This window comes from Bacillus siamensis (assembly GCF_051628075.1).
Taxonomy (GTDB): Bacteria; Bacillota; Bacilli; order Bacillales; family Bacillaceae; genus Bacillus; species Bacillus siamensis.
In genome coordinates this window covers 1,765,098-1,822,768 of sequence record NZ_CP155579.1, presented here as the reverse complement: position 1 = coordinate 1,822,768, position 57,671 = coordinate 1,765,098, and the positions used below count along the sequence as shown (strand labels likewise).

The window sequence follows — 57,671 nt, the reverse complement described above, 5'->3', positions numbered from 1 at the left end:
GAATAGCCGATGACTTTCACAGAGCATTTTCATCAGATAAATGGTGATCAGATGGCTGTAATTTCATCTTATATGCCCGGAAAGGATAAAAGCCCCGTGCTTTCATTTTTTATATTCTTCTTTCGAGCCCCTTATCCCCCTTCCATCATGCATTTAATTACGGGTAATTTAATCGGATTTCTTAGTTTGTTGAGCAAACAAACTAACTTGATTTAATCTTATAAAATCTGATCTGCTTTTTCAACTCCTTTTTCAGAAAATTTACAACCGGCCAAGGACATACCATAGTGTAATTGCCAACTGCTTCGACAGACGTATTAGTAAAAATCCCTTGTGCCTAAATGATAAGCACTTCCATCACCTTTTCGTTTAGAAAAACGTATCAAGAAACATGCACTAGAAAAAATGCGAATCATATATAAGTGATATCCCGTTTAATTGGTTGAGGAGGATATGATGAAACCTATGCTGCCTTTTGAAAAGTATTTCGGTGATTTAGAACTGGTTTATGCATTTTATGGAGCTATGCCTACCGGTGTTACGGTTTCGGAAACTGGTCGTATTTTCATTTGTTTTCCGAAATGGGGAGACGATGTTAAATTTACGGTGGCGGAAATAGTTGGGGATAAATTGCAGCCTTATCCTGATTTACAAACCAATTTGGTTAACCCCGAGACTATCAAAATGACTTTCATCAGTGTCCAAAGTGTAGTTGCTGATGGAAGGGGAACGCTTTGGGTACTAGATACAGCGGCGCCCAATTTTTCTGAACCAATTAAAGGCGGGGCAAAATTAGTCGCTGTTGATTTAAAAACCAATACAATCAGAAGAGTGTATACCTTTACAGAAGATGTTGTCCTGCCCACAACTTACCTGAATGATGTCCGATTTGATTTTCGTGTTGGAACTGCAGGTTATGCCTATATAACGGATTCTTCTTCCAAAGGACCAGGAGCGATTATCGTCGTTGATTTAGAAACCGGAAATGCATGCAGACAGTTAAATGGAGCAACTCCAACTTCACCGGATTCCTATTTTATACCGAAAGTAGAAGGCAACATTTTGATGAATCGTAACAGGGATGGTTCAACTGCCCCATTTAGGCTGGCATCCGACGGTATTGCGATTTCTCCTGACGGGAAGGTATTATTTTTTTGTCCGCTGACCAACCGCCATTTGTTCTCGATCTCAACAGAAGCCTTAAGAGATAGAAATATACCGGACATGGATTTACTTTATCATGTGGCGTATTGGGGAGAAAAAGGTGCGTCTGATGGAATGATTACAGATGCAAAAGGAGCCGTTTATGCCGGAGATTACGAGAACAATAGTATTCGAAAAATACTGCCGAATGGCACAATGCAAACCATCGCACATGATCCTAGAATTTTATGGCCGGATACTTTTTCGATTGGTCCGGATGAATACTTATACGTCATCGTGAACCAATTACATCGGCAGGCTAGATTTCATTATGGAAAAGACTTACGACAGAAACCTTATAGTTTACTTCGTATAAAAATCGATGAATTACCTGCTCCTTCCTATTGAAAATTAAAATTGAAGGAAATCATATCATATCCTCATTTAAATATAAATGATTAATCGAGCCGTTTATAATCGCCCTGTTGACGTATATAAGAAAAAACAGACCTCCCTTAAGCCTCAGAACCTAAATGAAAAGGTCTATCATGAATATCAGCTGAGCAAGCCCTTTGGGACTGACCCCCGTTTTTGAGACAGGGATCAAAACACCTTTAAGCAGCCAGCTGTCGGTATGTGACCGGCGGCTGGTTGTTTAGTTTCGTTTGAATACGAATGTTGTTATAATAGTGTATATAGGTTTCGACAGTTTGTTCTACGATGGTCGTCGTAGTGCTTTCCAACCTGTCGAGGTAGAACGTTTCAGACTTTAGTGAGGAATGAAACGATTCGATGGAGGCATTATCAGCGGGCGTCCCTTTGCGGGACATGCTCATGGTAATGCCTTTTGTTTTAACAGCTTTCTGATACTCATAAGATGTATAAACAGAACCTTGGTCACTATGTAACACGCAGTTCTCTGGCAGTGCGGGCAGCTGATCAAGTGTGTGTAAGACAAAGTCTGTGTCCTGTCTATCGCCAATCGTAAAAGCAATCACTTCTCCATTGTATAAATCAAATATACTGGAAAGATGCAATTATTTCTGCCCATAAGGCAAATATGTGATATCCGTTACTAGCTTTTCCAGAGGGCGATCAGACTGAAAGTTTCGATCCAATATATTCTCGGCCACGGCATATGGCTGCCCATTCTTCTTGCGCTTTTTCACCTTAACCCGGCATTGCCACTGATTCTTCTGCATAATGCGCTGAACCGTTTTATGATTAATACGTATTCTCTTTTTTAGTATGGCTGTGATTTTCCGATAGCCATATCGATACTTGTGTTCTCGGCACAACGTGCCGATTTGTTTTTCTAAATGGTATTTAGGGTTATCTTTCATCAGATTCTTCTTCCAACGATAATAAGATGCTCGTGAGATACCTAAATGAATACAGATATCCTTTATGGTCATTGTGCCGCGCAATGCTTCTACAAGCTCGACTGGCGTTTCGCTATCAGCTTCCTTTCCAATTCGTTGTACTTTTTTAACACTTCATTCTGTTGTCTCAGATAACGATTTTCTGCCTGCAGTTTCTCTAATTCGGAAGAATACTCTGGACCTTTTCCATAAGAATATTGCTTTCCGACAGGTTGTTCGAATCGATGTGTATCCCCAGCTTTATACCACCTGACCCATGTCTGCACCTGCGTCTTATTCTTTATATTCAATTCCTGCATGATCTCCTTCACAGGCACGCCCGCCAATCTCATTTCTACAGCCTTCTGTTTGACTTCAACCGGATAACTCACTCTTGCCCTCATAGAAAAACACCTCCAAGTCTAATTTCGGATAACAACGATCCGTTTTCAAACTTGAAGGTGTTTTTTGTTTGTCTCATATTATGGGGTCAGTCCCCTTTGATGGGCAGCTTTTATTACAGAGCCGGGGTGATACCAACACCCTGGTCTTTTTATTTAGGGAAAAACACTGTAACCCGTCTGTATTTTACAGTTTGTCACGCTTTTCTTCTTTTTGAATCTGGGGCAGCAATGAAATTTTTCTAGGAAATATTTAGACATGAAAATATAACCATCACTTCCTACCTATACTCCCATATCTCAGAGAAACTTGAAAATTCATCAGTTGATGATTTTGAAGAATATATATGTTTAGTATTTTTGGCGGTCAAAACCAAAAAATCCCCCGACACCAATAGTGCCAAGGGATTGAGGGATTAATATTGAGACATGTATTGTTCGCGCTCCCACGGATGAACTTGTGTGCGGATTATAACCTAGGCAATATTTCAATGTCATAATGCATGATAAACGTTGAATTAAAAAGGTTTTGTTATTTCACTTCGAATAAGAAATCATCAAGTATATTATATTTGTGGGTGTTTTGTGGGTGTCTTTGTGGGCGCCCACATCTATTTCTTTTTAGATTTTTATTGTAATCTAAAGGTATACGTATAAAGGGATTAATTACATGTTTTCGCTTTATGAAGATGGGGTCTGATAAAAAGAGACAACTCCAATTATCATTAACACGATGACTATCCCTAAGATGCTCCATAATGTTATTTTAACGCCTTTTGTCATATTATGACCCCCATCTTTTAATTGAGACTTTTTTTTATTATGTGCCGACTGGCTTTTCAGCTAATATATAAGTACCGACTGGCTTTTCAGCTACATGTTTATTTGAAAACCCCATTAAGCTCGCAACAGCTAACCCGCTCAAACAAGCAACAGATAATGCCGCAAAAAGAATTCTCTTTTTCATCAAATTCCCTCCAACTGCTTCATTTTCTTTTCAGCTAAAATAGCTTTATTAGAAAACTTTAGAGCCTCTTTATAAAGTCCCCTTTCTTCAAATTTTTTTGAAGTGATTAGAGCTAGATCGCGAATGCTGTCAAAGTCATTTTGTTCTGCTAATCTGTTCATATGACTGTGAATCCGATCAACACGCTCATTTAAAGGACTTTGTGAAAGCTCATGAATAATATTTATTTTAGCTTCGTATATTTTATTCTGTTTTTGTCTAAGATTTTCCTGTCCCTTTTTCAAATAATATGATGCTTTATTGTTTTCCCCCATCATCACTAGCTCTTTTGCGATCATATATAATGAATTTATATAATACGATGATCCACACCACTCTTTATTTCTTAATGCATGCTTAATCGTATTAAGACAATCTTGCGGCCGCTTCGCTTCTGAATATGTAATGCTTAAATTGTGATGAATCATAGCCACGAAAAATGAATCATCCAATTTCTTTGCCACTTTAATTGCTTGTAAATAATGTTCCTCCGATTTTTCGTATTGTCCCAATTCAGTGTAATTATGAGCAACCACCATTAAAGACGTCGCAAATTGCTTCAAGTAATTTTCATTATTCTTAAAGATATTCATTGCATTGGTTATATAATTTAACGATACGATGTTCTGGCCCAACATCATGTACATAGAGGCAACCTTTGAATAAAATTCTGCAGCTTCAATTTCATCCGGTATTAATGAAAGCTTTTTTTCAGCGATGTTAAATAAACTTATGGCGCTCTCGAAATTCCTATTATATGACTCGAAAAGCGCTTCAAATAAATAAAAATAATATTCAATCATATGGTCTGTTTTTAGGATTTCATCAGCGTGGTTCTCATTAAAGTATGAATGAGGCGGCAGCTCCTCCCCTTTAACCTGATACAAAAGCATTTTATGCCTTTCTTCCAGCAGAGAATAATACATTAACACCTCTTGATCCTCTTCCATTTCATCTAAAAGTGGTTTGATCTCTTCAAAATATCTCTCAGCAGACTCATCGTCTTGTTGTTTTATCGCGATATACCAATCATTTAATATATTTGCAACTCTTTCAGAAGCCAGTTTACTCATACGATAAACCCCTCTTTCTACAAATATTCTAAATTTTCTCAAACAACATTCTAGCATACTTTTAGCATAATATGTAATATACAGAAATAATTTTCGACATGCCGCAATTCTTATTTCGTCTTTACGCAATCAGAGGAAATGGCAATTTAACCTATTTTTAAAAGTTCGAATCGAAGAATAATAGTAAAAATAAACCAATCCAAAAGAACCATTTTGTATTTGGAAGTTTTGTTATGTATTTACTCCGGCTTTCATCGTGGTAAAATTTTGAATAACATTTTATCGCGAAAGGATATGATCATGAAAATCTTTGAAGCAACTACCCTGCTTTCTGCCGCCAAACAACGCGCAAACGAATACAAAGAATTGCGCAGCCAAATGACGAACCTGAAAAATGCGTTCCAAGGCATGGCAGACCTGGGCGACAGCGATTTTTCGGGCAAAGGCGCCGACAACATCAAAGCTTTATTTCAAGATCACGCTGGCGTCACAGATGAATGGCTGGAATTGATTGATATGAAAATTGCGTTTCTCACAAGCATAGAAGCTATGATTGAAGATGCCGGCCTTTCAGACTCTTATGTAGAAGAATCTTTCCTTGAACATGAATTGACAAACGCACTTGATAAATCAAAAGCGATTATGCAAGAACAGCGCAACGAAATGAAAGGTATCCTTGATGAAATCGCAGATATACTGCCGCTCGATCTCTTTTCAACCGCTAACGCGGATCAAAAATTAGATGATTCTGATACAACAAAAAGAGATACAATACAAAAAATTGGTGAGCTGGATAACAACCTTTCAAATGAATATGGGCTGTCAGAAGCTAATGAGGCGTTCATTATGGCAGATTTCCAGGCATTACAAGATGCGACAGGGAAAGGCAAAAACGCCACCCCGCTCAACTATAATGCCAAGGCGTACCGGGAAAGTGAAATCCATCAGATGCAAGCAGGATTACATAAACAATCATCGGAATATCTTTCGTTCAAAAAACAGCAGGCAGAAGAAAGAAGAATTGCGAAGGAACAGGAAGAGCTCGCGAACAGACCTTGGTACGAAAAAACATGGGATGTCGTTTGTAATTTTACAGGAGAAGTTACTGGGTATTATGATTATAAAAGAGCGGCTGATGGAGTTGACCCAGTCACAGGTGAAAAACTCACTGCAGGTCAGCGAGTCGCACCTGTTAATTCTTCCTCACCTGTCACTAAGTTTGTTTGTATCTTTTTGATTTTTCTTTTTATTTCTACAAAAGGAACCTCTTTCATAGATTTCATTTCATCTATGTGATGAAATTTTCTCAAAAATTCTGATTGACATACTATTGCAGAAAGTTCCATATACAACTTATTAAGCTGATTGTACAGTTCTATTTTGAAAAAACTTGAACAAAATGTTTCCTAAAAGTGTGAATATTGCAGTAGCTACTACAAGACCTATTCTGTCTCCTAAATCCATTTTCTCACCTCCCATTTTATTATCGGTGAAAGAGAAGAAATAAGGAATAATTTGCAGAATTTGTCGAACTTTTGTCAGTACAAGTACATAGTAAGGTTTAAAGATGTAAGGTTTAAAGATTCAATTTTAAAAATTACAATAAATAATAAGAGATTTTTTACTTTCGAAATGCTTTTTGTAATTCTTCAATAATTTTATTTTGCTCTTTTTGTTTTCTGTCAACAGCTGTGTTGCCTTGATCGCTTGCAAGGTTCATGATTTTCCTTATTCTTCTATGAGTACACATTCTTAATATTTTTGAAATCTGCTTAACTGGTTTACTAAACTCCTTCAAATGCTGATTGTTGAATTGTAAATTAGTTTCTGTTATATGAAAATTATCAAAAAAATCTTGACTTACCAAAATAGCACCAGAGATTTGATCCTCTGTTTCCTTTTTTTTAAAGACTATTTCCAAAACTCCTGTTTTCCCAGGTTCTAGAGTTACTAATGGTTTAGATAAGTAATGTTGATCTCCCTTTTTATTTCCACCTTTTACGGTGATAATTAAAAAGGTTTTTAAAGCTACCCCTTTTTCATAGTTCTTTACTTCAAAAGAAATAGTAACTTTTTGATTCTCGAGTCTCTTTTTTATATTGCTAGCTATTAGACGAGGAGCATCGTTAATTAGAAGATTTTTACGTGTTAAGAAATAACTAGATAAAGATATAAGAGCTGCAAAACTACTTATAATGAGAGGTACTATAGCCAAATTATTCATCCTTTTTTTATTCATTATACATAAAAAAGGAATTAAGAAACAATAACGTCCTCCCTATTGGATTGAAAAAACAGCCTAATAATATTGTTTTAACCTCTCTCTACACTCATACTGTTAACCGCCAATAGTCTGTCTATCCTGAGTTTTACCGGATGCAGTTTACTGAGAATATAAAAAAGCACCTTAATAGAGGTGCAATTTTATTCATTATTATATTATTGAGAGTTATCACTTGAATTACTTTGATTTTCAAACTCATTTACTCTGTCCATAAAATATTCTAGGTTCCTATCAAAATAATAATAATTTATCAGCATAATCATTATTAGAGTACCATTACCACTTTCAAGTATTATCGTTTTTACGCTGAGTAAGTTTAGATCTGTACAACAGAGGATTATTATAGTCACAAATGACAGCATTAAACTTGTAAGCAAGCCCCTTCTTGCATGTAGTTGCCCTAAACGATAACTGTATATGTTTTTGATTCCCTTACCAAGTTCTTCTTCTTCAATGATTCGCTTGTCTATCTTAAACTCTCTATCAAAGTAAACTAACCATTTTCTTTTTCTGTATTCAGGAATTACAAACCACAAAAACAAGCTAATCTGATGAATGATATGCCCTAAAATTATTCCTAGTGCTGCTGCTAGTGCAGTAAAGCCTACAAGCGAGAAACCTTTATACTTTAGAATTTGGGGTATATACCCTGGTGCGTTTATTAAGTACAACAGGGTTATAAATATCATAAACACCCATCCTGGTAATCCCCATCTTACTAAATATTTCGATTCAAAATTCAACTTAATCGCCCCCCACCTTATTATCGGTGAAAGAAAAGGACAAAGAAACAATATGCAAAATTTGTCGAAAGAAAGTTCAAGATAAATTTAATCATTAACCTCCTTATGCTAATTGCTTATTAAATTGATCTCACACATACTCCGAGAGGAAGGCCAAGTATAGCATGATCGCCCAATGAACCACGATAATACTATTCCCCGATACAGCCGCCGCAGACTAGCTGCTATCCAGGCTCAGAATGTTCCTCTCGTTCGGCTTCATTCCTCAACACCTTTGTTCCGTATTCGGATACGCCATTGATAAGGGTTAGGCGCGTCACCCGTGTTTTGTTGATAGGTTAAGTTTATCGAGATTTCAAACATAAATAGTCCCCCCTTTTCTCCCCCAATTTGTCCCCTGTTTTGTCGGGAATTTGTCGCTTATTTTTCGTTTTAACCTAAATAAAATAAACAAAAAAGAGCAGACCGAAGTCTGCTCCCTTAAAAAGTTTATGATTTGTCATTATCAGATAGCCTTAGAACCGTAATACTCAATAATATTAAGCCTATAAACGTGCCGTATTTTCCGGTATCTATATCTGTGAGTGGAGCCACAATATATTCAATCAAGAATATAATAATAGCTATTGAGACTAATATACGATTCATTTGACATTACCACCTTAATAATTAACCATTTCTCCAAGGTACAACAACAGGGGTACCAATTATCCAATTATAAGAAATTCCGTACTTTCCATTATCGGATACTTTTTTTATGGCATACTTACCAGCAAACATTGCCCCTGCAATTGCTCCAGCATATACTGAAATCCCAGGTATTTTTTTTATCAATGCTGCTATCCCGGCGATTGCCCCTGCCATACCGTCAGCATCCTCAACAATATCTAAGAATTTTTTAATTATACACGAATTCATGCTCACCTTGACTATAGGAATTGCTACCGAAACACCTTGTTTCCCTCTACATTTTGCTAGAGTTGACATCTCACTTGATTCATCGGAAATATTAACTGTAGCAGAATCGACTAGTGTTCGATGGCCATCAGTTAACAAATATTGATCAACTTTAATCGACTCTTTAGAAGTTCCTTTATCTAGAGTTTTTTGATCAATAAAATATTGTTTTCCGCCATATTCGATTGTATAAGATGCTTCACCTTCAGACTGACTTATAATATTCATTCCAGAAACATTGGTTTTTACCTTTTCATTCATCGATGTCTTAGCATAAGAAGGAAGTGCAAATCCGCAGACTAAACTCAATACAAGAAGCAAGCTTACTATTTTTGTTTTCAAATTATTATCCCTCCTTTAAGGAGACTAACATAGTCATAAGAAAAAATACACCATATAACGTTAAAATAGGAAATCCCACCTACACAACTGCTTACTACAAAAAAACACTCAGATTATTCCGAGTGCTGTAGCAATACGCAGGATAGCACGCTGTTTTATATCATAATAGGTGTCCTTCTTCATGCCGAGTCCCATATAGATATGAATGTCTTTCGTTTGGCTGGCTGTTAAGTATTTTTTCTCAATGATCATTCGTTCTTCATCATCCAGGCTATTTTCTAGCGCCCTTTCCATCTGCTTAACCTTCAGTTCATTTAATATGAAAGAATCTCTGATTGAAGGAAACGGGCTGATGCCAGCGTCAACCGATTCCTTTTTATTCTCAAGCTGTACTTTCAGTGCTCGATAATCTTTGAGTTCTTTGATCACGATTTTACGGACTGCCTTCAAATCCCCAGGATGAAGGAATGAAAGCTGTTCTGTCACATCCGTCCTCCTTTCCTCTATTTTTCACGTTCCCATTTTTGTATTCGTCGTTCAGTTAAGCAAGCCCATACAATGAGGGTAAATGAATTCAACATGAAGAGAGAAGCTATAATAGAGATAATCACTTTGTCGCCTCCTGATCCATAATCGCTTTGAGGATCAAGTAAATCTGCTGAGACACAACCGCGTTACCTAATGCTATCTTCTGTTCACCCGATTGGGAAACCCATCATCCACTCCAACAGCTGGAGATTGATGTATTTGCCAATAAGATGGGGAAACTGATGGCTCAATTCCCCCGGCAAGATCACCCCGTGTGTTCCGCCCACTTCCGAAGGAGCTAAAGGCCTGATCGGTTTGTGATTTTGACTCGCGGCTGGAGTGGGCAACAACAAATGTCCTGTATCTTTGATGCGGCACGCCGACACTGACAGCCAAAAGATGAGTTATTTGGTGACCCCAAGACTTATACATCCAGGCGTATTATTACTATTGATCAAAGGTTGGTTAATGAACTTCACGAACTAAGAAAACGACAAAACAAAGATAAACTTCAGCTTAATGAGATCTATCACTATGACCTTAACTTAGTCTTCACTCGCAAAGATGGTTCACATTTACCTAAATCGTCCTTGTTTAATGCTTTTGTCCGAATACTAAATAAAGCTGGATTAGAGAAACTTCCTATTCATGCCCTTCGTGACACACATGCTGTTTTGCTCCTTGAATCAGGTGCATCAATGAAATATGTACAAGAACGACTGGGCCATAAAAGTATTCAAGTGACGTCAGATATTTACTCACACATCAGCAAAAAAATTGATAGGGATTCAATGAATAAGTACGAGGATTATATCTCCACAATTATGGAGTAATTTTTTATTGATTTTTCGTGGGTGTTTTGTGGGTGGTATTTTATTTATATTAAATTATTAAATTTATTAACAAATCAAAAAATCCCCTGACACCAATAGTGCCAAGGGATTGAGAGATTAATATTGAGACATGTATTGTTCGCGCTCCCACGGATGAACCTGTGTGCGGAACATATCCCATTCGATTTCTTTTGCTTCGATGAAGTGTTCGAACAGATGCTCACCGAGAGCTGCAACCATGACTTCGTTTGATTTGAATTCGTCGAGAGCTTCCGCAAGTGTCGCCGGAAGGTCCACGATTCCGCTTTCCATGCGCTCTTCTTTGCTCATGACGTAGATGTTGCGGTCAATCGGAGCCGGCGCTTCAAGTTTATTTTTGATTCCGTCAAGGCCTGCTGCAAGCAATACGCTTAATGCCAGGTACGGGTTTGCCGCCGGGTCTACGCTGCGGACTTCAACACGCGTGCTGATGCCGCGGGAAGCCGGAATACGGATCAGCGGACTTCTGTTTTGCGCGCTCCATGCCACGTAGCATGGTGCTTCATAGCCCGGAACAAGGCGTTTGTAAGAGTTCACTGTCGGGTTTGTGACAGCTGTAAAGCTTGTCGCGTGTTTTACGATACCGGCAATGAAGTGTTTTGCTGTTTCACTCAGCTGAAGATCAGCGTCTTTATCAAAGAATGCGTTAACGCCATCTTTGAAGAGTGATAGATTACAGTGCATACCGGAACCGTTTACGCCGAACAGCGGTTTTGGCATAAATGTCGCATGCAGACCGTGTTTGCGGGCGATCGTTTTGACGACAAGTTTGAAAGTTTGGATGTCGTCACAAGAACGGATGGCACCGGCATATTTAAAATCGATTTCGTGCTGGCCGGGAGCCACTTCATGGTGAGATGCTTCGATTTCAAAGCCCATTTCTTCCAGCTCAAGCACGATATCGCGGCGGCAGTTTTCTCCCAAGTCAGTCGGAGCCAGGTCGAAGTATCCGCCTTTATCGTTCAATTCGAGTGTCGGTTCGCCTTTTTCATCTAATTTAAACAGGAAGAATTCAGGCTCAGGTCCAAGATTGAAATCGCTGAAACCGAGTTCTTTCATTTCATTCAGAATCCGTTTGAGGTTGTTACGCGGGTCACCTTCGAACGGGGTGCCATCCGGATTGTAGATATCACAGATGAAGCGTGCTACTTTACCTTTTTCAGCTGTCCATGGGAAGATAACAAATGTGTTTAGATCAGGATATAAGTACATATCAGATTCTTCGATGCGGACAAAACCTTCGATGGAAGAACCATCAAACATGCATTTATTATCAAGTGCTTTTTCAAGCTGGCTCACAGGAATTTCCACGTTTTTAATCGTTCCGAGAATGTCTGTAAACTGAAGGCGGATGTACTTTACGTTTTCCTCATTTACTAATTTTACGATGTCTTCTCTTGTGTACTTTGCCATTTCGTAAAACTCCTCCTCTAAAAGGTAAATGTATATAGCAAAACAGTTGCTAACGGATTAATGAAAGAATCGGGACATATCACCTTGGCGGAAGGTATTCCCCCGCTGGAATCGGCCTGCCTGCATCAGTTCGTTTTTCAGAAGCTTTCTGAGTTCTTCGTCAGACAGATTGTGCTTCATCGGTTTGGCAGTTTTTTCGGATTTTTCTTCCGGTTCGGCAGATGCCTTATCCAGAATTTGTTTGATCCCCGCCATATTGACGCCTTGTTCAATCAAATTTTTGATTTCTAACAGTTTATCTACATCATGGAATGAAAATAATCGTCTATTTCCTTCGCTTCTCGCTGGAAATATCAGTCCATTTTCCTCATAATATCGAATTTGCCGGGCAGAAAGTTCTGTTAACTGCATGACAATTCCTATTGGAAATAAAGGCATTGAGCGGCGAATGTTATCACTCATCTCAATTTCCTCCTTTTCTTATCTTAGTCTCATTATAGGTGATGTTATATTTTGTGTCAACACAATGTAAGGAATCTTAACATCAAATTCTTTGAAAATTGCAAACGGCTCAGATCAGCCCTTTTTCCATTAGAGCATTAACTGCGCTGCAAATCGCATTTTTTACGTGCGCATAGGTTAATCCTCCTTGGACATACGCGACGTAAGGCGGTCTGATAGGGCCATCTGCCGATAATTCAATGCTCGCCCCCTGTACGAAAGTGCCCGCTGCCATAATGACATCGTCTTCATATCCCGGCATATAGCTCGGATAAGGCGTGACATGCGCATTAATCGGAGAAGCGTATTGTATCGCCTGGCAAAAAGCGATCATCTTATCAGGGTCCTGAAACTCAACAGATTGGATCAGATCCGTCCTCGGCGCATCCCATGCAGGGTTTGACGAAAATCCCAGCTTTTCAAGAAAGCGGGCGGTAAATACCGCTCCCTTCAAGCTTTGCGCCACTACGTGCGGAGCGAGAAAGAAACCTTGATACATTTCCTGCAGTGAATAAAGCGATGCGCCGGCTTCACTTCCGATTCCCGGTGAGGTCATCCGGTAAGAGCAGGCTTCAATCCACTTGGCTTTCCCCACAAGGTATCCCCCCGTTTTGGCAAGGCCGCCGCCCGGGTTTTTAATCAGGGAGCCGGCCATAAGATCCGCTCCGACGTGACAGGGTTCCCGCTCTTCCGCAAATTCTCCGTAGCAATTGTCCACAAAAACAATGACATCTTCTTTGATTTCTTTTACGAAACGAATCATCTCTTCAATCTCATTTATCCTGAAAGACGGGCGGTTCGCATATCCTTTTGAACGCTGAATACCGATCACTTTTGTATTCGGACGGATTGCAGCACGGACCGCTTCGAAGTCCACTTTGCCTTCTGTGGTTAAATCGACTGCATGATACCCGATATGAAATTCCTTAAGCGAGCCTGAATACTCCCCGCCTCTCACCCCGACAATTTCTTCGAGTGTGTCGTAAGGCTTGCCTGTGATATAAAGCAATTCGTCTCCGGGTCTCAGCACACCGAACAGCGCGATTGAGATCGCGTGCGTCCCCGAAATGATTTGCGGTCTCACGAGCCCCGCCTCTCCTCCGAACACATCAGCATAGATCTCTTCCAGAGTATCCCGGCCGATGTCATCATAACCGTATCCGGTTGAAGGTGTAAAATGCGTATCGCTTACTTTATGCTTTCTGTAGCTTTGCAGGACTCTCCATTCATTCCGTTCACTGATTTCTTCTATTCTTTTATGAACGGCGGCGATTTCCGCTTCTGTTTCTTCGGCGGTTTTTTGCAATAGAGTGCCGTGTGTCAGTGTCTCAAACATGTTGTGTATACCTTCCTTACATGAATTTCTTCAGTTCTCCAAGTATGCTTTGTTCTTCTTGCACATAACCTGAGACTTCGTAGCGTTCATTTTCTTCATTAAAATAAAGGCTGTCGATCATAGTCTCTGATTTAATGCGCGACATCAATTTGCCTTCAGCGGCGGGTACATGAACTTCATACGGCGTCATCAGCTCCCGGCGCAAATAAGCTTCGATTTCCGCTTTCAATTTCGCTTCATCCCCGGCAATTCTGGCGCTGATCATGAGGTGGCCTTCCCCTGCTGTCGGAATGAAGTCAGGAAGTGTTTCATCCCTTTTGTTATAAGCGGTTAACACCGGAATATCATCTGCTTCAAGCTCTTTTAACAGTCCGAGAACAGTCTGTTCATGCCCGGCATAATCTTCATTGGAAGAATCAATGACATGAATGATCAAGTCAGCTTCCTTCACTTCCTCAAGCGTTGAACGGAAAGCGGCAATCAGCGTTGTCGGCAAATCCTGAATAAAGCCGACCGTATCAGACAAAAGGACGCTGTAACCGCTTGGAAGCGCCATCTTTCTTGTCATGGGATCAAGTGTTGCAAACAGCAGATCTTCTTCATAGCTGTCTGAGCTTGTTAATTTATTGAACCACGTTGATTTTCCGGCATTGGTATATCCGACGAGCGCCGCCTGAAGCACACCATTCTTCTTGCGTCTCTCCCGATAACGGCTTCTGTGGCGGATAACCGTTGACAGCTGCACGTTAATTTCGTGTATGCGGTTTCTAATGTGGCGCCGGTCTGTTTCAAGCTTTGTCTCACCGGGCCCTCTCGTCCCGATTCCGCCGCCTTGTCTGGAGAGATTGATTCCTTGTCCGCTCAGGCGCGGCAGTGCGTATTGAAGCTGGGCCAATTCGATCTGAAGCTTTCCTTCCCTCGTCTTCGCCCTTTTTGCGAAAATATCCAAAATAAGCTGCGTGCGGTCGATGATCTTCGCTTCAATTGCCGTGGCGAGTGATTTAAGCTGGCTCGGTGACAGTTCATCATTAAAAATGACCAGATCCGCTTCAAGCTCTTCACACAGCGCCTTCAGCTCGTCTACTTTCCCCTTGCCTATATATGTAGCGGCATCCGCTCTGTTCCGTTTTTGTGTAATCCGGGTCAGCACCGTTCCGTCAGCCGTTTTTGTCAATGAAGCGAGCTCGTCCATGGAATGTTCAAAGTGCTCGTCGGTCATGTGCGGAAGCTGGCAGCCGACTAAAATGACCGTTTCTTTTTTTTCTTCCTGTTCGTTCAAATGGATGTTCCTTTCTGTGTCGTATTGGGCAGTAGTACTATCATACCAAACCCGCAGGACGTATACCACACATCCGGCGGGTTTTAAAAAGAGAAATAAAAAAGGCCTCTCAAACCGGCTGAGAGGATTATTCATGAGCTGCTGTGTCATCTTTTATAAATAAATCCTGACTCTTGATCGTCATCAGATCGTTTTTTAAGTATTGGTCCCCCATTAAAAGCCTCATGGCCTGAGCGCGGATTGATTTTTCAATCACATTTCTGACAAAACGTCCGTTGCTGAATTTAATGGGGCTTGTCGTGCTTTTCACCGTCATTAAGTAATCTTTTAACTTCCACTCGGCTTCCTGGCTTAATTGATACTCCCGCTCCGCTATCATGCGCTTTGCAATGTCCATCAGCTGAGCGACAGAATAATCCGGAAAATCGATGCTGATAGGAAAACGCGATTGCAGGCCGGGATTTAATGACAGGAAATGTGTCATTTCTCTCGAGTACCCTGCCAGGATCAGAATAAACTCATGCTGTTTGTCTTCCATATGCTTGACAAGCGTATCAATCGCCTCTTTACCGAAATCCTTTTCCCCGCCCCTTGCAAGTGAGTATGCTTCATCAATGAATAAAATGCCCCCGAGCGATTTTTTAATCAGATCTCTCGTTTTTTGCGCCGTGTGTCCGATGTATTCACCGACCAGATCGGCACGTTCTGCTTCGATCAGATGTCCTTTGGAAAGCACGTTCATTTCGAAGAAAAGCTTGCCGATCAGTCTCGCGACGGTTGTTTTTCCGGTGCCGGGATTGCCTTTGAACATCATATGAAGAGCTTGTTTTCCGACTTTCAGCCCTTGTTCGGCCCGTTTTTGGTTGACGAATATCCACGCATAAATTTCTTTAATGTTGCGCTTCATTTCTTCCATACCCACTAATGTGTTCATTTCTTTTTCTATTTCTTTCAGAATGCTGTGCTTGGCTTCATTTTTTTGCATGGCGGCCTGATATTCCGCCTCAGCTTCCGCATTTGTCAGCACTTGCTTTTGGCCATTAAGAATGATGTTAATTTGTCCGTTGTTTTTATAGGTTACAGCGCGCTCCAACATGCTCACCTCTCTGTTCTCTCTTTATCTTATTCATGATAAAGGCGTTCCGTGACACCCGCCTATCATCATGAGGCCCGATTACCCCTTTTATCTGTCGCATTTTCCGTTCTCTTCGGGAATGATGCTGAATCCTGCGCTTTCCCGAGAAATATTTTTCATTTCTTATTGTATTCAGCTGAAACGGAAGGACAAACCATTTATTTTTATTTTCCGGGAAATGCCGGGCGGATTTCTCATTTTTTTCATGAATGACAGCCGTACAAGCACCTTTTAAATATCATCATATGCTGTAATGAGGTGATGGAGAATGGTTAAAATTTTTTTAGACCCCGGTCATGGCGGAACTGATTCAGGCGCAACCGGAAACGGGCTTCAGGAAAAAGCGGTCACGCTGGAGATCGCGCTGGTTTTGCGCACGATTCTGACGAATGAGTATGAAGGGGTTTCTGTCACGATGAGCAGGACAAGCGATAAGACGGTCAGCCTGACGGAAAGAACGGATGCCGCCAACAGCTGGGGCGCAGATTATTTTTTATCCATTCATATTAACTCAGGAGGCGGAACCGGATTCGAAAGCTATATTTATCCGGGTGTCGGAGCGCCGACTTCGACTTATCAATCAGCCGTTCACACGCAAGTAATCCAAGCATCCGGTTTTAATGACCGAGGGAAAAAAACAGCCAACTTCCATGTGCTGCGGGAGACAAGTATGCCGGCGATTTTGACGGAGAATGGTTTTGTTGATACGGCAGCTGATGCAAACAAATTGAAAACAGCCAGTTTTATTGAAAGCCTTGCAAGAGGACATGCCAAGGGCTTGGAGCAGGCTTTCGGTCTAAAAAAAAAGCCTGACTTATATAAAGTGCAAATCGGCGCTTTCAATGTGAAAGCAAATGCTGATGCGATTGCCGCCAATGCGGTGTCTAAAGGTTTTGATGCGATTGTGCTTCCAAAAGACGGCTTATTTAAAGTGCAGATCGGCGCATTCTCTTCCAGAGATTATGCTGAATCTTTAGCAGCGCGGGCCAAAAAAGCGGGATTTGATACCGTCATTACGTTAAACTAATGAAAAACCCCTGTTCTCCCTTTTTTAGGAGGAACAGGGGTTTTTCTGTTATTGAAGAATATCGGCGACAAACTGAGACCAAGTTTCAAGCCGCTGATACACGTCTTCTTCTTTTAATTCGTTCACTTTCATCCAGCGTCCGGCGATCTGCTCTTTTTCTTTCACTTCGACTTGTGCTCCAGACGCTAATTGGAGCGCAGAAAGGATGCCGATATGCACCTTTCCGACACTGTTTTCATCATCATTGATTAAACCGAGTGTGACAATGTTTTGTTTGTCTTCCTCAAGGATGTGCAGTTCTTCTGCCAACTCCCGGTCGGTATTCTGTTTCAGCACCTCCGCAAATGAAGCCGCTCCCTCCATAGGATTCATGTGACCGCCGAAACCGAGGGAAAGTTTATTATGAAGGCGCGATTCTCCGCCGCCCGCGAGCCGTTCATACACAAACACCTCATCATCGCGGCGGATGACGACATACGGAATCGGCTGTTTAAAACGCGGGTCCTCTTCCGCGTCGCCTCTTCTGATTTCTGAAAAATGCTCCTCAATTTGAGCCATAATCTTCACGATACGCTCATCTTCGCTGTTGACTCCCTGGAATGTCAGCGTTTCGTTTTGGAAGACGTCACTCCGCGGCGCGGCTAAGATGATTTCATCCATTTTATCCATGTCGGTTCCTCCTGTCATATTTCTCCATTCAAGCCAAAAGAGCAGATATTATATCTGCTCTTCATCTTGACCGAAATAAAAATCCTCGTCTTTAATCGGTTCTACCGTCGCTTTTTTGTAGCCGTTCCCTTTCATGGAGAAGAAATCATGTGATTTCGTTTTGGTGTTTAATCCGTTTAATACGATCGGATTAATATCCTCTTCTTCAAAGTAAGGATCGAACCCTAAGTTCATCAAAGCTTTATTGGCGTTATAGCGGATGAATTTCTTTACGTCATGAGACAGCCCGACTTGATCGTACAGATCCTCGGTATACTCAAGCTCATTGTGATAAAGCTCTTCTAAAAGCTCAATCGCAAATTCACGAAGTTCCGCCTTTTTCGCTTCTGTTTGTTTATTGTATATTTCTTGGGCAAGCAGTCCGACATAGACGCCGTGGATCGCTTCATCACGAAGAATCAGGTTGATGATTTCACCGCTTTGCATCAGTTTTCCCTGTCCGTAGAAATATAACGGATAATAGAAACCGCTGTAGAAAAGGAAGCTTTCTAAGTAAACGGAAGCGACCATCGCTTTAAACAGCGAAATCTCATCGTTTTTTTTGATAGCGCGGTACAGTCCGACGACGGTTTGGGCTTTTTTCTGCAGGTACTTATTCTGCTTTACCCATTCAAACACTTCGTTGATCGTTTCAGTCGGAGCAAGTGTCATAAAAATATTTGAATATGATTTTGCGTGCACCGCGTTTTCCATCATCGCCATGAAATTAAGAACCGCTTTTCGCTGATGGCCTTCTACGTGCTCGGCCACAATCGGCATGCCCGTGTTCCCCTGCTCTGTATCAAGCAGTGTCAGGCCGGCGAGCACCTTCATGTACGTATCCTGCTCATTTTTGCCCAAGTACTTCCAAGTGAGGAGATCGCCGTTTAATGCGATCTCTTCGGGAAGCCAGAACTGCTTTACGTTTTGGTTGTAAAACATTTGGGTAAAATCATCTTCATGCTTTGACCAGTTTGCTGCGTCATAAATTTTTGTCACTGTAAACTCTCCTTTAATCAAACGACACAAGAAAGACAGCTGTCCTGCCCGGTATCTTTCGTTCTTGCATAGTAAATGGTTTTGATGCCTCTATGGTGGGCATACAGATCAATACGGTTCAGATCACGAGTTGTCATCGTATCTTTCAAAAACAGGGTAAAGCTGATTCCCTGATCGATATGCTGCTGGATTGTCGCGATCATATCCACCACTTTGAACATGTCCATATCATAAGCTTCTTTGTAGAAGAACCAGTTATTAGACGCTAACCCCGGCATCGGGTAATACGTTTTGGAGTTTCCGTATGTTCTTTCCTCAATCCGTTCCATAATCGGCATAACGGATGCCGTGCTGGATTGGACGTAGGAAATGGAGCCTGTCGGCGCGATGCACAGTCTGTAGCTGTGGTACATGCCGTTTTCAGCGACAAACGCCTTCAGCTCTTTCCAGTCTTCGATTGTCGGGATATGCATGCCTTCAAAGAGCGCAGCGATTTTTTCGTATGCCGGCGAGAATTCTTTTTCGATATATTTATTGAAATATTCTCCCGTTGCATAAGTGGAGCCTTCATAATGCTCAAACGTTTCGCCTTTTTCTTTTGCAAGCTCAGCGGAACGCTGGATGGAATAAAAGTTCACCATCATAAAGAACGTATTCGCGAAATCTCTTGCTTCCGGGCTTTCGTAAGCAATGCCGTTTTGGGCAAGGTAGCCGTGCAGGTTCATCGCGCCTAGACCGATCGACTTCATCGCTTTGTTTGCGCGTCTGACTGCCGGCGCGTTGCGGATATCCGTCGTCTCGGACACATGAGTCAGGGAATCCGTCGCGAGTTTCACCGTGCGCTCAATCGATTTATGTTTCATGACATTTAAAATATTTAAAGAACCAAGGTTGCAGGAAATGTCCAGGCCGATTTCGTCTTCCTCGTCATAATCTGTGTAAGCTGAAACCTGTGACGCCTGAAGCACCTCAGAGCAAAGGTTCGAGAATTTTACTTTTGATACGTGGTTATTCGCGTGCTCTTTGTTTACGTTATCCTGGAACATAATGTACGGATAGCCTGACTCAGAACGGAGAACGGCAAGCTTTTCAAGCAATTTGCGCGCATTCACTTTTTCTTTTTTGACGCGCGGGTTGTCGACAAGCTCCTCATACATCGCCGTCATGTCCATTTCGTCCATATGCTGGCCGTATTCTTTATAAATCGTATGAGGATAAAAGACATAAGCGGCTTTATCCTCACGCGCAAGCTCGACAAACTTGTCCGGAATCACGACGCCGATGGAAAGGGTTTTAACGCGGACATCTTCATCAGCCGAGATTTTTTTCGTATCAAGAAAGTCATTAATATCCCGGTGGAAGATGTTCAGGTATGCCGCGCCTGAGCCTTGTCTCTGCCCCATTTGGTCAGCGTAGCGGAACGCATTATCAAGAAGCTTCATCACGCCTACGACGCCTTTTGTGGCGTTTTCCACATCTTTAATCGCTTCACCTTTCGCACGGAGCTTAGACAGATTAAGAGAAACCCCGCCGCCCAGTTTAGAAAGCTGCATGGAGATGTCGATCGCTCTTGAGATGTCGTTTAAGGAATCATTGACTTCCAAGAGGAAACAGCTGACAAGCTCTCCGCGGCGTTTGCGGCCCGCATTTAAGAATGTCGGCGTGCTCGGCTGATATTCCTGATTGATCATCAGATTCACATATTCTTTCGCTTTCTCTGTGTCGCCGTTTGCGAAGAACAGCGCAACAATTGAGATCCGGTCCTCGTAACGCTCGAGGATTCTTTTTTTGTCATTCGTTTTCAAAGCATAGTCATTATAGAATTTAAACGCACTCATGAAGGAAGGAAAACGAAACTTCTTTGCGTAAGCTGTCTTAAACACTTCTTTAATGTCTTCAAAAGAATACAGGCTTAAGAATTCTTCTTCGTAGTATTGGTTTTCAATTAAATAATCCAGCTTCTCTTTCAAATCGTGAAAGTAAACTGTGTTTTGGTTGATATAGTCAACAAAATAGCTATGTACAGCCTCTTTATCTTTATCAAACTGGAATTTTCCATCTTGTTGGATCATAATTTCGTTATTTAACTGAATCCATTTTGGCACTTGGTTTTGTGACAACTTTTTCTACCTCCTGAGTAAACAATTCAACGTCTTTCGCTGTGCCGCTGAGTTCAAATTTGTGCAAGATCGGCACCTGATATTGTCTTGAAATGGTATCGGCGCTTTTTGCAAAGTTATCGCCCCATACTTTGTTGCCGCTCGCAGCGACTCCTAATAAGAGATGGGCGTATTTTTCGAGAAATGATTGTGTTGATGCCGGTACCTGACCGAAGTTTGTCGTGTAGGTGACCAAAACAAACGGAGTGTCCACGTGGTCCATTTCATCCACCTTGCGGATCAGCTGAAAGTCTGTTTTATTCACAAAACGCTGAACATTCCCTGTCTTTGAATCAAATATGATTTGAACCATCCTTATCACGACCTATCAAAAATAATGAATCTCTTAACACTATATATAGTATACTAACCTCTCAGAAAAACACAACATATTGAGATCGATTTATAAAAAGTTCATATTTTTGAAAGAGCGGACCTTGGTTCTGCCCCGATTAACGCCCAAAAAAGAGAGCAGAACGAGAATCATCTCTCATCCTACTCAAGGTGTCATGTGTAAGCCGATGTCTATCATAACATGAAAAAAAACTGCTTAGTAGTCTAGACTTTTATTCTTATTTTTTGTAAGAATCACATTTTTTTTCGCTTTCAACGGTCTCTTCTATTTCCGCATCAGCACCGATTTCTTTCAGCACAGCTTTCAGAGCGCTTGTGATGGAAGCCTCTCTGAGCAGTTCTTTGCCGTCAACAATGATGCTGGTTCCATATTCATAGCAGGAATCATCTTCACAGGTTTCTTCCCAATGGTTGATTATCACCTTGTGTTTCAATCGTCTCACCCTCTGCATGATCAATGTCAGTACCTAGTGTAGCTTGTGCGGCCCGCTTTGTAAATTCGAAAGCTTGTGAAATTTATTCAAGCTCATCTAACGTCGTTTCTTTTTTCAGTTCGACTTTATTTGTTTTTTCGTTGTAACGATATATTTTTAAATAACCGTCTTCGACGACGCCGAATTGGTTATGCTCCAGCTGCACCGTGCCTTCTGTCTGCGGTTCGGCATCCGCCGAGCCGCCGTCATCATCCGTCACCACCGTTTCATGATTGCTGCATGCTCCAAACAGCAAAAACACAGCGATCCAGACGAGCGTTATCCTGATTCTTCTCAGTTCATTCTCACTTTCGAACATTGTTTTCCAAGCCCCCTTTTATGTTGCCGATATACAGCCGGCAATATACAGATGCGCATAGAAAAAGACCATTGTTCATGGTCTTTGACAAAAGTTTATTCAAGCTCAAGCTGAACGTTTTTTTGCGGGGCGAACGTGGAGATGGCATGTTTATAAATAAGCTGCTGCTTCCCCTCCGTTTCGAGTAAGACGGTAAAGTTGTCAAAGCCTTTTACCTGGCCGCGAAGCTGAAAGCCGTTGAGTAAAAATACTGTGACGAACGTATTGTCTTTTCGGATTTGATTCAAAAACTGATCCTGAATATTAATCGGTTTCATGTTTCGTCCTCCTTGGTTCTCAATACAATACTGTTTCGATTAAATTTCCAGTTTTCCTGCTATACACTCGAAAATTTCCTTTTTTTTCTGTTCAAGATCAACAGGCGGCGTCATATCGGTCCATGAAACGGACATTTTATTGCGAAACCAGGTCAGCTGGCGTTTCGCATAACGTCTTGAATTTTGTTTTAATTGCTCCACGGCCTGAGGAAGCGGCACTTTTCCATCAAGATATTCATACAGCTCTTTATAGCCGATCGCCTGAATCGATTGGCTGTCCCGAATATTCATATCATACAGCCGCTTGACTTCCTCAAGAAGGCCGGCTTCCATCATCAGGTCAACACGCTCGTTAATCCGGCCGTACAGCACTTCTCTGTCCATTGTAAGACCGATGAGCACCGCATTGTAAAGCAGCTCCCGTTTTTGGGTTTTAAGATGTTCTGACATTGTTTTGCCCGATATGTGCAGAATTTCGAGCGCGCGGATGACTCTTCGCGTATTGTTTTGATGAATGGCTGCCGCTGCTTCCGGATCGGCCGCCGCAAGTTTAGCATGAAGAGCCTCAGCCCCTTCCTCGGCAGCCAGTTTCTCCATGCGCTCCCGGAACACAGGATCACCGGAGTGTTCCGTAAACGTATAATCATACAGCACAGACTGAATGTACAGACCCGTCCCTCCGACAATCATCGGGAGCTTTCCTCTGGCGGCAATCTCGCTGATTTTTTCTCTCACCATTTTTTGATAATCGGCCGTTGAAAAAGTGTCGGACGGCTCCAAAATATCAATCAGATGATGCGGCACGCCTTCTGTCTCTTCTTCGGTGACTTTGGCCGTTCCGATGTCCATCCCTTTATATACCTGCATGGAATCCCCGCTGATGATTTCCGCATTCAGCATTTTTGCGAGTCCGATGCTCAGTTTTGTTTTTCCGACTGCCGTCGGCCCGACAAGTATGACGACAGACTGTTTTTTATTTTTCAATATGTATCACTCTCTTTTATAAATCTCCCCCTAATTATAACATTCATTGCTCCATGCACCTATCCATTTTGCCCTTTTTCCTGAGCGCTAAACGTCCGCTACCACCCGATCGGCTCGTTGCCGACAACCTCTCTCGTTTTTCCTTTGAGTGTATGGCGGTGCGTTTTCCGTCCTTCCTCCCGCGGATCGTAAACGACGCCGCCGTACTGGATCTGAATCGGCTCATTGTAGGCGGCAAAGGTGGTCTCTGAAAGCTCATGGTAATGCGTTCCGTCAGCCCTCGGAATGGCAGGACCGGAAATACCGTAATATCTGTGGAAATGCCCGTTTTCAAATGAGGTGATGCCCGTATAGAAATGTGTATGCTGATCTGTATTGCTGCCGTTCTCAGGCTGTGAGAAGCCTTCGATCAAATGGTAATGCCCCTGCACAACATCCGTTACAGCCCGGTAAGCGTGTGTGTGCGGAGGTTTTTTTGACCAATCGGACTGATACAGGCCCACAAAAGCTCACTCCTTTATTTTTTTGATAAACGCCCAATCAAAAATTGGTGGGCTGAATACTCTGTTATCATCTAAAATTTATTCTTGGAGGTACCTTAATTATGAATGAAGAATACGCATACGCAGCAGATAGTGAAATGAGACAGTTTGGACGGCCAGGATTTGGTTTTGGCCGGCCGGGCTTCGGGTTCGGACGTCCCGGATTCGGCTTTGGATTCGGACGGCCGGGTTTTGGTTTTGGCCGGCCTTGGTTTGGCCGCCCTTGGTTTGGCTATGGATTCGGACGTCCGTTTGGATTTTTCGGCGGTCCGTTTGCCGGAGGGCTTGTCGGGGGTCTGGTCGGAAGCGCCTTATTAAATCCGTATCTGTACGGCGGTTTCGGCTATCCGTACGGAGGTTATCCGTATTACTACTAATCAAAAAGGGCTCCTTTCAGGGGCCTTTTTATATAGGCCGAATGTCTTGACTTGCCGGGTAAAGATCGGATATTATTTTATTTTACTGCCTTAAACAAAAGGCATGAAGAAGATGATGAGAGGGGGATTGGATATGATTCTGGGTTATATCTTCCTCACAATTGCTATTTTATCAGAGTCAATGGGTGCGGCCATGCTGAAGGTCTCCCGCGGATTTACGCGGTTTGTGCCGAGCGCGCTTGTAGTGGCTGGCTATTCATTGGCCTTTTATATGCTTTCACTGACACTGAATCTTATTCCGCTCAGCTTATCCTACGCTACATGGAGCGGGGCCGGAACGGTGCTTGCGTCCATTATCGGAGCGAAGTGGTTCCAGGAAAAACTGGACAAGCAGGCCGTCATCGGACTCTTTTTCTTATTGGCCGGTGTCATTTTGATGAATTGGTAGAAAGGAGAGGCATGCTGATGAAAGGATTACTTTGCTTGGCATTAGCCATTGTATCAGAAGTGTTCGGGAGCACGATGCTGAAGCTGTCGGACGGTTTTACGCACCTGTGGCCCGCTCTCGGCGTCATTGCCGGAATCGGAGCCTCTTTTATGTTTTTGAGCTTTTCATTGAAAAGCCTTGATTTATCCGCCGCATACGCGACATGGTCAGGTGTCGGCACGGCTTTAACTGCAATCGTCGGCTTTATTGTTTTTAAGGAAGCCATGACGATCAAAATGATGGCCGGTCTTGTGTTGGTCATCACGGGCGTCATCCTGCTCAACCGTTCCAAATCTCAAAAAACGAAAAAAAATCAAACGGCCCGGAGCTGACCGTTTGATTTCGTCATGCGCGGGCGGCTTTTACTTCAACCTCAAGCTCCATCTCCACGTTTCCCTGAACCGCTCGTGAAATCATACACGACGATTCCGCTTTTTGCGCTAACTTCCCGGCCAGTGCAAAATCCGTTTCGTTTGCATCCGGCTTTAATAATATAAACGGGCGGTGAATGATTTTTTGATACGTGAACACACCGTTTGTTACATCTACAATTCCTTCAGATTCCATATGTAAATCTTCTTTATCGAGACCGCTTCTTTCCATCATTGCCGCAAGCGTTATAATATAACAGGTCGCGGCCGCTCCAAGCAGCATCTCATCAGGATTTGTGCCTTCTCCCGGACCGTCCATTTCCTTAGGAATGGACACAGCCGTTTCAAGCCGGCCGCTTTTAATATCGCCGACGTCATTCCGATTTCCGGGCCAATTTGCTTTTAAATAAAAATGATGTTTTGCCAAGGGACCATCCTCCTTTTTTTCAAGTTTACTCATCTTTCACTGGTTTGTCTTATGATAAGCTCATGAATACTCTTGATTGATCACTCTTTTTATCGTACGGACAAACCGGTAAAATTCGTCTGTTTTTGTGAATTCTCTTTCACGGTAGTCGAAATTATCAAAAAACGCTTCCCGCTGTTCTCTGCTGATCTCAAGCTGTATGCTTAGACCTGTTTGCGCCTGATTATTGATATTTTCTGTGTCAACCCCGGCCAGACCGGTTTTTGAGGTTGCCAATTCTGCAGGAAATCCATTTCGTTTGAAAGCTCTCACCAATTTTTCCGCCCGCTTCCGGTCGCTTCCTCCGACAAGGGTATTTTTCTCGTCGCCTTTATAACCGTGAACTGCGATCACATAATGGTGCTGCTTAATGCTTTCCACGGCTAAAGGCTCATCGAACTTGGTGCTCGTAATATGAAGAGTTTGATTATCATGCGCTTTTAATCCCTCAAACAGGTAGGTTGAATAATCATCTCTGAAAGAGCGGACGATCTCGCTCACCCCGCCCTCAATTCTCCCTCCGTGCGGCGACATGATCAATACAGGGCTCCCCTTTCGCTTATTGTACGATATATGATAATCGTCGGGGTCTTCATGTTCAGCCAGATCTTTAAAATCTGTGTATGTATCTGAAGAATTCGAGGGATCAGGGTCTGACGCATAGTGAGCGCATCTTATTAGTAAGACCATTGCTACGATAATGATGACATTAAGTAAAATTCTTTTCATCAGCTCTCCTTCTTTGCTCCTTTCTGAAAAATGAGATATTCATTATTTGGATTTTTGTCAATAGGTCTTATCTTAACATTCTATTAACATTATCATCAGTGAAAAACTTCCCGGTTTCGAAAAATCAATGGATGGTCACGGTTCAAGCGCTCAAATGCCGGGCATCAGTGAAAAAAGGTTGAGAGAGGCAAAAAAAAAGGGAGAAACGCCCGAATTTTCAGGGGCGGGAGATTCACAGCCGGAAACAGACGGCATCAAGAATACGCTTTTAAAAATGAATATCCGTCTCCCGAAGCAAATGCGCAGGACAGAATGGAGCCCGTCAAAAAAGTTCTCATCTGCCTTTTTGTACAGCAAAATGCCGTTACAGCCCGCTCATCCCCTTTTTTAATAATAATGGTCCGTTTTGAAATGGAGCCGTCTTTTTTCATATATATAATATCAATCGGAAGCTGCTTTTCCAAGGAATGTCTCAATATCATGTTCATGTATATACCTCCTTCTGTCGGTTTCATTATAAGCGAACAAATGTTCTTTTTCAAATGAAAAAGCCGCAAGTAACCAGCTCTCTGAAAGGACAAACAAACGGACCGAATATACTGCCTGTTCATATGGTATAGAGAGAATCGCCAGAATGGGAGGAAAAGTATATATGTTTGGTTACTCAATGGTACAAATGGTTCGGTCAAATGCTCATAAGCTGGACGGGCCGCTCAGAGAAAACGTATTACAGTTATATAAACCCTTCAAATGGACGCCTTGCTTTCTCCATCGTTTTTTCGAAAAAAAGGTGAAAAACAGAAAGAAAATGTCAGTCATCATTGAATTCGAGGAAGGCTGCCATGAATCCGGGTTTCACAGCACAGGCCAGGTCCTGTCAAATGAGAAACGCTGCACGATCAAAAAGCAGTTTCACACAATCAATTGCTGCAGTGCTGAAGTCACCCCGGCCGCCCTTCACATGCTTCTTTCTCAATGCCGGGATATCCGTAAAGTCTATTTAAACCGGGAAGTAAAAGCACTTCTTGATACGGCAGCCGAATCATCCCATGCAAAAGAAGTGACCCGAAACGGCACCGTATTAACAGGAAAAGGGGTAACCGTTGCCGTCATTGATACCGGAATCTATCAGCACCCCGATTTAAAAGGAAGAATTACCGGATTTGCAGACTTTGTGAACCAAAGGACAGAACCGTATGATGACAACGGCCACGGCACCCATTGCGCCGGTGATATCGCGAGCAGCGGCGCTTCGTCTTCCGGAAAATATCAGGGACCCGCGCCGGAAGCCAATCTGATCGGTGTCAAAGTTTTAAACAAAACAGGATCAGGAACCTTGGCTGATATCATTGAAGGTGTGGAATGGTGCATACAATATAATAAAAAACACACTGACAATCCGATCCGGATCATCAGCATGTCACTGGGCGGAGAAGCGCTCAGATATGACAAAGAAACGGACGATCCGCTCGTCAAGGCCGTTGAAGAAGCATGGAACGCAGGAATCGTCGTCTGCGTCGCCGCGGGCAATTCCGGTCCGGAAGCTCAAACAATTTCAAGCCCCGGCGTCAGTGAGAAGGTCATCACGGTAGGCGCCTATGATGACAATGATACGGCCGCGAATGAAGACGATACGGCTGCTTCTTTCTCAAGCCGCGGCCCGACGGTGTACGGAAAAGAAAAGCCTGATATTCTCGCGCCCGGAGTCGATATCGTGTCCCTTCGTTCACCTCGTTCATACCTTGACAAATTACAAAAATCAAATCGTGTAGGGTCGTTGTATTTAAGTCTGTCGGGCACGTCGATGGCCACTCCGATCTGTGCGGGCATTGCTGCTTTAATCCTTCAGCAGAACCCGCAGCTTACGCCTGACGAAGTGAAAACACTGATCAAGGAAAGTCCGGATAAATGGACAAATGAAGATCCGAACATTTACGGAGCGGGCGCAGTGAACGCCGAAAACGCCGTGCCGAGAGAATAATCTTTATATGATGAGTAAACGGGGTCGTCTGCACCGCAAGATGACCCCGTTTTTAGTAAACAATTATAATGAAGAAACTAGTAACTCTTTAAAACCGGCTGTCAGAAAAAAAAGATCAAGCGGAGGAGTGTATTTCTAAAAAAATAGGGAATAAGTATGGTGTAGATAAAAGGAGGAATATCAATGGCACTTACAAACACCGAACTATCAGAATGGCTGCAAAAGCAGATCGGACAAACGCTTGATATCAGAAAAGGAGAGCTGACAGACAGCCGGAACGAGATTTCTGATATGGACCAGATCATGCTTCACCTTGATGATGTTCTCGTCCGCCGGACAAATCATCCCGATGACTATGTAGCTGACGAAGAACTCGTCCTAAAAGGACACGGCACAACCTATACGGAGGAAGGAAATGTCCCGCTCCCTCAAGATGCGTATGAAATCCCTTTGCTCGGCGAGATTACCATCCAAAAAGAGCAAGACGGATTAAAGGTACATACAGATCGGGCCGTTTATACAATCGGGACCCGAAAAGAGCAATAAAACGAAAAAAACGCCGTGAATCAGCGGCGTTTTTTTATTGGTTTTTTTCTTCCGAGTAGCCGTGGAACATTGTAAATGCGCAAAGCATAATGCCTAAAATAATGATAATCGGGAGCCAGATCACGGCAAATTTATAATCCGGTTCGGCAAATGCGCCGATAACCGCCCCAAAGCAATACAGCACCAAGGCAAGCGCGCGCAATACCGCATCTCTTGTAAACTGCTTCCGCTTGTCCGCTTTGTAAAACCTTGCGGTGAGATCTTCAAAAAAATTAGCAAGCGTTCCCGTTAATACAGTAGTCGAAATCCCGGCTACTCCAAGTTTTCTCGCGGCTGTTGTCTGCATCCCCATTGCGAAGCTGAGCAGCATAATCAGCACATAAACAGAAATGGATTCTGCAAAAAAGCAGGAGAACAGAGCAAACAAAAGTAAAACAGCCCCTTCAATGATCAATGCGGCAGTGACCGCAGGAGGCCAGAATGATTTCTTTTTATTACCGACAAGCCAAGCCGCGGCCATAACGCCTGCAATAAATCCGATTAACGAGGTTAAAGATTTGAGTACGGCAAGATGCCATGAGTTGCCGATCGCCATGCCGAACAGAACGATGTTCCCCGTCATGTTGGCGGTAAAGACGTGTCCTAAACTTAAATAACCGATCACATCCACAATTCCCGCAGTTAAACAAAGAAGCAAAAGTGCAATATTTCGGTATGTAGTCACCGTCAATGTGATCCAATCCTTTCTCATGCTGAGTCCAACATATAAGTTTACTCTTCGCCATTTCATATGTCCAGCCGGTACGCCGCCTTTTCAAAGCATAAAAAAACTCCGGCGCGCCGGAGAAGATTACTGAACGATAAATAATACTTTCGTGCCGTCGGAATACCTGCTCATTTGATTTCCAACCCATGAGCCGGCCCCACGATTGTCCGAAGGGGTTACATATCTGATATCAGCTCCCGCCCCGCCTTCTGTACAGACCGCCATCGGCCATTCATCACGGTCAAATCCGGGCTTTGTCGGAATTCCTTTTAATGATTCTTTCCTTCTATCCTCAGCTCCGCCGCGATCAATTGTACAAATGTCAGAGTGCCCTGCCGAAATGGCGTCTTTTATATGATTTCCCGTCTCCGGATATTTTAACAGCGGGAAATAAAGCACCTGATCGTATCTGGACGCGGCTCGGGCAGCATTCTCAGAATGAGTGCCGGCGCTCATAAAGCTGAACTGAAGAGAGATCACCAAAAGCAGACTTGCCGCCCATTTCATAAACGCAGTCATTCACAGCCTCCTTAAGAAGTTGATATGAAGCGTAAATATGTATATTAGCCGGATTCGGCACACATGATGAATTGGCAAAAAAAGTTTGCTGTTTTGTTGATAATCAACGAAAATGACGGCTTTACGGTTTCTCTATTGAACAAGCTTCTGATTCCCTATATATTTTAGACATACTTATGCGCCGTTGTAATCAGTGTCTTCAGCGGATAAAAGGAGGAATGCCGACCGGCAGTTTGTTATGTCTTAAGTCTTTCTTAAAAACATGAAGGCGGGGAAATCAAGATGGAAAAAATAATGTTTCATCCACACTCATCCGAGTTTCACGAGAACCCTTTTGCGGTTTTAAGCACTTTCAGAGAGCTGGATCCCATACATAAATTCGAACTGCAGCGTTTCGGGGGCACCTTTCCGGCTTGGCTCATCACGCGTTATGATGATTGTATGGCGTTTCTAAAGGACAGCAGAATTACGAGAGATGTAAAACGGGTCATGCCGAAGGAGCTGATCGCAAAGCTGAACGTCAGTGAAGATATAGATTTTGTATCAGAGCATATGCTGGCAAAGGACCCGCCGGATCATTCACGCCTGCGGTCTTTGGTGCATCAGGGGTTCACTCCCCGGATGATTGAGCAGCTTCGCACCGGGATAGAACGGATTACAGAAGAGCTGCTGGATGAAATGGAAACAAAAACAGATCCTGATATCATGAGAGATTTCGCCGCTCCGCTTCCGTTTATCGTCATTTCAGAGCTGCTCGGAATTCCGAAAGAGGACCGCGCCTCATTTCAGGTGTGGACAAACGCGATGGTCGACACGTCAGAAAGCGGACGAGAAGCGACCAATCAGGCGCTAAAAGAGTTTAAACAATATATGAAAACACTGATCGAAGAAAAAAGAATACATCCGGGTGAAGACTTGACGAGCAAGCTGATTTACGCAGAAGAGGACGGCCAAAAGCTGAGTGAATCAGAGCTTTATTCCATGCTGTTTTTGTTAGTTGTTGCCGGACTTGAAACAACGGTTAACCTTCTCGGCTCCGGCACACTGGCGCTTCTTTTGCACAAAGACCAGCTGGAGAAGATAAAGCGGCAGCCTGAAACTATCCAGACGGCGGTCGAAGAGCTTTTGCGTTATACCTCTCCCGTCATCATGATGGCGAATCGATGGGCGATTGAAGATTTCGCCTATAAAGATGTTTCCATTAAAAAAGGCGATATGATATTTATCGGCATCGGTTCAGCCAATCGGGACCCGGAATATTTCGATGATCCTGATACATTAAATACAGAGAGAACACCGAACCGTCATATCTCTTTCGGCTTCGGCATTCATTTCTGTCTCGGAGCTCCGCTCGCCCGGATGGAAGCATCCATTGCCTTTACAGCGCTTGTAAAACGGTTTCCGAATATAGAGCTGAAGGGAGCGCCTGAGGATTTATCATGGAGAAAGAATGTGTTTTTAAGAGGGCTTGAAGCACTGCCTGTCAGATTATAATATCCGCCCCCATATTGGGGGTTTTTAAATATCTTATTAACAGGAAACAACAAATCAATATGAAAATTTAGTACATAGTAAATTTAGTTCTCATTAGTCAAAAAAAGCTGTCGGATTGCTCCGGCAGCTCTTTCTATATTACCGTTTTACCAACTCATTTGTTTCGTCCAGCTTTTTTCTGAAAGAATTAAGGAAATTGGCGCTTATCGTTCCTTTATTTGCGTACAGTTTTTCACAGAATGCCTTAATCGCGTTTTGCGGTTTTGATTCCGACAGCATTGTAACATGATTAGAAGACTGAACATCCAGCAGGTGAAATTGTTTTATCTGCCGTTCCCATTCTTCCCAATACGCCTCATGGTCTAACAGATTTTGTTCTTCCTCTGCTGTCAGATAACGTTCAAGATCTCCGAGGAACAAGCCGCTTTTATTACGGAAATAGTAGCACTGCAGCGTTTCCGGATGCGGCAGCGGCTTTATCTCATACTCTTCCATTCCGTAAGCGAGCTGCGTCTTCATCAGTTGCTCCAGCTGCATCCGGATCGCTTCTTCCGGTTTTGGCAGTCCGCGCTCTTTGGCAAGGCTGATCAATTCATTCAATACAGCCTCATCCCCAGCCTGCACGTTAATGTCTTCCCTGCTGATTAATGCGTCTTCAGGATTTTTAGGCTTGAGATATGCCGTAAGCATCGTATTGATCGTTTGCAGCATGACTGACTTGACAGATGGTTTTCTTTCTTTCCATTTTTCACTGTACGGGGTATCAATCATGACGGCGCTTTTCACCGTATGACCTTCCTCCTGCAAGAGGCGCGCCGTTTCATATGCGAGCATTCCGCCTAAGGAATATCCGCCGAGGTCATAAGGGCCTTTCGGCTGTACCGCTTGAATGATTTTCGCATAAGAAGCGGCCAGCTCTCCGATTCCTTGCAGCGGATCTTTCCCTGTCAAACCTCTTGCCTGAATGCCGTAAAAAGGACGCTGGCTTTTTTTGGCGAATGGCTGATACGCTTCGACGCCTCCCGTTCCTCCATGAAACCAGAAAACAGGACGTCCTGTTTCTCTTTCATTCAGCTTGACGAGTTCGGGAAATTTCCCTTCCCCATCCTGCGATTGGTTCGTTTTTAACAGCAAGCTGAGCTCCTTAAGAGTGCCGCAGTTCTGAAGAGCTTCCAGACTTACTCGGCAGTCTGTGTCTTCAAGTTTTTTCAGAAGCTGAATACAGGACATTGAATCGAAGCCGTATTCAGTCAGCGGCTTATTTGGGTCCAGTTCCGCTGCGTCCATTCCTAAAATGTCAGCCGCTATGTCAGCCGCGCCCCCGCGGCGGAACTGTTGATTCTCTAGAATCGGTTCAAGGCTGATGTCTTCTGTCTGACTGCCGTTCCAATACTTCTGTTTTTCAAAAGGATATGTCGGAAGCGGCACTCTTTGAACAGATTTGCCTTGATGGAGTCTGTCCCACGGTATATCCGCACCTTTTACCCAGCAAAATGCCAGCTTTTCCAGATTGTTTTCAGCCAAAAGCGCCTCCGTGACGACTGTACCGAGCGTCCCTTCCAGTAAAATGCCGATGTCTCCTGCTCCAGTCTGCTGACTGCCGGTAAAGAAGCTTTTCACTCCATTGCTTTCTCCTGAAAACTCTCTGTAATCTTTCAGCTTTTCCAGCAGTTCATCTTGATTGCGGGCAACGAATGCCAGGCGGCAATGCATCGCCTCGCGGCCGGTCTGGAGCGTATAAGCAATATCCCGCAGTGACGGAGTATGTTCAGCTTGTATGAAATCGGCCAGCTGACCTGCGGCCGCCTTAAGCCGGCCTTCGCTCTTAGCAGAAAGCACGATAAGCTGCGGTTCATGCACAGATTCTTTGTCTTTAGGGCTCGGACTGTACTGTTCCAAAACGACATGCGCATTCATGCCGCCGAATCCATAGCTGTTAATTGCGGCCCTGCGCGGAATCGGACTGCCTGTACGGTCGGTAAGCTGTGTCCATTCTTGATTGTCTTCAGTGAATCGGAAGCGGCTTTGCTGATTGGTCATTTGCTCATTTTCGGCTGTGAAACCGGGAATCCCCGGGATGGTATGATGTTTCATGGCCATCGCCACTTTTATAAGGGCGGCCAGTCCGGAAGCGAGTTCGCTATGACCGATGCAAGGTTTCACGGTGCTGATGTAACAAGGCGCGCTTTCCTCCTCATTCGCAGACCCGCCGTAACCCGCTTGGATTGCATTGAACTCAAGCGCATCTGCCATTTCGGAGGCGATGCCGTGCGCTTCAATGTATGTGACGGTTTGCGGGTCAACATCCGTGTTTTCGTACGCTTTTTTCATCGCAGCCTTCATCCCCGCCGGATTCGGCGCGTGAAGCGACATGCCTTTACCGCCATGAGACACCCCGGTTCCTTTAATGACCATGTGAATATGATCGCCGTCTTCAATTGCCGCCTCAAGCGGTTTGATGATGATAACGCCCGCACCTTCACTTCTGACAAAGCCATCGGCATCTTTTTGGAAAGATTTCGCCCGGCCGTTTTTGCTTAAATATCCCATTGCGTCAAAACCGATAAAGCCCTTCGGCGACTGCAGAATATTGGCGGCGCCCACGACAGCCTGCTCACATTCGTTATGACGGATTGATTGAACCGCCCTGTGCAAAGCCACCAAGGTTGACGTGCAGGCCGCCTCGTAATATTCACTCGGCCCTTGTAAATTCAAGGCATATGATATCCTGTTCGGAATGATGGACGGAATGGCTGTTCCATTGTTCGGGTCGCTATTACCCGCGGCAACGAAAACGCCCGTCGGTCTGCTTGATAACGTCTTACTCGTCAGGCCCGCATCCTCCATTGCCTTCCATGTATGCATCAAAAGCAGAAACTGCTCCGGCCCCATTTGTGAAGCCTCTTTAGGAGAAATTCCGAAAAAGAGCGGGTCAAATTCTCCGACGCCGTCAATAAAACCGCCCCATCTGACACCTGTGTCATCCTCATCATCGGCGTAACGGCGCCAGTCCCAGCGGTTCGCCGGAATTTCTGAAATACAGTGATCTCCGTTTACGATGTGCTCCCAAAAAGACTGGATATCCGGAGATTGCGGAAACTGGCCTGACATACCGATAATGGCGATTCCTTGTTTGATATTGCCGTTATCACAAGGCCGATGCTGTTCCTTCGGCAAAGTGCGCTCTTCTGTTTCCGTGACCTTAGCCTCTTCTGAATGCTTATGATCGGCAAGCAATTGAGAAAACTTACTCTCATACGCTGACGCAAAGTGGCGGGTCAGCTCTTCTGCCGTCGGGTACTCGAAAAACAATGTCGGATTCACATCGATTTCTGCCTCTTGACCGATCTCTTTTGTCAGTCCGATCAGGCTCGCTGAATCAAGCCCCAATTCCATAATATTTACATCAGAACGCAGGGATGGCACAGGTTCACTCATCATTTTGGCAAGCTTGCCAAGGACATAGCTGCGGATGTGATCTGTCAGACTGCCGGCAGAAACCGGTTGCGCCGGGATTTTAACAGCCGTTCGGGCCGGCTGATTGATCTGTTTCGCTTCCGGACGGAACCGTTTAAGGGCATAGCCTTCATAACACATCACCACTTCAGATCGGCTGCTGATGACATCTGCGTTAAACAGGATCATTTCCCCTGTTTGTTTGGCCAGCTTGATATGCAGCCAGCAATTATCGAGATCTGCCGGGCTGCTGAAGGTGACGGCATTAATGCCGAACGGCAGATAGCTTTCCGCATCGGCTTGGGCCAATAAAGAAAGCGCGGCCAAGTAAGCACTGTTGGCGATTAACGGATTTATGGCGTAATGATGCGCTTGTTGTGAGCCGATATTATTCAGGTTCAGCTTTGCTAACACGGCATCAGTGCCTTTGTACAAGCGTGTGATCGTTTTAAATTCTTCTCCCCACACGACGGTACCCGTGCCGTCGCCGTATAACTTATCTATCCCCACTTCCCGGTAAGAACGCTGAATGGCTGCCAGATCCGCGGGCTGCTTCTGAAACGGATACGGACTGCACTCGGCATACGCCGCTATGCTCCAATCAGGAGACGTGCGGCTGCGGTACATCATGCTCAGTTCAAATGCATCCCCGTTTTGCTTCGATTCAGTTTTCAGCTCGATGCGATCGCCTTTTTTTACGGCAATGGGATTGACGTAATTCAGTTTTTTAATTTGTCCTCCTTCCGCTTCAGGAAAGAGATGATAAAACTGCTCGGCTGCCAGGCTTTTGTATGTAGCGCCGACGAGGACAGGTTCTCCGCTGAATTGATGCCCCTGCACATATGGATCATCATCACTGTATATCACCTGAACGCCGGCAGCGTTTTCTGATTCACCGAACTGAAAAGAAGTCCGGCGGTCAAAAGCATAAGCCGGCAAATGAACGGCGTGCTCTTGCTGCAACTGATCAAATGCGATATTCTCTCCTTTTTCCCATTGCCGCGCCCGATGGCCGACAGCAGAATCGGAGCGGCTCCGCCCCGGCTGATCCGTGCGGTAAGAGGCCAGCTCGTTCAGCAGTTCCTGTACGGAAGAAGCCGTAAATGCCGCCCGATACTCCAAATGATGCGTTCTTTTTTGTAAAGCGGATGCAATGGCGGCCGGATGAAGTGAAGGCGTTTTTTCTAAAAAAGCCGCCAGCCTGTCAAGATAGGCGTCAAAACTCCATTTCGTTTTCGCTGACACGGGGAAAATATATTCTTCATTGCCGTGACGGGCATAATCGGAATTCGGACTGATATATTCTTCTACGATCAGGTTTGCATATGCCCCGCCTGCCCCGAAGGAATTGATCATACTTCTCCGCGGGATGATGTCTCCCGTCTCGGCATCCTTCAGACGCTCCCAATACTCGGTTTTCTCCTGCAGATAAAAGGCCGTTTGTTCAAGTGAGATATTCGGATTTTGCGGTTTTGCGTTAATCGTCGGAACTAACGTTTCCCGCTCCATTTGCAGCAGCACTTTCGTGAGCTGTGACATACCGGAAGCCGCCTCTAAATGGCCAAGATTTGACTTGACAGATCCAAGCGCGCAAAAACGTTTTTTACCGGTATATTGCGAGAACGCGTTTGTCAGGGCAATGACCTCAATCGGATCTCCCAATACAGAGCCGTTTGCCGCTGATTCGACATAACTGATTGTTTCCGGATTGATTCCGGCTTTTCTGATGGAAGCCGCCATGAGCTTCGCCTGCTGTTTCGGATCCGGAGCCGTGTACATCTGCCTTCCGCCGCTATGGCACAATGCGCTGCTTTTAATGACGCCGTAAATATGATCGCTGTCGGCAACCGCTTTGGAGAGCGGCTTCAATAGCACTGCCCCGACCCCTTCTCCCGGCATCAGGCCTGTGCCGGTTCCGAAGCTTTTGCTTTCACTTCCCTGTTCAAGCAAATTCGCCCGTTCAAGCGCATCATATTTAGACGGTTCAAGCGTGAGATTGACCCCTCCGGCAATCGCCATAGAACAGCTGTTAAGCTTCAGGCTCTCACAGGCGAGATGGATGGCGCTCAGTGAGCTGGAGCATGCGGTCGTGACGCCCATGCTCGGACCCGTTAAATTGAAAAAGTGAGAAATGCGGTTAGCGATATGCCAATCCCCTCCGTTAGAGCTGAGCGCGGCTTTTTCCAATGACGGGATATTCCAGAAATATTGATTGTACATACTGCCCATAAATACACCGATGCCGCTGTCTGATTCCTGCCATTTGTTTAATCTTTCTAACGAGTAGCCGCCGTTCTCAAATGTTTCCCATACGGTTTCAAGGCTTAACCGGAGCTCAGGCGTCATCTCCATCACATGGTCTTCCTTAACGTCAAACAAGTGATGGTCAAAAGCGTCAATATGCTGCAGAAATCCGCCGTACCTTGTTTTGCGATCTTCTTTTCGTGTTTCTTTTGCCATTGTTTTCAGAAGACCGGACTTCCATCTGTTTTCCGGGGCTTCTGAAATACAGCTGTCTCCGGCTTTTAAATGCTCCCACAGCTCATCGAGGGTTTCAGATTCAGGGTAGCGGCCGCTGATGCCGATAATGGCAATGTCGTCACGATCAGAGTGATTAGCGGCTGCGGTTTCTTTTTCTTGCTTTGGCACGTCCGGCTCTTTTGGTTCAGTGATAAATCGCCGCGTTTCCGTGACGAGCGGCACCGGTTCAGCCATTACAGGTTCCGGATGCTCCGTTTCAGGAGGCGCTTGTTCGGCTCCAAATGCCTGTTGAAGCTTATCCGGGTAAGTTTCCAGCAAATACTCGGCAAGTTCTTTCGTATTCGTGTGTTCAAATAAGACCGTTTTCGGCAGCTCGCCCGTCAATGTTTCCAGTTCACGGATGAAATTCACCTGCAAAATGGAATCGATGCCGTATTTTTCAAAGCTCGTTTCCGGCTGAATGCGCTCGGGAGCAAGCTTTATCGACTTGGCTAACGTTTCTTTTATGAATTGCACGGTCCGGTCTGTCACTGAGAAAGCCGGTTCTGTAAAATCAGCCGGCTCTTTGGAAGCCGCAGTTTCTTCAGCCGCCTGTGCGTCCGGCTGTTTTTGCCTGATGACACCGTCGCTTTCTGCCGCCACGATCTGCTGGCCAAGCTGATGTGACGGTTCCGCCATAAATGTAACGTACCGATATCCCTCGCTTTCCAGCACGGACTGCCACGCTTCTGGATACAGACCCGGGCACCCGGGAATACGCAGTTCGGCGTCTTCATACAGCCACCAGCCTTCTAAAAGACCGAATGTCAGGTGAGAATAAACCGAATGGCTGCTGATCTCATTTAATAGCAAAATCCCATTCTTTTTAAGCACCGCTTTGGCATTGCGAAGCGTCTGCCGAATATTTTTTGTCGCGTGAAGCACATTTGCCGCAATCACCGCGTCATATGCGCCCGCCTCTACACCCTGCAAAGCCGGGGGCTCCTCCACGTTAAAGCGCTTATAAGTCAAATAAGGATTGTCGGGGCCGTATTCTTTTTCAGCATGCATGAAAAAGGCCTTTGACAGATCGGTATAACAATATTCTTTTACATGACGTTTGTACTCTTTTAATCTTTTGAAAACGGTCGCGCTTGTCCCGCCCGTCCCCGCTCCGATCTCTAGTATCCGGATTTCTGCGTTCAGGTCTTCTTTCAGGCGTTCATCAATGAAAGCCGTCAATGTGTCAGCGAGCACTTCATTAAAGTAGTCTGCCGTTTCATTGTTTTTATAAATTCCTTCTACCAATTCCATTGAGGAATCAGGAAACAGAACATCAGTGGCAGAAACTCTGCCGGATAAAATATCCGGCAAAGCTCTGAGGGCTGTCTCTACTAAAATGATCATCGCCTGTTTGCTGCTGTCCTTGAGTAAAGGAGCTTTCTTTTCATCCCATTCTTCCCACAGCACGTCCGCACGCTCTATCGGACCTGTTAACACATACGTACTGCCTGACTGTTTCAAAAAGCCTTTTTGCACCAAGATGGAGATGCTTTCTTCCAGCCACCTGCCGTAAAACCCCTGCAATACAGGCTGTGTCTCGTTTTCTGTAAAGAATCCGACAGATTTCAGCTGGCCTGCCAATAGTTTGTAAAGAAGATCTTCAGTGTTTTGCAAAGCCGTCCCCTCCTTAACTCAATTGTTGTGCACGTCTAGTTACTTTAGGCTGATAGCTTCGCAGTTTTTGCATCGCCGAGCCGTGATGTTCTGGGTATACTTCTATCATTTCTTCCGGTTTTTCCAGAGGCTCTTCCGCCTGTTTCATCATGACGAACTGGTTCAACGGGCCGCCGAGCAATCGTTCAAGCGCCGCCATTGCTTCGGGCGCTTCAATTGATCCGACTCCCGCCTGTTTCATCCGTTCTTGATAGTCGGCAGATGAGACGATTCCGACACTGCCCCAGTAGCTCCAATTCATCACCGCCGCCTTATACGGCCGCGTTTGAGCCAAATGAGCGGCAAAGGCATCTTTGAAACTGCATCCGGCGGCGTAATTGCTTTGTCCGGCCGCGCGTGCAAATGATTGTACAGACGAGAAGAACAAAGCAAAGTCCAGCGGCTCATTTCGGAAAACATGGGCCATATTCACGCTGACATTGACCTTTGCAGCAAGCACGCTTTTGAAACGGCTTTCCGGCATATTTGCCAGACTCTGATCCTCTAAAACGATTGCGGAATGGATGATTCCGTTTATTTGCGGGTACGTGCGTTTGATCGTTTCATACGCCCGTGTGAGTTCATCCTGATCTGCCGCGTCTGCTTCAATATAAATCGGCGCCGGGCCGAACTGGCTGAGTCTGTCGATTTTTTCCTGGATGGCACTGTTATGTTTTCGTCTGCCGATCCAAACGACGCGTGCCTGATACGTTTTTACGGCATATTCGCTCCATGCCTCGCCGATGCCTCCGGCGCCGCCGATGACGACATAGACGCCGCCTTTTTGGTAAGCGGGCCGGCTTGACACCGGCTGCTGCACAGGAATGAGGCGCTGTTTGTACCAGAGATTGTTCCGGTACGCCAAAGTATTGCCTTGCTCATCGAACGGCGCCGAGAACAGCTCCGCCTTTGAAACATCTTCCGGACATCCGGCATCAATCAGCCTTGTCTGCCAGTTCGGATACTCTTTTGCGAGCGAGCCGATTAAACCGTGAAGGCATGCGTGAGCCGGATCAATGATGTCCCCCGGCTGTACGGACTGTGTTTTTATGGTGACTGCAGTCAGGCTGATTCGCTTGCCTCCATATCCTAAAGCAAGCATGGCCTTGATCACTCTGTACATCTGGATGACGCCCGTATCCTGAGCTTTCACCATGTCAGCAGCGCTGTGAACAGGGGCGATCCATACGATATGGCCGAATGGCCCGCTTGCTTTCATTTTTGCTGCAACAGCCTCTATCTCATCCTCCAGGGTGATATGAAGCCTTTTCGCATAAGGATGATGCAATTGAAAAGCTGCGCTCTCCTCATCCCCCGCGATAAAGACAACCTCTTCCGTCTTATATGCCGGGCTTCGGTCACTGAATTCCGCAAGATCCCATACCGGAGCCAGAAGGTTTGCTCCATTTAATGATGTTTCCGGCGCAGAGCCTTCCATCATTCTGGAAGAAATCCCTTTAATCCTGACACAGACCCGGCCTGTCTCATCGCATAAGTCAATGTCCAGCCGCTGTATTTTCTCGTCCGTTCCCCGGGAGCTGACATACGCCCACATGCTTGTCGTGCACGGACTGAAAATGTCCAGTTCCTCAAGAGCGAACGGCAGTGACAGCTGGTTATCATCTGCGTGCAGCTTCAGCCCGATTGTCGCTTGCAAAGCTGAATCAAGCATACACGGGTGAAGAACGTATTGATCTGCCGTTTCTTCGAGGAAAGAAGGCAGCCGGAGCTCAGCCAATGCTTGATTGTTTCCGATGTGAATCTGCTTGATTCCTTGTTGTCCGGGACCGTAGTCAATGCCGATTTTGCTGAATAAGCCGTAACACTGCTCAGAAGTCAGCATGCTGCGGCTGCATTGAGCTTTCAGTACGCCTATATCACGATGCGGAGTCTCAACGGCGCCGAGAATGCCGGCAGCCCCCTGACAGTGTATTTGCCTGCCGCTTGCTTCTGTTTGTGAAGCCGTGTAAATGTCATACACGATTTCACCGTTTTCCCTTGGAACGAGGCTGATCTGCGTTTCAATCGGGCGGCTTCCCGCTTCAATCGGCCGAACCCAGCCGATGTTTTTCAGACGGATGACAGACGGACGTTCTTTTTGCCCTTTGACCGCCTGAGCAACTGCAGCCCGAGCCATTTCCAAGTAGGCGACGCCCGGCATGACCGGTTTGCCTTTAATCAGATGATCGGTGAAAATCGTCTCCTGCCCCGTAAATTCAGATCGGAACCGCTGTTCTGTTAAATCCGATACGTTTTCGTGGAGCAGCGGATGCAGCACCTTGGCCGTCGGCACAGCTTGCGGTTTCTCTGCTTTCGGCCGGTTGTCTGTGATCCAATAGCGCTCTTTCGCAAAAGGATAAGCAGGAAGACTCATCCGTTGGGGCTTGATATCAGCATACAGGCCGTCCCATTTGATATCGGCACCCTGCACCCATAATTCGGCAAGCTTGTCATTCTCTCGGCGGCTGATCAGTTCTTCTGTATCCGCTTCGCCGTTTGCGCCTGCCATAATGGATTTCAGCGCGGCTTTACCCGCTTTCCCTTTATAGATGCCCGCTGCGTCATAATTCCCTTTTGCACAGCTCTTTAGCTTGTCCCGCAGTTCTTCCGCGGAGGAAGCGATAACGGCCGCTCTCTCTTCCATGGCATCACGCCCCTGCTGAAGCGTGTAAGCAATACCCGTAAGATCCTCATCCGTAAAAGAAGCTTGTGCCAGCTGGTGTGCCTGTTCCTGCAGACGGTCTTCTTCTTTGGCCGACAGCACAAAGATTTGAGGGTGTGTGAAAATGGCTGTTTTCCTTTCTTCCCTCGGGATATATTCTTCAATGACGACATGTGCGTTTACGCCGCCGATGCCGAAAGAACTGATTCCCGCACGGCGCGGCAGATCGCTGCCGTTTTCGTCTTTCAATGCCGTCCATTCTCTTTTTTCCTGTACGATGTAAAACGGGCTGTCTTTCAGTTTGATATACGGGTTGATGACCTCGCTATGGAGGCTTTTTGCAAGTGTTTTATGCTTCATCTGCATCAGCACTTTGATCACACCCGCGACACCGGCTGCAAGCGACAAATGGCCGATATTGGTTTTTGCCGAGCCCAGACCGCAGTGACTCGCGTAAACAGCGGGATCGCCGGTTTTTTCGTACAGCTTTTGAAAGGCTGATTTCAGTCCGTTAATTTCGACCGGATCGCCAAGCTCCGTTCCAGTTCCGTGCGCTTCAATATAAGTGACGGTTCTCGGATCAATGCCGGCTTTGTCATAAGCCGTTCTGACGACTTCCGCCTGGGCTTTCGGATTCGGTGTCGTCAAGGAGTTCGCGCGTCCGCCGTGATTAACCGCGCTGCCTTTAATGACGCCATAGATGTGATCGCCCGCTTTTTCTGCTTCTGACAGCTTTTTCAAAAACAGAATTCCGGCACCTTCACTGACGGCAAATCCGTCCGCCCTGTCGGAGAATGTTTTGCATTTCCCTTCTTTGCTCAGCGCGCCGGCTTTGTCATAAGCGATGTGGCCCTGCGGTGTGACGACGGTATTCACGCCGCCGGCGATCGCCATGTCGCAGTTCCCGTTTTCAATGGCGCACACCGCGTGATGAATCGCGACCAGCGAGCTGGAGCAAGCCGTGTCGATCGGTTCACTCGGCCCGTGCAGATTGAGCATATAGCTGACACGGTTCGGTCCTGCTGACGGACTCATATTTGCGGCTGACGCACCGCCGATATCCAAGTCGGAAAACAATGAGCCGTATCCGGTATTTCCCGTGCCGATGTACAGGCCTGTTTTCGTGCCGGAAAGGCTTTTAGCGGAATACCCCGCATCTTCAATCGCTTTCCACGCATACATCATTAACAAGCGCTGCTGCGGGTCCATTTGTTCGGCTTCCAGCGGCGAAATTCCGAAGAACAGCGGATCAAAATCCGCAACTCCGTCAATAAATCCGCCCCACTTTACATTTGTTTTGTTGGCTTCATTAAGCGGGTCGCCGTAATACTCCCGCCAGTCCCAGCGGTCCGCCGGCACTTCTGTTATGCAATCTGTTCCCTTTTCTAAGTTACTCCAATATTCGTCTATATTTGCAGCCTTCGGAAACACTCCGCTCATGCCGACGATAGCGATCGGTTCCGGTTTATGTTCAACCGCAGTCTGAACAGGCTGTACGGCAGTTTTTGCAAAGCGCTTGTTCCCTGTCAGTCTCATGCTGCCGTCATCTGTTATGCGGCTTTGTTTCTCTTCTTTCGGCTGTGTGCTGCCGGCAAATTGTGTGTGATAGTCTTCGGCCAGATGATGTGCCAAGGCTTGAATCGTCGCATATTCAAAAAATACGGTCGGTGTCAAATCAAGCTCATAAGTGTCATTCAGCTTGTTGGCGAATTCCGTCAGCGTAATGGAATCAAATCCGTATTGGTTGAACTCCAATTCAATATCGATTTCATCAATGTTTATTTTCAGAAGTGCGGAAACTTCTTTTGCCAGCAATTCCTGAATTTTTGCCGTCAAGTCCTTCGGCGCAGGCGTTTCCTCCGGCGTTTTCTTAACTGGTGCAAAAGCGGCTGCAGGCGTCTTCTGAAGCAGTTTTTCCCGCATGACGGCGCGGTTTCCTTCCATGACGAGCACACTTGTTTTCCCTGTGCTCCATGCGTTGTAAAGAGCTTCTATTCCGGTTTCAGTGCGCATCGGCACGACACCGGTTCTTTTTTCGGTGAGCTTCGCCATTTCTTCATTGACTTGCATTCCGCCGTCTCTCCAAAGCGGCCAATTGACCGACAATGTATGCCCGTGGCGGTACATTGCCGCAACCAGCGCGTTGCGGTATGCCGCATAGCTGTCCATAAATGCGTTTGCCGCCGCATAATCCGCCTGTCCCGCATTCCCGGTGACACCGGATATGGATGAGAAAACGATGAAAAAGTCCAGCGCTAAATGCTCGGTTGCTTCATCAAGGTTGACAAATCCGTCGGTTTTAGGCGCCAATACACTGTAAAACTCTTCGGTTGTTTTCTTTGCGATATACTGATCTTTCATCACACCGGCGCTGTGAATAATGCCGTGAAGGCCGCCATATTCCGTTTCAATTGTATTGACCAGCTCTGCCGCAGTTTGAGCGTTTGTCACATCAGCCTGTCTGTATTCCGCTTTTGCTCCGAGTGATTCAAGCGATTGCAGCAGCATCCGCTGATTCTCGCTTAACGCGGAACGGCCTGTCAGAACGAGTGTCGGCTCTTTGACTTTGCGGGCGATTTCTTTTGCGAAAATAAAACCTAAGCCCCCGGCTCCTCCGGTAATGAGATAAATGCCTCCGTCATTCCACGGAATACGTATTTTATTGCCGGAGACGCTCGTTTCTTTGACATCTGCGCTGTATCGGATGCCGTTTTCATATTTGACATGGCTGTCATCAGCCCGTGTTTTATTTTCCCGGATGATGTCTTTGATTCTGCCGTTTTCTGCTGGTTCTATTTCAATCAGCTGGGTTTTCAGTTTTTGATGTTCCAGACCGGCTGTTTTTAACAGACCTGAAATCCCTGAGAGCAGCTGATGCTTATCTGTTTTAGAGAGAACCGTCTGGATGAGGACGTCTCCTTCCGTCTCTTCCTTCAGCAGTTTTTGCAGCGTCTCCAATATCCGTCCTGTATAATCACGGAAGCGCGCCGCAGCTTTCCCGTGCGGGGAGGTCAGTTCAATGCATTCGGCCCCCGCAGCTTCAGCGGCTGGTTTCAATCCGGCGTCTGTGTCACAAAGTATCACGATATGCCGGGCAAAAACCGGTTCCGTTTGAAAAGCAGTTTCATCGCTTCGGGTCCATACCGGCTCAAGCATGAGCGTTTCCGGGGCTTCTTCTTTTTTCTCAGGTTCTTTTTCTGCCGTTCTGAATGACAGACCTTTCAGCCTTACGCAAACCTTGCCGTTTTTATCACAAATATCAAGATCGCGTTTTTCAACCTGGCCGGCTTTATGGTCTTCAGAAAGTCTGGCGTAAACCCACATCTCGGCAGCGCATGCGCTGAATACTTCAAGCTCCTGAACCGCAAACGGAAGCATCAGTTTTTCATCATTTGTTCCGGTTAATATGCTTGATGCCTGCAATGCTGAGTCCATTAAGCCCGGATGCATGACATACTGCCGTACCGTGTCTGAACAAGCCGGATCAAGCGACAGTCTGCCCAGTACGAAATCGTCACCTGTATAAATCGCTTTGACACCCCGAAAAGCCGGGCCGTAATCAAAACCGATTTTACGGTACATATCGTACACTTCGTCTGCAGAAAACGGTGTCTCAGCGGATCGTGATCTCAGCTTTTGCAGATCAATGACCGGTGCCTCGGCGTCAGGGCGGATTGATACTGAACCTTGACTGTAAACGGACGGCTGATCTGTTTCCCGGCCGCTGTAAATGTCAAATTGAACATTGTTTGCAGGATCGGGAACGAGGCGGATGTTGACATGGACCGGCTCGTCTTCAATGGTGATCGGCCGCACCCAAACCGTATTCTTAAGTTTGATGCTTCCTTGTCCGGCCGGCACTTCAGATGCCTGTTCCATTGCTGCGCGCGCCATTTCAAGATGTGCCACTCCCGGTAAAATCGGCACGCCTTGTACAACATGGTCCGCAAGGTAAAATTCTTCCCCGGTGTAGATTGAGCTGAACCGCTGTTCGGCAAGGTTTGATGTATTTCTGTGCAGAAGCGGATGCAGCACGTCTAGTTTTCCGGCTGAAACAATGGCTGTTTTTTCGTGTTTTCCGGTACGTTTCGCCGCCCAATAACGGTCTTTTGCAAACGGGTATGTCGGCAGGCTTATCCTCTTAGGCTGCCGGTCTCCGTACAGCTTCGCCCAATTGACGTTCAGCCCTTTGACCCATAATTCAAGCAGCTTCGCGTATTTGCCGCGTGCCATCCATTTTCCAACGGCTTCTTGAATGTCTTCATCTTCCGTCAGCATTTGCAGCGTGCCTTTGTCTATTCTTCCTCTGTACAAGTCCGCGTTCTTATCCCCGGTGATAAACTGTGACAGTTTTTCCTGCAGTTCTTCTGCGGATCCGGCAATAACCGCCAGACGTTCTTCCATGGCATCCCTTCCGATTTGGAGGGTATAAGCCATAGAAACGAGGCTGGATTGATCGTATCGTTTTTCAGTAAGCGCACGTTTCAGCCGTTCGGCCTGTTCTATCAGGCGTTTTTCATTTTTGGCGGATAGAACGAAAAGACATGGGTTGATATGCGAATCATCTGCTTCCGCTTTTTCTTGCGGAATGTATTCTTCGATGACCACGTGGGCGTTTACCCCTCCGATGCCAAATGAGCTGATGCCCGCGCGGCGCGGCTCATCGTTTCCGTGTTCGTCCGTCTGCGTCTTCCATTCCATCGTTTCCCGCACCAGATAAAACGGGCTGTCTTCAAGCTGAATGTACGGATTTACCGTCTCACAATGAAGACTTTTTACCAATGTCCGATGCTTCATCTGCAGCAAGATTTTAATGATTCCCGCTGCTCCCGCCGCAAGGGATAAATGGCCGATATTCGTTTTGACTGAGCCTAAGCCGCAATAGCCGGACGCTTTCTCTTTTCCGTCTGTAAATGAGCTGAATGCTTGCTTCAGACCGTTAATTTCAACGGGATCTCCAAGTTCTGTTCCCGTGCCGTGCGCTTCGATATAAGAGACCGTTTTCGGATCAATGCCCGCTTTTTTGTATGCGGCTTTAATGACTTCCGCCTGCTGTTTCGGGTTAGGCGTTGTTAAAGATGCCGCGCGGCCGCCATGATTCACCGCGCTTCCTTTAATGACGCCGTAAATATGGTCTCCATCCGCCTCCGCCGCTTTCAGTTTTTTGAGGAAAAAGAGCCCGGCTCCTTCCCCGTGGGCAAAACCGTCAGCCTGATCGGAGAATGTTTTGCATCGCCCTTCTTTACTCAGCGCCCCCGCTTTGTCAAAGCTGATATACACATCCGGAAGAATGATCGTATTGATTCCTCCCGCCAAAGCCATGTCGCACGTCCCTTCCTCAATTGAAGAAACGGCATGATGAATCGCAACGAGTGAGCTTGAGCATGCCGTATCAATCGGTTCGCTCGGTCCGTGCAGATTGAGCGTATAGCTGACACGGTTCGGGCCGACAGACGGGCTTGTATTGGCTGCGGACGACCCTTCAATCGTCGCATCGGCGTTGGCTAAAAGAGATCCGTAACCGGTATTTCCAGTCCCGATAAACACACCTGTTTTTGTGCCTGAGAGACTCTTTGATGCATATCCGGCATCTTCAATCGCTTTCCACGCATACGTCAGCAAGAGACGCTGCTGAGGGTCCATCTGTTCCGCTTCCCGGGGCGAAATTCCGAAAAATAATGGATCAAACTCTGCAATTCCGTCAATAAATCCGCCTTGGATGACGTTTGTTTTATTGGCTTCTTTTGCAGGATCCCCGTAGTAGTCCCGCCAGTCCCAGCGGTCTTTCGGAATCTCGGTCATGCAGTCTTTGCCTTCTTTCAGGTTCTGCCAGTAAGCTTCAATGTCTTCGGCCATCGGAAAAATTCCGCTGATGCCTACGATTGCGATCGGCTCCGGCTTTTGGTTCCGCTGCACTGTCTGCGGCAGTGTCTCAGTCAGAGTGCGGCGGCGCTTAACGGACGGGCGTGTGTTTTGAGCCTCTTTTACCGGTCTTTGTGATTGGACCGTTTTTGTATTTACCGCAAAACGTCCCGCGAATTCCTCTTCATATTCACCGATTAAATGAACAGCGAATTCATGGATCGTCGGATGATCAAAGAAAATCGTCGGTGTTAACGTGAGCCGGTACGTTTTGTTTAACCGGTTTGTAAACTCGGTCATCGAAATTGAGTCAAGCCCGTATTTTGTCATCTCTTCATGAGGATCAATGTTGTCAAGCTTCACTTTTAACAGTGAGGCCGTCTGCTGTTTTAACAGATGCTTCACTTTTTCAAGCAGGCTGTCAGCATCAATGTCATGACGTAAGCGGGTCTCTGCTTCCGGACGGTCATTTTCTTTGCGGAACAGCTTTTCTTTCATGGTTTTCCCATCTCCTTCAAGAACCGTCATCCGGGCTGTCCCGCTCATCAAGCCTTGATATAAGGCCTTGATGCCGGCTTCTGTGCCGAGCGGTGCGATTCCCGCCTCCTGCATCAGCATATCTTCTGTCTGCTTTCCTGCCTGCATTCCGCCTTCTTTCCATAACGGCCAGCTGACAGAAAGCGTCTTTCCGTATCTTTGTCCTGCGGCTTGCAAAGAACGGCGGTACTCGGCATACATCTCCATAAAGACGTTTGCGGACGCATAGTCAGCCTGGCCGACGCTTCCAAGCACACCCGATAAGGAGGAAAAGACAATAAAGACATCTAATTTCTCGTGCTGTGACGCTTCGTCAAGATAGACAAGACCCTTCACTTTCGGAGCGAGAACGTCTTGGTATTCCTCCGCCGTCTTCTTCACCATGTAGTTGTCTTTAATAACACCGGCACTGTGTACAATCCCGTCCAGCTTGCCGTGCCGTTTGCGGATATTGCGGATGAGACGGTATACTTCTGCTTCATCTGTGACATCGGTCTGCTCGTAAAAGACAGATGCACCGAAAGCACGCACTGTTTCCATCATGTCTTTCTGCTTTTCTCCGAGAGCGGATCGGCCGGTTAATATGATGCCGGCGTCTTTTGTGCGGGTTGCGATCTCTTTTGCAAAGATCAAGCCTAAACCTCCCGCACCTCCTGTAATGAGATAAACGCCTTCATCTTTCCACGGAATGTCCGGTTTTGCTTCAGAAATGTCCATCTCTTTCCAATCAGCAGCAAAGCGCTTGCCGTTTTCATATTTCACATAGACGCTTTCGGCATGCCTGCGGTTTTCCGCCGCTTTTTCCGCTATGCCTTCAGCACTTTCTTTCTCATCGGCTTCTATCATTTGGCAGATCAGCTTGAATTGTTCTAGACATGCCGTTTTGAAAAGACCGGTAATGCCTGAGAACACCTGCTGTAAGCCCGCTGAACGCGTGACAGCCTGAAGAAGGATGCGGCCTTTCGGCTTACTTTTCATGATGGTTTTCATACGGGCAAACAGCTGGCCCGCATAAGAATGATAACGCTCTGCAATGGATGCGGGACGCTCGTCCAAGATCAAGACGCTTGCATGTTCAAGCTTTGCTTCGACGGCTTGTTTAACGGCCTCATCGTACTCACAGAGAAAAATGATATGCTGTTCATACGACGGCTCGCGGTCCGCCGGTTCCGGCTGCTCTTTCCAGACCGGTTCAGCCAGCAATATCTCGGTACGGCTGACCGAAACGCCGGCACCCGCGTTTTCTTCCATAATCCGGGTTGAGAAACCTCTCATCCGCACACAAAGCACGCCGTTATGGTCATATAAATCAATATCGGCTTTTTGAATAGGATCGCCGGCTTTATTGTTCGCGCTGAATGTGACGTGCACCCACATGTCATCAGCGCATGGCTTCAGAACATCCAGCTCCTCTAAAGCAAACGGCAATGCGGCTTTGAATGGTTCTCCGCTTTCTGCAAGTTGCGCTCTTGTCACGTTCTGCAAATATTCGGCGGCCTGAAGCGCACCGTCCATCATACTCGGATGAAGAATATAATCAGCTTTTGTATGAGAGACGGATTCAGGAAGCTTCAATTTAGCAAGCATCCGGTCTTCGCCTTTGTATACAAGCTGGACACCTTTGTAGCCCGGCCCGTAATCAGCTCCGATCATTCCTTTGTAAAACGCTTGAGATTCGATTGTTCCCTGCGTGCATCGGCGCTTCAGCTCATCAAGATCCGCTGTTTCTTCCGGTTCTTTCCGGATGATTTCAGCGATGCCCTGATTATAAAGAAGGTCTGCTTCACCGCTTGAATCATTCCCGCCGTACATTCTGTATTGAATCTGCCCGTCTTCTTCTTCATAAAGTCCGATATGAACACGGACAGCCTCCTGATCGGCTATCACCGGGCGGACCCATACGATATTCTTTAAACGCAGGCACAGAGATTCGTCTGTTACCCCGCCGATGCTTCTCTCCGCCGCGGCCCGTGCCATCTCAAGGGTGACGGCAGCCGGCACGATCGCCATTCCTTTAATGATATGCTCGGCAATAAAATACTCTTTTCCCGTGAATTCCGAACTGAATCGCTGCTCCTGCAAAACAGATGTATTCTGATGTACCAGCGGATGCAAAAGCTTCGCATCTGTTTGCTTCACGGTTTCTTCCGGCCAGAAGCGCTCCTCTGCGAACGGGTAGGTCGGCGCACTGATTTTTTGCGGCGCGGAATCCTCATACAATAAGCTCCAATCGACACGCACCCCTTCTATCCAAAGCGCCGCAAGTGCTTTCAGCTTTTCATCCCGTGTCTGACATGCCGCAAGCTCATCCAGCTCCTGAGATGACGCTTCTTTATTTCTCACCTTTTCGCCCCGTAAGATGTTTTGGTCATTGCCATTGATGAAATCCTGCAGCTGCCGCTTCAAATCGTGACGATCATGACTGATAAAAACGGCTCTCTCTTCCATCGCTTCACGTCCGGTCTGATACGTAAATGCCAGATCATGCAAGGACACATCGTTTTCGGCGTCATTCAGAAAGTCAGAAAGACAAGACGCATAGGCAGTCAGACGCTCGTGATTTCTCGCCGAGAGCGGAACGATATAAGGCGGCTGTCCGTCATTTGATCCGCTGATCGTTTTGTTTTCATACTGTTCAAAAATGGCGTGTGCGTTTGTTCCTCCGAGTCCGAATGAGCTTAACGCTGCGCGGTGCGGCGTGTCTCTCTCCGGAAGCGGTTTTCTCTTGTCCGCCACATAAAACGGCGAACCGCTGAATGTGATATTCGGATTCGGTGATGTGTAATTAAGGGTAGGCGCCAGCTCCTGATGATATAAACTCAACGCAACTTTAATACATCCGGCAAGGCCCGCTGCTGTATCCAAATGGCCGATATTTGTTTTTACGGAGCCGATCCCGCAATACTGCTCCCGATCCGTGTAACGTTTATACACTTGCTGCAAAGCAGACATTTCAATCGGGTCACCCAGCGTCGTTCCCGTGCCGTGCGCTTCAATGTAAGAAATGGTCTCCGGGTGAACGCCCGTGCTGTCTAAAACATGCTGGATGACGTCCGTCTGGCCTTTTACACTCGGTGCGTAAAAACCGACTTTATCCGCTCCGTCATTGTTCAGACCGATGCCTCTGAGCACGGCGTATATGTGATCTCCGTCCTGTACGGCTTGTGACGCCTTTTTCAGCAGAATGACGGCCGCTCCTTCTCCGCCCGCCATACCGTCGGCTGAAGCGTCAAATGCCTTGACATGCCCGTCGCTTGAAAAATTCAATCCGGCTTGATGCACATAGCCGATGCTGGTCGAAGCATGCAGAGTTGCTCCGCCGACAAGCGCGTATTCCGATTCTCCGCTCGTTATGCTTTTGCAGGCTGAATAAAGACCGACCAGTGATGACGAGCAATTGGAATGAACGAAATAGCTTGGCCCTTTTAATCCGAGCTTATGGGAAACCATCGTCGGAATCGTGCCGCTCTGCGCTAACACCCATGACACATAGCCGTCAGGTGATTCGTGGCCTTCTGTCGTTTTTTCCGGCAAAAGCGACCGATACGAATTATTGCTTGCCGACATATAAACGCTTGTCTTCGGAATCTCTTTGGATACATATCCCGCATCCTCGACGGCTTTCCAGGAATGAAGCAGCAGAAGCCGCAGCTGAGGATCCATAAATTCAGCGTCTTTCGGAGAAATGTGAAAGAACTCAGGATCAAAAAGATCTTTTCCTTCTATCGCCGATAATACCGGCACATAGTTTGGATTTTCGATCAAATCTTCCGGGACGCCGGCTTCCCGGAGCTCTTGTTCCGAATAGAAACGGACGCTTTCCTTTCCTTCTCTTAACTGCTTCCAGAACTCATGATGATTTTTCGCGCCGGGGAACTGGCAGGAAATTCCTACTATCGCCACACTGTCTTCAAGGTAAGACGGCATCCCGTTTTGCGGTGTTTGTTCTCTTTCTCTCTCATCTTGGCCGGGCGTTTCTGATTCATCCGCCTGTTTTGTTTCAACAATAAAACGGCTGATCGCCTGAATCGTCGAGTGTTCGAATAAATCCGTGACGGTAAAATCACATTCCAGCTCCTGTTTAATACGTTCTGCCGCCGCAACAGCCAGAAGCGAGTCGCCCCCCACATCGAAAAAGCCGTCTTCAGTTTTGATTCCTGCCGTATTCAGCAGGTCTTCCCATATTTCGGTCACTTTCGCTTCCGCTTCTGACAACGGCAGTCTGCCCGTCCTTTCAGACCGGTGAACGATCACCTTGCGCTGTTCCAGGTCTTTGCGGTTCACTTTTCCGCTCGGTGTTAACGGCAGCGCATCCAGACGGATAAAACGGGCAGGCGCCATATAATCCGGCAGACCCGATAAAAGATGTTCGCGGAGCGCTTTTTCATCTGCCGAATGACCGGAGCGGGCCGTATAATAAGCAATCAGCTTTTTATGTCCGTTCTTTTCCTGCACAACAACCGCCTGATCAAGGATATCCGGATGCTCGCTCAATTTTGTTTCAATCGCTCCCAATTCAATGCGGAAGCCGCGGATTTTCACTTGACTGTCAATACGGCCGGCATATTCTATATTTCCGTCAGGCAGCCATCTGGCCAAATCGCCTGTTTTGTAAAGCTTTTCTCCTTCACTAAACGGATTATCAATAAATGATGCCGCCGTCAGCTCAGGCTGATTGTAATAGCCTCTGGCCAGTCCGGCGCCGGCCACGCAAAGCTCTCCGGCCACACCGTCAGGGACGGGGCTGAGCTTTTCATCGAGGATATAAAGCCTCGTGTTTTGAATCGGTTTCCCGATCGGTGTATTCCTGCTTGTGATGTCCTTATCGCCGCAGCTGTAGTAAGCGGCATAAATGGATGTTTCCGTCGGGCCGTATATATTTTCAATTCTGGCATGCTTGAAGATGGAAACCGACTTTTTGACCAAGTCTTTCGGAAACGCCTCTCCGGCCACCATTACATATTTCAAAGGACCGCCTTCTGTAAATGCCGTATGCCGCTTTACCGTTTCTAAAAATACATTAAACACGGCAGGGGCAAAATTCAGATGCGTCACCTGGTGAGTCTGGATATATTCCATGCAAAGCTGCGGATTTTTTTCTGCACCGGGCGGCAAAATGACAAGCCGTCCGTTTCCGATAAACCAGCCGAATAATTCTGAAATTGAAACGTCAAACACATAATTCGTTTTTAACAAATAGGCATCCTCATGCGCGACTGGATACTCCGCTTCTAAAAACTGCAGTGTGTTCATGATGGCTCTGTGCTCAACCATGACGCCTTTCGGTTTTCCCGTGCTTCCGGACGTATAAAGAATATAAGCGAGATGATGCGGTTTTGAACGCGGCATCAGTTTCGCTCCGCTGACAGGACGTCCGCTGTTTTCAATCTCCACCGTGCTCACGCTACCGATGGTTAACCGCTCAATCACGCCGCGTGTTTTCGCTTGCGTTAATACGATTGAAACGCCGCTGTCAGTCAACACGTGTGCCATCCGTTCGTTTGGAAAAGCCGGGTCAAGCGGGACATACGCACCTCCCGCTTTTAAAATGGCGAGGATGCCGATGACCATCTCAAAAGAACGCTCCGTACAGATACCGACCGGGCATTCCGGTGTGACGCCCATTTCTTGCAGATGCACAGCGAGCGCCGTGCTTCGTTCATCTAATTCGCGATATGTAAGGCTTGTCTCGCCGAATGTGACGGCTGCTCTGTCAGGGTATCGCCCGGCTTTTTCTGCAAACACGTCATGAATGCAGCGCTCATTCGGCTGATTAGATGGACGGCTTTCCTCCCGTTTTTGATTGAGCAGGCCGGAGCAGGCATCAAACGCGATCTCCGGATCAGAAAGCACCTTTTCTGCCAGTTTCATATAATGCTCCGCCATCCGTTCGATGAAAGCAGGGCTGTAGACATCCGGGTTATACAGAAATTGCAGGACGGTTCCCGTTTCTTTTTTATAGACTTCAAGCGCAAGCTCAAATTCGCCTTCCTGATGAATGTCTTCTATCATTTCAATGCCGAGTGATTGATATCGTTCCGAAAGCTTTTCCGCTCCTTCTGTCTGGAAGAAGTTTTGATAGAAAAACGCGGTTTGAAAAACAGGCGAAACCGCAGGCGAGCGTTCCGTCTTCAATTCTTTGACAAGCGCCGGAAACGGAAACGCGGCATGGTCCAGCCCTTCTGCAAGGGTCAGCTGGAGCTCCTTCAAAAACGCGCTAAAGGATTTGGCGCCCGTCTCCCTGCTTCTGACCGCGATCATATTAATAAAGTAGCCGATGACAGATTCAAATTGAGCCTCAGAACGCCCCATCGTCGGCATGCCGACGATGATATCTTCCTGATTCGTATATTGATAGAGCAAGCCTTTGAAAATAGCGAGATACACAACGGATTCATTGACATTATGTTTTCGGGCGCAAACTTTAATCTGCCGGTTCAGTTCATCAGGAAGCAAGCGCTGATACGCCTGCCCCCTGCACGTTTGAACCGATGATCTCGGGTAATCCGCCGGAAGCTCAAGCACCGGCAGCGGTCCGTCAAGCTGCTTTTTCCAATAAGAGAGATGCGTTTTTCCCTTTTCGCTTTCCAGCAGCTCCTTTTCCCATTTCACAAAGTCGTGATAATCTGCGGCCTGCTGAAGCATTTCGGGTTCTTTGCCTTCGCTTGCTTTTACATAAGCATCCAGCAGCGCCGACATAAACGTCATAAGAGAGACGCCGTCAAAGATGATATGGTGAATGGTGATTAACACAATCGGCTCCGGCTCCGCCTGACGGAACACTTGAACGCGCAAAAGCGGCCCGGTTTCAAGCGCGAACGGTTCTTTTGCTTTTTCTTTAATAAACGTAAGAGCGTCACGCCCGCTTAATTCGGAAAGATCTATTTCTTCAATCGGAAAATGCAATCCCGTATCTTCTGTCTGATACGGAAGGCCGTTATCCTCTTTTATCACACTCGTCAAAATGGGGTGCTGGCGCTGCACGGAAAAAAGGGCCGTTTTGAATGTCTCGATATCCAGCTTTTGAAAACGAAAGCATAACGGAATGTTGTATGCGCTCATCTCCGGAAACATTTTCTGAAGCATCCACAAACCTTTCTGGCCTTCGGAAAGCGGACGTTTTGCAGTCGTCCGCTTGAAAGACTGAAGCTTTTGTTCTACCTCAGCGATGGTGAGCGTTCCTGATCTGTAGGCATCGAGAAGTTCTTTATGATTCATAGGTCTTACTCCCTTCTATGATGTCTTGCACTCTTTTAAAATCCAATGTCCCCTCGGAGACCTGTTTCATCATGGCGATGATCTCCTGATCCGTATACTCCTTGTTATCCGGAGCGGCGGCTTCTGTTTCGGTTTCTTCCGTTCTGTAAAACGTTTCGATTGTTTCTTTGTGTTCTGTCAGGTAATAGCCCATGACGTCTCCGAGCGTGGCATAGCTGTAAAATAACGCCGGAGTGACTTCAATGCCGTAATGACTCGACAAAAGCGAGGCAAATTTGGCTAAATAGATGGAATCAAATCCGAATTCCGCCCAGTTTTTATGCAGAACGAGCTTATCTTTGGATATTTTCAGCAGACTGTGTATCAGCTCTTTCAAATCCGCTTCGAGCCGTTTTTCCGTGCTTTCTTCCGGGATGCGGCGGCTCACGGTTTCCAAAAGAACTTCCGTTTTTGATGAATCGTCCCGCCGGATGCCTAAAAATCGCTCGGCGCGGCTTCTTTTGCCGGCAATGACAAGGCACTGTGTGTTGTCTTGAGAAATGATGCGCTCAAACAGCTCAATGCCTTCATCTGTTTCTAACAGGCGCTGGCCGCTTGATTTCAGGTACATGCCCGTCGTCTCTTCACCGCCGACGGCCATTCCGCCGTTTTTCCAGACCGGCCAGTTTATGACAAAAGCGTTTCCGCTTTCTGATTGTTCATTTTTATAATGGGCATACGCCATTTGGAACCTGTTCGCCACTGCGTAATCACAGCAGCCGAAATCCCCTAAAACAGCCGATGTGGATGAAAAGTAGCAAATGAAGTCCAAGGTTTCGTTTTTCAGCCACTCGTCAAGAAGCAGGCTTCCGTTTATTTTCGGTTCAAGCGTATTGCGGAAGTTCCCGATTTCATTTTCAAAGACGGATGTTCTGCTTTCGATGCCAGCCGCATGAATGACGCCGTGAATGGCTCCGAATCGTTCTTTTGCGCGTTTGATGCAGTCGCCCATTCCGATCGGATCACAAACATCGGCTTCGGCGTAAAGAACACCTGCGCCGAGATTTTCCAAGTCTTTCATTTTTTCTTTCTTTTCCTCATTGATCGGCGATCGCCCCGTGAGAATGACATTTGCCTGATAGTTCCGGGCGAGGCGGCGGGCAAATAAGTAGCCGAGCCCTCCTAATCCGCCCGTAATAAGATATGTGCCCCCGGTTCTGATCCTGCTGTTTTCTTTTGTCAATCCAGTCGGTTCAGTGTGATAGACATATCGTTTCCCTTGTTCCAAGAAAACGGTGTGGTCTGTTTCAGCTTTCAGCTCGTCCCAAATGGTTCCCATCCAGTCTGTCATGGCTGCGCCTGCTTTTCTGAAGAGGCCGGTAATGTCCGTTTTCGGGAGAACCATGCCGAGCGAACGCTCAAAGCCGATCCATGATTCCAAGTAGCATTTTTCCAGACCGGATGCATATTCACCCGCCAGTAACAGTCTTTCCGGCTGCAGACCGGTCTCAGCCATAGCCTTGAGAATATAGACGATACATGAAAAATCTTCGATGCAGCTTTTATCTTCAAGCGCCCATAAATACAAAATGGCAGATGCTTCACCGTACTCTTTTTGAATGTCCGCAAAAGCGTCTACATATGATTGCGGATCTTCCCGCACCACTTGGCAGCGGCCGGCTGTTAAGCCCTCGTACCGGTTTCCCTGAGCGATAAAAATAACGTCAGCTTCACTGTCATACGATTTGATCACAGAGACGGCTTCCTGCTGCTTCTTCTGATCCGTTAA

The 57,671-nt window shown here is 46.0% G+C and carries 36 protein-coding genes and 3 pseudogenes (1 of these 39 only partly in view); 10 read left to right on the top strand and 29 right to left on the bottom strand.

Translation table 11 applies throughout. The features are described 5' to 3' along the window. Positions 1–456: 456 nt before the first annotated feature. Positions 457–1,551, top strand: coding sequence for an L-dopachrome tautomerase-related protein (locus tag ABDB98_RS09015; protein ID WP_438422008.1), 1,095 nt, complete (start codon positions 457–459; stop codon positions 1,549–1,551). Positions 1,552–1,757: 206 nt separating this feature from the next. On the opposite strand, the pseudogene ABDB98_RS09010 reads toward ABDB98_RS09015, so the two are convergent. From ABDB98_RS09010 to ABDB98_RS09000, 3 genes and pseudogenes are all read right to left on the bottom strand, one after another. After that, positions 1,758–2,908: pseudogene (locus ABDB98_RS09010) on the bottom strand (IS3 family transposase). Between the two features lie 817 nt (positions 2,909–3,725). Continuing rightward, positions 3,726–3,872, bottom strand: coding sequence for a PhrK family phosphatase-inhibitory pheromone (locus ABDB98_RS09005; protein WP_438422006.1), 147 nt, complete (start codon positions 3,870–3,872; stop codon positions 3,726–3,728). Further along, positions 3,872–4,984, bottom strand: coding sequence for a Rap family tetratricopeptide repeat protein (locus ABDB98_RS09000; protein WP_438422005.1), 1,113 nt, complete (start codon positions 4,982–4,984; stop codon positions 3,872–3,874). The genes ABDB98_RS09005 and ABDB98_RS09000 overlap by 1 nt, the downstream gene beginning before the upstream one ends. A gap of 300 nt (positions 4,985–5,284) precedes the next feature. Between ABDB98_RS09000 and ABDB98_RS08995 the strand changes: the two are divergent. After that, a pseudogene (locus ABDB98_RS08995) lies at positions 5,285–6,172 on the top strand (ribonuclease YeeF family protein); the annotation flags it as partial. A 433-nt stretch (positions 6,173–6,605) separates the two neighbouring features. Here the strand turns inward: ABDB98_RS08995 and ABDB98_RS08990 are convergent. From ABDB98_RS08990 to ABDB98_RS08975, 4 genes are all read right to left on the bottom strand, one after another. Then, positions 6,606–7,199, bottom strand: coding sequence for a hypothetical protein (locus tag ABDB98_RS08990; RefSeq protein WP_438422004.1), 594 nt, complete (start codon positions 7,197–7,199; stop codon positions 6,606–6,608). A gap of 224 nt (positions 7,200–7,423) precedes the next feature. Beyond that, complete coding sequence (locus ABDB98_RS08985) at positions 7,424–8,011, bottom strand: hypothetical protein (protein ID WP_438422003.1); 588 nt, start codon at positions 8,009–8,011, stop codon at positions 7,424–7,426. A gap of 669 nt (positions 8,012–8,680) precedes the next feature. Then, positions 8,681–9,310 (bottom strand): hypothetical protein, encoded by a 630-nt coding sequence (locus ABDB98_RS08980; protein WP_438422002.1) that lies wholly within the window; start codon positions 9,308–9,310, stop codon positions 8,681–8,683. Between the two features lie 108 nt (positions 9,311–9,418). After that, positions 9,419–9,796 carry an ArpU family phage packaging/lysis transcriptional regulator gene (locus ABDB98_RS08975; protein ID WP_438422001.1) on the bottom strand — a complete coding sequence of 126 codons (378 nt, stop codon included), beginning with the start codon at positions 9,794–9,796 and terminating at the stop codon, positions 9,419–9,421. A 437-nt stretch (positions 9,797–10,233) separates the two neighbouring features. Between ABDB98_RS08975 and ABDB98_RS08970 the strand changes: the two are divergent. Beyond that, positions 10,234–10,671: pseudogene (locus ABDB98_RS08970) on the top strand (tyrosine-type recombinase/integrase); the annotation flags it as partial. Between the two features lie 117 nt (positions 10,672–10,788). On the opposite strand, the gene glnA reads toward ABDB98_RS08970, so the two are convergent. From glnA to spoVK, 5 genes are all read right to left on the bottom strand, one after another. Beyond that, positions 10,789–12,123, bottom strand: a complete 1,335-nt coding sequence (gene glnA, locus ABDB98_RS08965) for a type I glutamate--ammonia ligase (RefSeq protein WP_060962718.1) — start codon at positions 12,121–12,123, stop codon at positions 10,789–10,791. A gap of 57 nt (positions 12,124–12,180) precedes the next feature. Continuing rightward, positions 12,181–12,585 carry a MerR family transcriptional regulator gene (locus ABDB98_RS08960; RefSeq protein WP_438421999.1) on the bottom strand — a complete coding sequence of 135 codons (405 nt, stop codon included), beginning with the start codon at positions 12,583–12,585 and terminating at the stop codon, positions 12,181–12,183. A gap of 109 nt (positions 12,586–12,694) precedes the next feature. Continuing rightward, entirely contained in the window at positions 12,695–13,960 is a 1,266-nt protein-coding gene (locus tag ABDB98_RS08955) for an aminotransferase class I/II-fold pyridoxal phosphate-dependent enzyme (protein WP_438421998.1), read from the bottom strand. Between the two features lie 16 nt (positions 13,961–13,976). Further along, complete coding sequence (hflX, locus tag ABDB98_RS08950; protein ID WP_438421996.1) at positions 13,977–15,239, bottom strand: GTPase HflX; 1,263 nt, start codon at positions 15,237–15,239, stop codon at positions 13,977–13,979. Positions 15,240–15,366: 127 nt separating this feature from the next. After that, on the bottom strand, positions 15,367–16,335 hold the full coding sequence (spoVK, locus tag ABDB98_RS08945; RefSeq protein ID WP_438421994.1) for a stage V sporulation protein K: 969 nt from the start codon (positions 16,333–16,335) through the stop codon (positions 15,367–15,369). Positions 16,336–16,642: 307 nt separating this feature from the next. Between spoVK and ABDB98_RS08940 the strand changes: the two genes are divergently transcribed. Further along, positions 16,643–17,401, top strand: a complete 759-nt coding sequence (locus ABDB98_RS08940) for an N-acetylmuramoyl-L-alanine amidase (RefSeq protein ID WP_438421992.1) — start codon at positions 16,643–16,645, stop codon at positions 17,399–17,401. A gap of 48 nt (positions 17,402–17,449) precedes the next feature. Here ABDB98_RS08940 and ABDB98_RS08935 read toward each other — a convergent pair whose 3' ends face one another. From ABDB98_RS08935 to ABDB98_RS08895, 9 genes are all read right to left on the bottom strand, one after another. Continuing rightward, entirely contained in the window at positions 17,450–18,070 is a 621-nt protein-coding gene (locus ABDB98_RS08935; protein ID WP_060962723.1) for a hypothetical protein, read from the bottom strand. Positions 18,071–18,118: 48 nt separating this feature from the next. Further along, on the bottom strand, positions 18,119–19,108 hold the full coding sequence (gene nrdF / locus ABDB98_RS08930) for a class 1b ribonucleoside-diphosphate reductase subunit beta (protein WP_438421991.1): 990 nt from the start codon (positions 19,106–19,108) through the stop codon (positions 18,119–18,121). 17 nt (positions 19,109–19,125) lie between these two features. After that, positions 19,126–21,228, bottom strand: coding sequence for a class 1b ribonucleoside-diphosphate reductase subunit alpha (gene nrdE, locus ABDB98_RS08925; protein ID WP_007611605.1), 2,103 nt, complete (start codon positions 21,226–21,228; stop codon positions 19,126–19,128). Beyond that, positions 21,188–21,580, bottom strand: coding sequence for a class Ib ribonucleoside-diphosphate reductase assembly flavoprotein NrdI (nrdI, locus tag ABDB98_RS08920; RefSeq protein ID WP_016936022.1), 393 nt, complete (start codon positions 21,578–21,580; stop codon positions 21,188–21,190). Before nrdI ends, nrdE begins: the two co-directional genes overlap by 41 nt. Positions 21,581–21,839: 259 nt before the next feature. Then, positions 21,840–22,055 (bottom strand): hypothetical protein, encoded by a 216-nt coding sequence (locus ABDB98_RS08915; protein ID WP_016936023.1) that lies wholly within the window; start codon positions 22,053–22,055, stop codon positions 21,840–21,842. 82 nt (positions 22,056–22,137) lie between these two features. Continuing rightward, positions 22,138–22,413: a YmzC family protein gene (locus ABDB98_RS08910; protein ID WP_438421990.1), complete on the bottom strand. Its 276-nt coding sequence runs from the start codon at positions 22,411–22,413 to the stop codon at positions 22,138–22,140. A gap of 95 nt (positions 22,414–22,508) precedes the next feature. Beyond that, entirely contained in the window at positions 22,509–22,730 is a 222-nt protein-coding gene (gene hfq, locus ABDB98_RS08905) for an RNA chaperone Hfq (RefSeq protein WP_003154064.1), read from the bottom strand. A gap of 39 nt (positions 22,731–22,769) precedes the next feature. Further along, positions 22,770–23,714 (bottom strand): tRNA (adenosine(37)-N6)-dimethylallyltransferase MiaA, encoded by a 945-nt coding sequence (miaA, locus tag ABDB98_RS08900; protein WP_438421988.1) that lies wholly within the window; start codon positions 23,712–23,714, stop codon positions 22,770–22,772. 98 nt (positions 23,715–23,812) lie between these two features. Beyond that, positions 23,813–24,217: a YmaF family protein gene (locus tag ABDB98_RS08895; RefSeq protein ID WP_438421987.1), complete on the bottom strand. Its 405-nt coding sequence runs from the start codon at positions 24,215–24,217 to the stop codon at positions 23,813–23,815. Between the two features lie 101 nt (positions 24,218–24,318). Here ABDB98_RS08895 and ABDB98_RS08890 point away from each other — a divergent pair, with 101 nt between their 5' ends. From ABDB98_RS08890 to erbB, 3 genes are all read left to right on the top strand, one after another. Beyond that, positions 24,319–24,633: a hypothetical protein gene (locus ABDB98_RS08890; RefSeq protein ID WP_438421986.1), complete on the top strand. Its 315-nt coding sequence runs from the start codon at positions 24,319–24,321 to the stop codon at positions 24,631–24,633. Positions 24,634–24,766: 133 nt separating this feature from the next. Beyond that, on the top strand, positions 24,767–25,081 hold the full coding sequence (gene erbA / locus ABDB98_RS08885) for an SMR family multidrug efflux transporter EbrA (RefSeq protein WP_016936028.1): 315 nt from the start codon (positions 24,767–24,769) through the stop codon (positions 25,079–25,081). 17 nt (positions 25,082–25,098) lie between these two features. Further along, positions 25,099–25,452: an SMR family multidrug efflux transporter EbrB gene (gene erbB / locus ABDB98_RS08880; protein ID WP_438421985.1), complete on the top strand. Its 354-nt coding sequence runs from the start codon at positions 25,099–25,101 to the stop codon at positions 25,450–25,452. 13 nt (positions 25,453–25,465) lie between these two features. Here erbB and ABDB98_RS08875 read toward each other — a convergent pair whose 3' ends face one another. The 3 genes from ABDB98_RS08875 to ABDB98_RS08865 form a co-directional block, all read right to left on the bottom strand. Next, positions 25,466–25,918 carry an OsmC family protein gene (locus tag ABDB98_RS08875; protein ID WP_438421984.1) on the bottom strand — a complete coding sequence of 151 codons (453 nt, stop codon included), beginning with the start codon at positions 25,916–25,918 and terminating at the stop codon, positions 25,466–25,468. A 60-nt stretch (positions 25,919–25,978) separates the two neighbouring features. Continuing rightward, positions 25,979–26,686 (bottom strand): poly-gamma-glutamate hydrolase family protein, encoded by a 708-nt coding sequence (locus ABDB98_RS08870; protein ID WP_438421983.1) that lies wholly within the window; start codon positions 26,684–26,686, stop codon positions 25,979–25,981. A 254-nt stretch (positions 26,687–26,940) separates the two neighbouring features. Continuing rightward, positions 26,941–27,174, bottom strand: coding sequence for a hypothetical protein (locus tag ABDB98_RS08865; protein WP_060962730.1), 234 nt, complete (start codon positions 27,172–27,174; stop codon positions 26,941–26,943). A 164-nt stretch (positions 27,175–27,338) separates the two neighbouring features. On the opposite strand from ABDB98_RS08865, the gene ABDB98_RS08860 reads away from it, so the two are divergent. Both ABDB98_RS08860 and ABDB98_RS08855 read left to right on the top strand, forming a co-directional pair. Further along, positions 27,339–28,667, top strand: coding sequence for a S8 family peptidase (locus ABDB98_RS08860; protein WP_438421981.1), 1,329 nt, complete (start codon positions 27,339–27,341; stop codon positions 28,665–28,667). A 183-nt stretch (positions 28,668–28,850) separates the two neighbouring features. Then, a complete protein-coding gene (locus ABDB98_RS08855) occupies positions 28,851–29,213 on the top strand; it encodes a hypothetical protein (RefSeq protein ID WP_016936035.1) in 363 nt (120 codons plus the stop codon). 34 nt (positions 29,214–29,247) lie between these two features. Here ABDB98_RS08855 and ABDB98_RS08850 read toward each other — a convergent pair whose 3' ends face one another. Both ABDB98_RS08850 and ABDB98_RS08845 read right to left on the bottom strand, forming a co-directional pair. After that, positions 29,248–30,003: a YoaK family protein gene (locus ABDB98_RS08850; protein ID WP_060962732.1), complete on the bottom strand. Its 756-nt coding sequence runs from the start codon at positions 30,001–30,003 to the stop codon at positions 29,248–29,250. Positions 30,004–30,063: 60 nt separating this feature from the next. Next, positions 30,064–30,435: a NucA/NucB deoxyribonuclease domain-containing protein gene (locus ABDB98_RS08845; RefSeq protein WP_438422130.1), complete on the bottom strand. Its 372-nt coding sequence runs from the start codon at positions 30,433–30,435 to the stop codon at positions 30,064–30,066. A gap of 345 nt (positions 30,436–30,780) precedes the next feature. Here ABDB98_RS08845 and ABDB98_RS08840 point away from each other — a divergent pair, with 345 nt between their 5' ends. Then, the gene (locus ABDB98_RS08840) at positions 30,781–31,992 is read left to right on the top strand and encodes a cytochrome P450 family protein (RefSeq protein ID WP_438421978.1); all 1,212 of its coding nucleotides are present in this window, start codon (positions 30,781–30,783) and stop codon (positions 31,990–31,992) included. 138 nt (positions 31,993–32,130) lie between these two features. Here the strand turns inward: ABDB98_RS08840 and ABDB98_RS08835 are convergent, their stop codons facing one another. The 3 genes in view from ABDB98_RS08835 to ABDB98_RS08825 are tightly spaced (at most 13 nt apart) and all read right to left on the bottom strand, a layout consistent with a single transcriptional unit that may run on beyond the window. Beyond that, positions 32,131–39,585: a beta-ketoacyl synthase N-terminal-like domain-containing protein gene (locus tag ABDB98_RS08835; RefSeq protein WP_438421977.1), complete on the bottom strand. Its 7,455-nt coding sequence runs from the start codon at positions 39,583–39,585 to the stop codon at positions 32,131–32,133. 13 nt (positions 39,586–39,598) lie between these two features. Beyond that, positions 39,599–55,903: an amino acid adenylation domain-containing protein gene (locus ABDB98_RS08830; protein WP_438421976.1), complete on the bottom strand. Its 16,305-nt coding sequence runs from the start codon at positions 55,901–55,903 to the stop codon at positions 39,599–39,601. Continuing rightward, on the bottom strand, positions 55,893–57,671 hold the 3' portion of the coding sequence (locus tag ABDB98_RS08825; RefSeq protein WP_438421975.1) for an SDR family NAD(P)-dependent oxidoreductase. The gene runs 8,727 nt beyond the window's last position; only the last 1,779 of its 10,506 coding nucleotides appear in the window; its start codon lies beyond the right edge, outside the window; its stop codon occupies positions 55,893–55,895. Before ABDB98_RS08825 ends, ABDB98_RS08830 begins: the two co-directional genes overlap by 11 nt.

Excerpts from the sequence above, each read along its gene's own strand:
- ABDB98_RS09015 (WP_438422008.1), top strand. The coding sequence starts at position 457 with ATGAAACCTATGCTGCCTTTTGAAAAGTATTTCGGTGATTTAGAACTG.
- ABDB98_RS09005 (WP_438422006.1), bottom strand. The coding sequence starts at position 3,872 with ATGAAAAAGAGAATTCTTTTTGCGGCATTATCTGTTGCTTGTTTGAGC.
- ABDB98_RS09000 (WP_438422005.1), bottom strand. The coding sequence starts at position 4,984 with ATGAGTAAACTGGCTTCTGAAAGAGTTGCAAATATATTAAATGATTGG.
- glnA (WP_060962718.1), bottom strand. The coding sequence starts at position 12,123 with ATGGCAAAGTACACAAGAGAAGACATCGTAAAATTAGTAAATGAGGAA.
- ABDB98_RS08960 (WP_438421999.1), bottom strand. The coding sequence starts at position 12,585 with ATGAGTGATAACATTCGCCGCTCAATGCCTTTATTTCCAATAGGAATT.
- ABDB98_RS08955 (WP_438421998.1), bottom strand. The coding sequence starts at position 13,960 with ATGTTTGAGACACTGACACACGGCACTCTATTGCAAAAAACCGCCGAA.
- spoVK (WP_438421994.1), bottom strand. The coding sequence starts at position 16,335 with ATGTTGGAGCGCGCTGTAACCTATAAAAACAACGGACAAATTAACATC.
- ABDB98_RS08940 (WP_438421992.1), top strand. The coding sequence starts at position 16,643 with ATGGTTAAAATTTTTTTAGACCCCGGTCATGGCGGAACTGATTCAGGC.
- ABDB98_RS08935 (WP_060962723.1), bottom strand. The coding sequence starts at position 18,070 with ATGGATAAAATGGATGAAATCATCTTAGCCGCGCCGCGGAGTGACGTC.
- nrdI (WP_016936022.1), bottom strand. The coding sequence starts at position 21,580 with ATGGTTCAAATCATATTTGATTCAAAGACAGGGAATGTTCAGCGTTTT.
- ABDB98_RS08910 (WP_438421990.1), bottom strand. The coding sequence starts at position 22,413 with ATGTTCGAAAGTGAGAATGAACTGAGAAGAATCAGGATAACGCTCGTC.
- hfq (WP_003154064.1), bottom strand. The coding sequence starts at position 22,730 with ATGAAACCGATTAATATTCAGGATCAGTTTTTGAATCAAATCCGAAAA.
- ABDB98_RS08890 (WP_438421986.1), top strand. The coding sequence starts at position 24,319 with ATGAATGAAGAATACGCATACGCAGCAGATAGTGAAATGAGACAGTTT.
- erbA (WP_016936028.1), top strand. The coding sequence starts at position 24,767 with ATGATTCTGGGTTATATCTTCCTCACAATTGCTATTTTATCAGAGTCA.
- erbB (WP_438421985.1), top strand. The coding sequence starts at position 25,099 with ATGAAAGGATTACTTTGCTTGGCATTAGCCATTGTATCAGAAGTGTTC.
- ABDB98_RS08870 (WP_438421983.1), bottom strand. The coding sequence starts at position 26,686 with ATGAAAAGAATTTTACTTAATGTCATCATTATCGTAGCAATGGTCTTA.
- ABDB98_RS08865 (WP_060962730.1), bottom strand. The coding sequence starts at position 27,174 with ATGAACATGATATTGAGACATTCCTTGGAAAAGCAGCTTCCGATTGAT.
- ABDB98_RS08860 (WP_438421981.1), top strand. The coding sequence starts at position 27,339 with ATGTTTGGTTACTCAATGGTACAAATGGTTCGGTCAAATGCTCATAAG.
- ABDB98_RS08855 (WP_016936035.1), top strand. The coding sequence starts at position 28,851 with ATGGCACTTACAAACACCGAACTATCAGAATGGCTGCAAAAGCAGATC.
- ABDB98_RS08850 (WP_060962732.1), bottom strand. The coding sequence starts at position 30,003 with ATGAAATGGCGAAGAGTAAACTTATATGTTGGACTCAGCATGAGAAAG.
- ABDB98_RS08845 (WP_438422130.1), bottom strand. The coding sequence starts at position 30,435 with ATGAGCGCCGGCACTCATTCTGAGAATGCTGCCCGAGCCGCGTCCAGA.
- ABDB98_RS08840 (WP_438421978.1), top strand. The coding sequence starts at position 30,781 with ATGGAAAAAATAATGTTTCATCCACACTCATCCGAGTTTCACGAGAAC.
- ABDB98_RS08830 (WP_438421976.1), bottom strand. The coding sequence starts at position 55,903 with ATGAATCATAAAGAACTTCTCGATGCCTACAGATCAGGAACGCTCACC.